Raw genomic sequence first — 57404 nt, forward strand, 5'->3', positions numbered from 1 at the left:
ATCGTTAATGAAGTCCCAGCCATAATAGCCTTTCAGACACAGGGTTCCCTGATTGGTTTTCCCCTGCGCCGCCTCAGCCCGGACGATTTTGCCGTTATCGACCACCAGGTTGATTTTGCAACCTGATGCGCAATACGGGCAAACCGTGACGACTTTTTTCATCGGTTTTGCTCCAGTTAATCAATTAGCGCTGACGCGCAATCGACCGTCACTATGCATCTTCTATGCCATGTTTTCATTGTGGGTATTGACGGATAGTACGCGGCTTTTTTGGGCGAAATGCTGACGAAAAACAGGTCATCGTCAGTTTTGACGTGACGAAAAGCCAGGAGATGTGACGCCGATTATAAAAACGGCAGCGAAAAATGGATTTGTCGTCGCCCGCTTGCACAATCGACCAGACTGACACTATTCCCGCCAGGCAGAGGTAAACCATGAAACCGGTCATTTTAGTGATTGATGATGACGTCGCGATCTGCGAGCTGCTGAGCGACGTGCTCGGCGCCCACGCGTTCGAGGTGGTGGCCTGCCAGAACGGCGGCGAAGCGCTGGCGACGGTCGCCCGGTGCGCAGATATCGCGCTGGTGCTGCTGGATATGATCTTGCCGGATACCAATGGATTGCTGGTGTTACAACAGCTGCAGCGCACGCGGCCTGAGCTACCGGTGATAATGCTTTCCGGGCTGGGAAGCGAATCGGATGTGGTGGTCGGGCTGGAAATGGGCGCCGACGATTACATCGCCAAACCGTTTAATGCCCGTGTAGTGGTGGCGCGCGTAAAGGCGGTGCTGCGGCGCAGCGGGGCGATCGGCGCGGAAAGCCTCGTGCCGGGCGGGGAGCATGGGCTGTTGTTTAACGGCTGGCGGCTGGATACCCGCCGCTGTGAGCTGTTTAATCCCCAACAGCAGAGCGTGGCGTTAACCCAGGGGGAGTATGGATTGTTGCTGGCGCTGGCGCAAAACGCCCGCCGGGTTCTGAACCGCGAACAGCTGCTGGCGCTGACCCATAATGAGAGCATGGATGTATTCGACCGCACGATCGATGTGCTGATCATGCGCCTGCGGCGTAAAGTTGAGGTCAATCCGCATCAGCCCACTTTGATTAAAACCCTGCGCGGGTTGGGCTACGTCTTCGCCGCTGACGTTATCCATAACGACAAAGCGGCGTAGGGCGAAAAGAGACCCGGCGCCGCTTTGCCGCGTTATTTCACCGTCCAGCCCTTGTAGCTGCTGACGTTATTTTTATCGATCATTTTCACCGGGATCAGCACCGGCGCGGCTGGCGCGGGCTTGCCCTGCAGAATGTCATAACCAATTTCTACCGCCTTCGCCGCCATGACCTGCGGGTCCTGCGCTGGCGTGGCGACGAACAGGGAATTCTTACGCTTCAGCGCCTCTTCGCCGTCCGGGCTGCCGTCGACGCCCACGATAAAGAACTCATTACGTTGCGCCTGTTTCGCCGCCAGATCGGCGCCAATCGCCGTCGGATCGTTAATCGCGAACACGCCGTCAATCTTCGGATTTGCCGCCAGCAGCGACGTCATCACCTCCAGTCCGCCTTCGCGGCTGCCTTTCGCGTTCTGGTTGGCAGAGAGGATTTTGATATCCGGATGTTTTTTGAATTCGGTTTCGCAGCCTTCAACGCGGTTCTGCACCGCGGAAACCGGCGGCCCGTTGATAATCACCACGTTGCCTTTGTTGTTCAGGCGATCGCTAATGTATTTACAGGCCATCGCGCCGGCCTGGGTATTATCGGAGGTGATGGTGGCATCGGCGCCTTCGGCGGCGACGTCAACCGCCACCACCACGATCCCGGCCTCTTTCGCCCGCTTCACCGCCGGGCCGATACCTTTTGAATCAGCGGCGTTGAGGATGATCATATCGACTTTGGCGGCGATAAAGTTATCGATCTGCGCCACCTGCTGCCCCAGGTCGTAGCCGCTCGACACCAGCGTGACCTTCACTTTATCCCCCGCCAGCTTGCGCGCTTCCAGCTCGGCCCCCTTGGTGATTTGCACGAAGAACGGGTTGGCGAGGTCGCCCACCGTCACGCCTATCGCTTGTAGATCTTTGGCCGACGCAAAAGGGGAGGCGGCCAGCAGCGCGCCGGCACACAGCGCGGTCACTATCGGTTTTAAACGCATTCGCTTTTCCTCGCAGATAAGATGTTGTTGTTATGCACTTTGATGGTGTCGGGTACGGTATTTGTCGATCAGCACCGCTATGATGATCACCGCCCCTTTGATCACCAATTGCCAGAAGTAGGAGACGCCCATTAGCGTCATGCCGTTGTTGAGGGTGGCGATAATCAGCGCCCCCACCAGCGTACCGGTGATGGTGCCTATACCGCCGACGAAACTGGTGCCGCCGAGGATCACCGCGGCAATGGCGTCCAGCTCATAACCGACGCCGAGGTTGCCGTTGGCGCTGTACAGCCGCGAGGCGCTCATCACCCCGCCGAGCCCGGAAAGCAGCCCGCTCATGCCGTAGACGAACAGCAGCACCAGCCAGACTTTAATCCCCGTCAGCCGCGCCGCCTGCATGTTGCCGCCAACGGCGTAGATATGAATACCGAGGGTGGTGCGGCGCAGGATAAACCAGCACACCGCCACGACCGCCAGCGCTATCACCACCAGCCACGGCACCGGGCCGAGATAGTTATTGCCGATCCATTCAAAACTAATATCGGAGTTAATCACCGTGGTGCCGTCGGCCAGCAGATAGGCGGCGCCGCGCAGCGCGGTGTAGGTGCCAAGGGTGACAATAAACGGCGGTAGTCCGGCGAAGGCCACCAGCGCGCCGTTGAACAGCCCGAGCAGCAGGCCGAGCATCAGCGCCGCCGGAATCGACAGCATCGCGAATGGCGGGATGAGCGATACCACCATCGCCGCAACCGCGGTGGTGCCGAGAATTGACCCCACCGACAGATCGATACCGCCGGTAAGAATAATAAAGGTCATCCCCGCCGCCAGCACGATGTTGATGGAGGACTGGCGGGTAATATTCAGCAGGTTGCTTTCGGTAAAGAAGTTCGGCGCGACGAAGCCGAACACCGCGATGATCAGGATTAAAATCGGCAGGATGCCGACGGTTTGCATCAGGTCGCCCATCAGCATTTTTTTTGCCGAGGCGGATTTCGCCGCCGGCGCGGAGGTCTCTTTCGGTATGCTCATGCTTGTCCTGCCTTTAGGTGAGAATCGTTCACGCCGGTCGCCAGCGTCATAATACTTTCCTGACTGATCTCGCCAACCTGCAACTCGCCGGCGATAGCGCCTTCGCGCATCACGTATACCCGGTCGCTCATGCCTACGATTTCCGGCAATTCGCTGGAGATCATTAAAATGGCGACGCCCTGGCGGGCCATCTGATTCATGATGCGGTAAATCTCGCTTTTGGCGCCGACGTCAACGCCGCGGGTCGGTTCATCCAGGATAAGAATGCGCGGGCCGATCGCCACCCAGCGTGAAATCAGCAGCTTTTGCTGATTGCCGCCGGAAAGCCCGCCGGCGCGCACCTGAGCATGCGGGACGCGGATGTTCAGCAGCTGGATGGCGTCATCGGAGATGGTTTGCGCCTTCTTACGGTCGAGCATTCCCCAGTTGGCGTCGCGCTCAAGCGTCGCCATGGTGATGTTCTCCTGCGCCGCCAGTTCGAGAAACAGCCCCTGTTCTTTACGGTTTTCGGTCAGAAAGCCGATCCCGAGGTCGATAGCTTCGCGCGGCGAGTGAATAACCACCGGTTCGCCGTCGATTTCAATCACCCCGCCCGTCGCTTTGCGGACGCCGAAAATCAGCTGCGCCAGTTCGGAACGCCCGGCGCCGACCAGTCCGGCCAGGCCAACGATTTCCCCGGCGTGCACCACCAGGCTGCTGGGATGCACTTTGCCGCCGTCGCTAAGATCCTGCACCCGCAGGCGCGGCTGGCCGCGCGGAATATCGCGCTCTTTATTGAACAGATCGCTGAGCGGACGGCCAACCATCATGCGCACTAATTCGGGGGCGCTAAGGTGGTCGCGGGTGAGGCTGCCGACATACTGGCCATCGCGCAGCACGCTGACCCGGTCGGAGAGTTCATACACTTCGGCCATGCGGTGGCTGATATAGATGATTGCCATCCCTTCATCGCGCAGTCGCAAAATTAGCTCAAACAGGCGCTGCGTTTCTCGCGAGGAGAGGGCGGCGGTAGGTTCATCCATCACCAGAATGCGGCTGTTGCGATGCAGCGCGCGGGCGATTTCCACCTGCTGCTGTTCGGCGATAGTCAGCTTCATCACCCGGTCGCTGGCTTTGAACTGCGCGCCGAGCCGGTCGATAACCGCCTGCGCCTGGGACTCCATCTCTTTGCGCTGTACCAGACCGCCGCGGGAAAGCTCGCTGCCGAGGAAAATGTTTTCCGCGACGGTGAGATTCGGCGCCAGCTGCATCTCCTGATAGATAAGCGTGATCCCTGCCGCCAGCGCATCTTTCGGGCCTCTGATCGTCTGCGGTTGTCCGTCGATCAGGATCTCGCCGCTGGAGGCGGTATAGGCGCCGGCGAGGATCTTCATCAACGTGCTTTTTCCCGCGCCGTTTTCGCCCATCAGCGCGTGGATCTCGCCGGGCCAGACCGTCAGATCCACCCCTTTCAGCGCATAAAATTTGCCGAAAACTTTGGCGATGTTGCGCATGGATAGCACCGGTGTTCCCTGCATGCCTGCTCTCCTGGCTGCGTTGTCGATGTCGGCACTTCATCACCGCAACGTAAATGAGTGATGTCATCGGCCATTCATAATTGTCATATTTTTGAATAGTTAATGCAGATCACAATTACGCCGAGAAATTTTCTTCACCTTCGGCGACAGTACGGGAATGATGGGAGAAAACGCCTGACCGGAGTCGCCATGCCTTCTCGCCATCCGTACTTTTTCGTTAGCGCCCGCGGTCGCCTGCTGTCATTTAACTTGTTGATGGTGGCGGTGACGTTAATGGTCGCCGGGGTGGCGATTTTCGGTTTTCGCCATGCCAGTCAGTTGCAGGAGCAGGTGCAGCTGCAAACGCTTAGCGACATGAGCGGCAGTATGAATCTGGCGCGTGATACCGCGAACGTCGCCACCGCGGCGGTGCGGCTGTCGCAGGTGGTTGGCGCGCTGGAGTATAAAAGCGAAGCGCAACGGCTGCTGGAAACCCAACAGGCGCTGAAGCATTCGTTGGGCCAGTTGGCCTCGGCGCCGTTGGCCCGGCAGGAACTGGCGCTGGTAGCGAGCATTATTCGCCGTAGCAACGAGCTGCAGCAGAGCGTCGCCGGCATGCTGGAACGCGGGCAACGCCGCCATCTGCAGCGCAATGAACTGCTGAGCGCGCTGTATCAAAACCAGAGCTATTTGCGCCATTTGCAGGATCTTAACGATCGCGAGGGTAAACCGGCGATCGATCCTCAGCGTTTAAACGAGATGGACCGGTTGATCGTCGCCGCGATACACACTGCGACGCCGCGCTCGATCGTCCTGCAGCTCGATGACATCAGACGCTTTTTACCGCGCAACGATAGCGATTCTGCGCTGGCGTTTATCCTGCCGGATTTCAACGCCGAACTGGCGCGGCTGGCGCCGCTATCGGCGCAGCTTGAAGAGAGCGATCTGGCGATCGGTTGGTATATGTTTCATATCAAAGCGCTGGTTGCGCTGCTTAATGGTGATATTAATCAATATGTTGCCAGAGTCGCTCAAGCTTCGGAGGCGCGAGCGGCGCAAAGCCACCAGCAGTTGCGCTCCATCAGCACGTTTATCCTGCTGGCCGCGCTGCTGGCGCTGGCGATCACCGGGTGCGCTGGCTGGTATATCTATCGTAATCTTGGCCTCAATCTGAATGCGATATCCAGCGCGATGTCGCGGCTGGCGCACGGCGAGCAGAACGTGACGGTGCCGGCCCTGCAACGGCGTGATGAGCTTGGCGAACTGGCGCGCGCCTTTAACGTTTTCGCCCGTAATACCGCTTCCCTTGAACACACCACCCGCCTGCTGCGGGAGAAAACCACCCAGATGGAGATTGACCGCCTTGAGCGACAGGGGCTGGAGGAGGCGCTGCTGCATAGCCAAAAAATGAAAGCCGTCGGCCAGCTTACCGGCGGCCTGGCCCACGATTTTAACAACCTGCTGGCGGTGATTATCGGCAGCCTCGAACTGGTACAGCCGGATGAGCGCGATGCGCCGCGGATATCGCGGGCGCTGAAGGCTGCCGAACGCGGCGCCTTACTTACTCAGCGGTTGCTGGCCTTTTCGCGTAAACAGGCGCTGAACCCGCAGGCGGTGGCGCTGCAGCCGTTGCTGGAGAATGTCTGCGAACTGATGCGTCATTCGCTCCCCGCATCGTTGCGTCTCGAAATAGAAGCGCAGTCGCCTGCCTGGCCGGCGTGGATCGATGTCGGACAACTGGAAAACGCGATTATCAACCTGGTGATGAACGCCCGCGACGCCATGGAGGGGAGGTCAGGCGTTATCGCGCTACGTACCTGGAACCAGCGGGTCACCCGTAGCGATGGACGGCGTCAGGATATGGTGGCGCTGGAGGTGATTGACCACGGCTGCGGCATGTCGCAGGAGATAAAAGCGCAGGTTTTCGAGCCCTTCTTTACCACCAAACAGACCGGTAGCGGCAGCGGTCTTGGGCTGTCGATGGTGTACGGTTTTGTGCGCCAGTCGGGCGGGCGCGTGGCGATTGAAAGCGCGCCGGGGCAGGGCACCACCGTACGTTTGCAGCTACCGCGAGCCACGGCAGCGGTGGAGGATGAACTAACGCCGTTGGATAGCGAACCGATGGTGAGCGGCGAGCAGCTGGCGCTGGTGCTTGAGGATGAAGCCGATGTGCGCCAGACGCTATGCGAGCAGTTGCATCAGCTGGGTTGGCTGACGCTGGAGGCGCAAAGCGGCGAGCAGGCGCTGCAGATGCTGGCGGCCTCCGGGGATATCGCGTTGTTGATTAGCGATTTAATGCTCCCTGGGGGGCTGAGCGGCGCCGAGGTCATTCACGAAGCGCAACGCCGCTTCCCGGCGGTGGCGCTGCTATTGATTAGCGGCCAGGATTTGCGCCCGGCGCATAATCCGGCGTTGCCTGAGGTTGAACGACTGCGCAAGCCTTTCACCCGCACGCAGTTGGCGCAGGCGTTGCGTGCGGCGATGGCGCGGATTTGAGATTCCTCCGCTACACGCGGCAAATAGGGTTGATTAAGGTACCACCAGTACCCTGATGAGACTGGCCACGATGAAACGTTACGCAACCGCTCTGTTTTTTTGCACGCTGGCGCTGAGCAGCCAACTGGCCCATGCCGATATTATTGACGACGCTATTGGCAATATTCAGCAAGCCATCAACGATGCCTACAATCCGGGCAGCAGCCGTTCCGACGACGACGACGGGCGCTATGACGACGGACGCTACGATGACGGCAGCTATCAGGGCAGCCGCCAGCAGCGTAGGGATAACCAGCAGCAATATAACGATCGCCAGCGCCAGCTTGACGACCGCCGTCGCCAGCTGGATGAACGCCAGCGCCAGCTTGATAGCGATCGTCGCCAGCTGGAGAGCGACCAGCGCCGTCTCGACGACGATTACTGATTTTCCATTGCCATGACGCCGGTTACTCCAGCACGATCTCCATGCCGTCGTATCCCGCCTCGAAACCTTTTGGCAGCGGGTTATCCATCATCCAGCGGTCGAACTGATGGCTGATATGGGTGAGGATCACCCGCGGGCAGCCAAGTACCTGGTTCAGCGCGCGCACGGTATTCAAGTCGCTGTGGTTGCGCGGTGTCTCTGTTCTGGGCTCGTGGCTGCAATCGATGACAATCACCTGCGGCTGATTATTAAGTAAAAACTTCAGCGTCTTCTCCGGCAGCCCGGCGGTATCCGCAAGCCATGCCACCCGGCTGTGCGCCGACTCCAGCAGATAGCCGTAGGTCAGCTTCGAGTGGATTAACGGCAGCGGCGTGACCTGTAGCCCCTGTAATTCAAATACCGTGAAGGGGATAACGGTGTGGCTAAAATCGAGGATGCCGGGATGTTTAAACAGATCGTCGCAGCCGATGTCATCCGGCGGGCCGTACACCGCAATCGGATCGCCCACCCCCCAGCGCAGCGGGAACAGCCCCTGCACGTGATCCATATGGTAATGCGTCAATAAAATCTGCTGGAAGCTGCCAGCGGGCTGGCGTTCCGCCAGATCCGCCAGCCCGGCGTCGAGCAGCGTGACCGCATGGTTAAAGCGCACCACCGCGCTGCAGGGGCGGCGGCGATAGCGTGCATCGACGCGGGCGCGCTGGCAGGCGGCGCAGTCGCAGCCGAAGACCGGCACCTGCTGGGCGCCGCCGGTGCCGGTCAGGCGGATCGTCAGGCTCATCGTATTACCTTACCTTCAGGCATGCTGATTCTCTTCACGTCCGGCGTGCTGGCGCAACAGATGGAAGAAACGCTCTACCGATTGCCCGAGGCTGCCGTCGTTATTCAACGTCAGGCAATCGGCCGGTTTATAGCGCGCGGCGCGTTGCAGGCGTTGGGCGATTTCCACGGCATTTTCCCGACCGCGCTGTTCAAGCCGCTGGCGCAACACCGTTGGCGAAACTTCGAGACAAATCGGTACCAGTACGTCATCGTAACGTTCCCGCGCCTGCGCCAGATGCGCGCGCGAGCCGTTGGCGACCACATCAAAACCGGCATGCAGCCAGAGGTCGATCTCTATGCCGACGCCATAGTAATTATTGTTGGCATGCCAGCTTAGCGCGAAAAGATTACGCTCGGCGCGGGTGAAAAACTCATGCTCGCTGAGCGCAATATGGTTCTCGCAGCCCACCAGGTGCGGGCGGGTGATGTAGCGATGCGCGACCAGCAGTTGCGGATGCTCACGCTGGCGCAGCGCGGCCAGCAGACTATCCTTTCCCGACCCCGAGGGGCCGACCAGCCAAATCAGTTTTCCAGGCATTAAAAGACCCTCTTTCCCTGACGCCAGACGTGATCGATATGGACGTGCTGGCCGCGGCGGTGCGCGAGCACCAGATCGGCGCGTTTGCCTTCGGCGATGACGCCGCGGTCATGCAGGCCCAGCGCCTGCGCAGGATGTTTGCTGACCAGACGGACAGCCTGCGCCAGCGTGAAAGCGTTGTCGTCGCTATCGGCGATGCGGAAAGCGGCATCAAGCAGGCTGGCGGGGTAGTAGTCGGAAGAGAGAATATCCAACAGGCCGCTGGCGGCCAGTTGATGCGCGGCGACATTGCCGGAATGCGAGCCGCCGCGCACGATATTCGGCGCCCCCATCAACACATTCATTCCGTGCTGGCGCGAAGCCTGCGCGGCGGCCAACGTGGTGGGAAATTCGGCAATCACGCTGCCAAGCTGGTGGGATTCGGCGACATGTTCATGAGTGGCGTCGTCGTGGCTGGCGAGAGCGATTTGGCGCTCCCGACACATTGCGGCGATAGCCTGGCGATTAGGCTGCGACCAGGCCGCCGCCAGCGCCATTTGCTCTTCTTCGAAGCGTTGCATCTGCTCGCTGCTGAGCTGATATTTGCCCTGATAATATTCGCGATATTTTTCGCGGTTGGCGAACTGGCGTTGACCCGGCGAGTGGTCCATCAGCGACACCAGGGTGACCGGCTCGCGGTCGACCAGCTTTTCAAACAGCGGCAAGGTGGTGTGGTGCGGCAGTTCACAGCGCAGATGCAGGCGATGCTCGGCGCGGTTAAGCCCGCGCTTTTGCGTCTCTTCCACCGCGTTGATCATCTTTTCCAGATTCTCAAGGCGGTCGCCGCCGTCGCGCACGTCGCCAATCGCCACGGCGTCGAGTACGGTGGTGATGCCGCTGGCGACCATTAAAGCATCGTGGCTGCTCATCGCCGAGTGTGCGGGCCAGTCAACCTTTGGCCGCGGGGTGAAGAATTTATCCAGGTTATCGGTATGGAGTTCGATAAGCCCCGGCAGCAGCCAGCCGCCTTCGCCATCGAGGGCACCGGGCAGCCGGCTCTGGCTTTCGGCAAAGGCGTAAATTCGTCCCTCCTGCACTTCCAGCGAACCGTCGATGGTTTCGTCTTCCAGTACCAGCTTTACGTTATTGATTATCATACTGTGATACCCATTGGGTGCAGGCGGTCGGCGACCTGGCCGCGTACCGTTTCATCATGGAAAATACCGACGATAGCTGCGCCGCGCGCTTTAGCCTGCTGGATCAGCGCCACCACCGCAGCGCTGTTGTTGGCATCCAGCGAGGCGGTGGGTTCATCGAGGAGTAAAATCGGATAGTCGACCGCAAAACCGCGGGCGATGTTGACCCGCTGCTGTTCGCCGCCGGAAAAGGTGGACGGCGCCAGATGCCACAGACGCTCCGGCACGTTGAGCTGGGTCAGCAGGCGGGCGGCTTTAGCGGCGCTCTCTTCGCGCGGCGTACCGAGGTCGAGCAGTGGCTGCATGACGACTTCCAGTGCGGATATCCGCGGGATCACCCGCAGAAACTGGCTAACCCAACCGATAGTGGTTTTACGCACTTCCAGCACCTTGCGCGGCGTGGCGGTCACCAGATCTACCCATTCGTCGCCGTGGCGGATATGAATATGACCGCTGTCCGGCAGATAGTTAGCGTACAGCGAGCGCAGCAGCGTCGATTTGCCGCTGCCGGAATGGCCGTGCAGCACCACGCACTCCCCGGCGTTAACGGAAAGCGAAGCGTCGGCGAGCACCGGCAGACGTACGCCGTGCTGTTGGTGCAGAACAAAGGTTTTATGGATGTTTTCAACGCGGATCATTTTAGCCCTCTCGGGGTTGGAGTGCCGGGTGGCGCTTCGCTTACCCGGCCTACGAATAACGCACCTGTAGGCCGGATAAGGCGCAGCCGCCATCCGGCAAAACAGCATCAATTCTGCAACACCGACGACACCAGTAGCTGGGTGTAAGGATGATGCGGATCGTCGAGCACCCGGTCGGTTAAGCCACTTTCCACCACCTGTCCTTGTTTCATCACCAGCAGGCGGTTCGCCAGCAGGCGGGCGACGCCGAGATCGTGGGTGACTATCACCGCCGCCAGCCCTAACTCCACTACCAGCCCGCGCAGGAGATCGAGCAGGCGCGCCTGTACCGAGACGTCCAGCCCGCCGGTGGGTTCATCCATAAACACCAGTTTCGGCTGCGTCACGAGATTGCGAGCGATTTGCAAGCGCTGCTGCATGCCACCGGAAAAGGTGGTCGGCAGGTCGTCGATGCGGGAAGGCGGGATCTCCACCTCCTGCAGCCAGCGTTCGGCGGTGGCGCGAATGTCGCCGTAGTGGCGAGCGCCGGTCGCCATCAGCCGTTCACCGATGTTGCCGCCCGCCGAGACCTGGCGACGCAGGCCGTCCATCGGGTGCTGATGTACAACGCCCCATTCGGTGCGTAGCAGGCGGCGGCGTTCGGCTTCGCTCATGGCATACAGCGAGCGCTGTTGATACCGCACTTCACCCTGTTGCGGCGCCAGACGAGCGGAAATCGCTTTCAGCAGCGTGGTTTTACCGGAGCCGGATTCGCCGACGATGCCGAGCACTTCGCCCGGCCACAGCTCGAAAGAGACATCGCTAAAACCTTTGCCCGGCGCATAGAGATGGGTCAGGTGATTAACTGTAAGTAACGGCTGGCTCATTTTTTCTGCGCCTCGCTCTGTTGGCGGCAATAGTCGGTATCGGAGCAGACAAACATCCGCTGGCCGCTGTCATCCAGCACCACTTCGTCAAGATAGCTGTGGCGAGAACCGCAAATGGCGCAGGGTTCATCCCACTCCTGCACACTAAACGGGTGATCGTCGAAATCGAGGCTTTCGACTGCGGTATAGGGCGGCACCGCGTAGATACGCTTTTCGCGCCCGGCGCCGAACAGCTGCAGCGCCGGCATCATGTGCATTTTGGGGTTATCGAATTTCGGGATCGGCGAAGGGTCCATCACGTAGCGGCCGTTCACCTTCACCGGATAGGCGTAGGTGGTGGCGATATGGCCGAAGCGGGCGATATCCTCATACAGCTTCACCTGGATTACGCCGTACTCTTCCAGCGCGTGCATGGTGCGGGTTTCGGTTTCGCGCGGTTCGATAAAGCGCAGCGGCTCCGGGATCGGCACCTGATAGATCAGGATCTGATCTTCCACTAGCGGCGTTTCCGGGATCCGGTGGCGGGTCTGGATCAGGGTGGCGTCTTCGGTGCGTTCGGTGGTGGCGACGCCGGTTACGCGTTTAAAGAACTGGCGGATCGACACCGCGTTGGTGGTGTCATCGGCGCCCTGATCGATGACCTTCAGTACGTCGTTCTCGCCGATAACGCTGGCGGTCAGTTGGATCCCGCCGGTACCCCAACCGTAGGGCATCGGCATTTCACGGCCGCCGAAGGGCACCTGATAGCCGGGAATGGCCACCGCTTTCAGTATCGCCCGGCGGATCATGCGCTTGGTTTGCTCATCAAGATAAGCAAAGTTATAGCCAGTCAGTGGGTTAGCCACGTTCGTTCTCCCGTTGCAGGCGTTTCAACAGCGCCAGTTCGGCCTGGAAATCGACATAGTGCGGCAGTTTCAGATGCGAGACGAAGCCGGCGGCTTCAACGTTATCGGCGTGCGCCAGCACGAACTCTTCGTCCTGGGCCGGTCCGCTTATCTCTTCGCCGTATTCCGGCGCCTGAAGGGCGCGGTCGACCAGCGCCATGGCCATCGCTTTACGCTCGCTCATGCCAAACGTCAGGCCGTAGCCGCGGGTGAAGTGCGGCGGCTCATCCTCTGGATCGACAAAGCCGTTGACCATTTCGCATTCGGTCAGCAGCAGCTCGCCAATATTGACGCTAAAACCCAGCTCTTCCGGCACGATTTCCACCTGCACGTAGCCGCTGCGGATCTCGCCGGCAAACGGGTGGTTGCGGCCATAGCCGCGCTGGGTTGAGTAGGCCAGCGCCAGCAGATAGCCTTCATCGCCGCGTACCAGCTGCTGCAGCCGCGAGGAGCGCGAGCAGGGATAGACCGGCGGGGTGCGGGTGATATCGTCAGGCGGCGCGCCGCAGTCCGCTTCAGCTTTGGCCAGCCCCTGCTGCGTCAGCAGGTTGAAGACGTGCGGCGTCGGCTGCGTTTCGCTACCGGCTTTCTGCACCGACGGCGGTTCGCCGTTGGCCAGCAGGGCAAAATCGAGCAGGCGGTGGGTATAGTCGTAAGTGGGGCCCAGCAGCTGGCCGCCGGGGATATCTTTGTAGACCGCGGAGATGCGGCGCTCGAGGCGCATCCCGGCGGTATCAACCGGTTCGCTGACCGCCAGCCGCGGCAGGGTGGTGCGGTAGGCGCGCAGCAGGAAAATGGCTTCGACGTTATCGCCGCTGGCCTGCTTCAGCGCCAGCGCCGCCAGTTCGCGGTCGGCGATGCCGCCTTCGGTCATCACCCGGTCCACCGCCAGGCTGAGCTGTTCGCTTATCTGCTCGACGCTCAGTTCGGGAAGCCGTCCATCGCCCCGTCGTTTCTGCTCTTGCAAAGCGTGAGCGGCGCTAATCGCCTTCTCGCCGCCTTTGACGGCAACATACATTTAGCACACCTCCACGTGGGTGGTACGCGGGATAGCCAGCAGGCGCTCGCCGCAGGTCAGGATCAGGTCAATGCCCAGTGGGAACGGGTGCGGGCGTTCGGTTAATTCGTCGATGATGCAGTCCGGGAGCTGGGGGGCGATCATTCGCTCCTCGGCAATGCCCGCGCCGGTCAGGCGCAGCATGCGTCCGCCGCTCAGGCTGGCTAGTTGAACAATCAGCGTGACGCCGGTTTCCGGCGCCGCCACGGTACCAGCGGAAAGGACATTAAGCTGTTCGGCGCTGATGGTGTCGCAGGCGACGGCAAATACCGCCTGCTGCGGCTGTTCCACCAGCGTCGCGCCGGTATGAAAGCGCAGATTTTGGCTGACCAGATCGTTATGCAGCGCGGCGGCCATCCACACCGGGGTGTCGTGATCGGCCAGGGTCAGCAGCAAGCTGGTGGAGGCGATATTCAATGGCTGCCAGCCGTGCTGAAGCTGCTGCAGGGAGACAATCACTCCCGGCTCGCTCATTGCTTTCAGCAGGCGGCGGAAACTGTGTTGGGCATCCTGCACCGGTAGGGTAAAGGCGGTTTGTAATGTCATGCGTTATCTCCGCGAACCAGAGTAAAGAAGTCGACCCGGCTGGCGTTGACTTCGGCGCGGCGGGCGTCGAGGCGCGCGCCGCGTTGTGCTTCCAGCGGGGTAATGAGGGTTTCCATTAAGGTGTGAAAATAGTGAGGCGATTGCAGCAGGCCATCGATCGCCGCGCAGCGTTCGGCGTGGGGGCGGTCGCGGCCCAGAATCCAGCTGTAGCCGAGGGTGCCATCGGCCAGGCGTACGGCGGCGCGGGTCAGAGTGGCGTCACCGGCAAAGAAACGATCGCCGATGCCGCCCATACGCGCCTGGAGCTGTACCAGCCCGGTTTCCGGGGCGCGAATTAATTCATACTCCGGCGCCAGCCGCAGCGATTGCATGCGCGCCAGAAGGTCCTGCGGTTCACTGTGGGCCAGCACGGACATCCAACGCTGGCGGGTGGCGGTATCGAAGTGCATTCAGTGCTCCATGGTGAATTCAATCATGTCGGCGCGGGTCAGGCTGACGGAGTACTCCGTCGTGACAGTCTCGCCCTCGCGGCTATTGAGCGTGCGTACGCACAGCAGCGGCGCCATATTGGGGATTTCCAGCAGCTTGCTCTCTTTCGCCTGCGCGCGGCGGGCGCTGATTTTGGTGCGTACGCGGGTCAGTTCGATGGCGAGTTGGTCGCGCAGCAGGTCGTGTAGCGAACCGTGGGTGAAGGTTTGCAGCACCGGCCAGAAGCGCAGATCGGCGAAGTAGTGGTCAATCAAACACAGCGCCACGCCGTTAACCCGGCGCAGGGTGCGCAGATGAATGACGGTTTCGCCTTCGGCAATGCCAAAGGCTTCGGCAACGTGGCTGCTGGCCGGGCGCAGCACCGACAGCAGTTTCTCGCTGGTCGGGTGGCTGCCTTGTTCCAGCAGATTCTGGCTAAAACGCGCCTGGGCGTTGAGCGGGTAGTCGATGGGGCGCATCAATACCAGTACGCCGACGCCCTGGCGGCGCTGGACCCATCCGCGTTCCACCAGCTGATCGATGGCGCGGCGTAGGGTGTGGCGGTTAACTTCAAAGCGCGCCGCCAGCTGTTGTTCCGCAGGCAAATAGTCGCCGCAGCGATAGTGATGGCGCAGCTCCTGTTCAAGCCTGGCGGCAATTTCCTGATACCGGGTGGGGTAACTGGTCGGATGTCTGGATAAGTACATGGTTATCGAGCCTCACTAAGTACCTTGGGGTTCCCCGTTGAGCGTGGGCCGATACTGACGCGTTTTTGTTACATTCCTGTTAAGTCACGATGACCGCAGGATGAAGAGTTAATGCCGGTGAGATGACAGGGCGGAGAAGCCGCCCTGGAGAGAAGATTAGGGTTGTTTGACGACGTTAACCATCCACGGCACGCCGAAGCGATCGACCACTTTGCCGAAACCGTGGGCCCAGAAGGTCTCCTGCCATGCCATTTCGATGCGCCCGCCATCGGCCAGCGCCTCAAACCAGTGTTTGCCTTCAGCAATATCTTTCGGCTCCAGCACGAGGACGAATCCCGCGTAATGTTCCATGTCGCTACTGGGGCTATCGCTCAACATCAAAATACTGTCGGCGACCTGCAGGCTGGCGTGGGCGATGCAGTCGGCGGCAAGATGTTGCCCGGAGGCGCAACCATCTTCGGCATCCTGGGCGCTCTGCGGCATTTCGCCGTAGGTGATTTGGTGGATAAGCTGCGCCCCCAGCGCCTGCTGATAGAAGGCGATGGCGGCAGCACAGTTGCCGCTAAAAGCGATGTAAGGACTCAGGGACATAACCATGACCTCAGATAACCAATGACCCATAAAGCGTAGTTGGTGACGGGCAAAAGAAGCCAGGCGGCAAAGCGGGGTGAATTTTTCTGAAAATGCGTCGCCGCGTGGCGGGAAGGCAGAGACGAAATGAGAATTGATCGCGCGGTTCGGCCTGGAGATTTCGGGAATAATTTTCGCGAAATTAGCAAAATAATTTCGCCACGATCCGCCGCTGATATTCGGACGTGCCGGCGAGGTTGCCGCCAGCGCCGGAAAAATAATGGCGCTGGCGTAAAAAAAATTAATTAGTTCTTTTTGACGAATTCAGATTTCAGCTTCATCGGGCCAAAACCGTCAATTTTGCAGTCGATGTTGTGATCGCCTTCGACCAGACGGATATTCTTCACTTTGGTGCCGATTTTCAGCATAGAAGAACTGCCTTTTACCTTCAGATCTTTCACCACGGTGACGCTGTCGCCATCGGCAAGTAAGTTGCCGTTAGCGTCTTTTACAATCAGCGCGTCGGCATCGTCGGCCGGCTCGGCATTGTTCCACTCGTGGGCGCATTCCGGGCAGATGTACATGCCGTTATCTTCATATGTGTATTCAGAATGGCATTTTGGGCAGTGTGGAAGTTGCATGGCGTTCCTCGTGATTACTGGGAAAAACAGGACGTTGGTACGTTAAACAGCGGCTGTGAGCCGAAAGTGCGGCTGATTATAGCGCAATCCCGCACTTTTGTCGGGTATTTTTTCCAGGAAATAACGCAGGGTAATTATTTTGGCTTTGCGGAGAATATGCTGAAAAACAGACGTTAATAAAGTCCAGAAATAAACATCGGCGGCGAAACAGAGATTGAACTTATTCATTTTATTTGGCTCTGTAATTAAGCTGGGCGAATTTTTCGTGAAGTTGATCCCAAATTTAAACGCTGGTAGGGTAAAAAGGGATGTAAGTAAATTCGTCACTGCTTATTTGGTAAGTGAATTATTAATTTAAGGCCAGAGCAGGCGTCAACAGGTTCGGTTGTACACTCTGTCAGAAAGACAGTGCAGGCAAACCTGCTACGCTTGAAATGTGGAGCACAGCACTTCGCCGCTCCCAACGTACGTCGCGAATGACCTCGTCATTTGGCGAGGAGTCGTGCGCTCAAGGCGATAGCACAGAGGAAAAGTATGCTTAAAAGGAAAAAAATAAAGCCGATTACGCTTAGGGATGTCACTATCATCGATGATAGCAAGCTGCGAAAAGCCATCACCGCGGCCTCGCTCGGTAATGCGATGGAGTGGTTCGATTTCGGTGTGTATGGTTTTGTGGCTTATGCCCTCGGTAAAGTCTTCTTCCCCGATGCCGATCCCAGCGTGCAGATGATTGCCGCGCTCGGTACTTTCTCGGTTCCTTTCTTGATTCGTCCGCTCGGCGGCCTGTTCTTCGGGATGCTCGGCGATAAATACGGTCGACAAAAAATCTTAGCGATCACCATCGTTATCATGTCGATAAGTACATTCTGTATCGGTCTTATTCCGTCGTATGCCACCATTGGTATCTGGGCGCCGATTCTGCTGCTGCTGTGTAAAATGGCGCAGGGCTTTTCGGTAGGCGGCGAATATACCGGGGCGTCGATCTTCGTGGCCGAATACTCGCCTGACCGTAAACGCGGGTTTATGGGCAGTTGGCTGGACTTCGGTTCGATTGCCGGCTTCGTAATGGGCGCAGGCGTGGTGGTACTGATTTCCAGCGTCGTGGGCGAAGAGAACTTCCTCGACTGGGGCTGGCGTATTCCGTTCTTCCTGGCGCTGCCGCTAGGGATTATCGGTCTGTACCTGCGTCACGCGCTGGAAGAGACGCCGGCGTTCCAGCAGCACGTGGATACCCTTGAACAGGGCGACCGCGAAGGCCTGCAGGAAGGTCCGAAAGTCTCCTTTAAAGAGATTGCCACCAAACACTGGCGTAGCTTGCTGACCTGTATTGGCCTGGTGATTTCCACCAACGTGACCTATTACATGCTGTTGACCTACATGCCGAGCTACCTGTCGCATAACCTGCACTACTCGGAAGATCACGGCGTACTGATTATTATCGCCATCATGGTCGGCATGTTGTTTGTCCAGCCGGTTATCGGCATGCTGAGTGACCGTTTTGGCCGCCGTCCGTTTATCCTGGTGGGTAGCGTCGCGCTGTTCGCGTTGTCTATCCCGGCCTTTATCATGATTAACAGTAACGTGATTGGCCTGATCTTCGCCGGTCTGCTGCTGCTGGCGGTGGTGCTGAACTGCTTTATCGGCGTGATGGCCTCATCGCTGCCGGCGATGTTCCCGACCCACATCCGCTTCAGCGCTCTGGCCAGCGCCTTTAACATCTCGGTGCTGATCGCCGGTCTGACGCCGACGCTGGCGGCATGGCTGGTGGAAACCACCCAGAACCTGATGATGCCGGCTTACTATCTGATGGTGATTGCGGTGATTGGCCTGATTACCGGCCTGTCGATGAAAGAGACCGCTAACCGTCCGCTGAAAGGGGCGACGCCGGCGGCGTCCGATATCCAGGAAGCGAAAGAAATTCTGGGCGAGCACTACGATAACATCGAACATAAAATCGAAGATATCGATCAGGAAATCGCCGACCTGCAGGAAAAACGCGCCCGTCTGGTACAGCAGCATCCACGTATCAACGACTAACCGTTTTAAGCTGTGAAAAATGCCGCCGTGGGAGACCCCGGCGGCATTTTTTATGGCTGCGGCGACGCGAGGCTGTGGCGGCGCTGCTGGCTCAATTTACGGTACTGCTGCGGCGGCATGCCGACATAGCGGGTGAAGGTACTGTAGAAGCGGCTGCTGGAGCGGAACCCGGCGGTGAGGGCGATATCAAGAATGGTCTTATCGGTATCGCTCAGCAGCGCGCGCACGTGATTGATGCGCATGGCGGTAATGTACTGCTTCATGGTCTGCTGCATCACCCGCTGAAAAACGCCCATCGCGTAGTTCGGGTTGAGTTTAACGTGCTCGGCGACGGCATCGACGGTCAGCGCCTGGTCATAATGGGCGGCGATAAATTCCAGCATCTGGCTAACGTAAAACTGCGCGTGGCGCGAGACGCTGTTCTTGTGCGTGCGCGAGGTCTTATTGACCAGAATCGGCTGCCAGCCGGCGAGACTCAGCCGCTTGAGCATCAGGGCGATTTCATCGATCGCCAACTGGCGAATCTGTTCATTCTCGTGATTCAACTCCTGCTGCCAACGGCGCACTTCAAAAGCGCTTAACTGCTGGGCGGCGAGAGATTTAATCACCATCCCGTGGGTGACGTGGTTTATCAGTTCGCGATCCAGCGGCCACGACAGAAACAGATGCATCGGCAGGTTGAATATCGCCATCTGCTGGCAGTCGCCGGGGCGGGTCAACTGATGCGGCGTACAGGCCCAAAACAGGGTGATATAGCCTTTCTCAATGCGCACCACTTCATTGTTAATCAAATATTCCACGTCGCCGTCGAACGGCACGTTGACCTCTACCTGGCCGTGCCAGTGGCTGGTGGCCATGGCGTGCGGAGGGCGCAGTTCGATATCCATGCGCTGATACTCGGAATAGAGCGCCAGCGGGCTGCGGCTCTGCTTTTCATCGCTGCTGCACATGTGCGGGTCGGGGGGCAGGGAAGTGAAGCGGTGTTCCATCATGGGCGGATTCCTGGATCGTCAGAGTGGCTGCGTTTTTAGCCTGAACTGATTACAGCTTAGCGGAATCATCGGCCCGTTTTCTCTCCTTTTAAGCCGATCTATTCCCAAAAACTCAGATTTTGTGGCGTTCAATGGCCGATCTGAGTTTCCGGGAATGCTCCGGTGGGAACGGGGCAGCGCAGCGGCGAGCGGCATGCCACTCTGAAAGTGTTCAATGACCTGATGGAGAGAGCGCGATGTCCGCCCCAAAAATTACCTTTATCGGCGCCGGTTCGACGGTGTTTGTTAAAAATATTCTCGGTGATGTTTTCCAGCGCCCGGCGTTGAAATCGGCGCATATCGCGCTGATGGATATCGACGAAACCCGGCTGGAAGAGTCGCATACCGTGGTGCGAAAGCTGATGGATTCCGTCGGTGCGAATGGCGAAATTAGCTGCCATCGCGATCGTAAAACCGCCTTGCGCGACGCCGATTTTGTCGTCGTCGCCTTCCAGATTGGCGGCTATGAACCCTGTACTGTCACCGATTTCGAAGTCTGTAAACGCCACGGCCTTGAGCAGACCATTGCCGATACGCTGGGACCGGGAGGCATTATGCGCGCGCTGCGCACTATCCCGCACCTGTGGGCTATCTGCGACGACATGACCGAGGTCTGCCCAAACGCCACCATGCTTAACTACGTTAATCCGATGGCGATGAACACCTGGGCGATGTACGCCCGCTACCCGCATATCAAGCAGGTGGGTCTGTGTCACTCGGTGCAAGGCACAGCAGAAGAGCTGGCGCGCGATCTTAACCTCGACCCGGCGGATTTACGCTACCGCTGCGCGGGGATTAACCATATGGCGTTCTATCTGTCGCTGGAGAAAAAGCTCGCGGACGGCAGCTACGTCAGTATCTATCCCGACCTGCTGCAGGCCTACGCCGAAGGGCGGGCGCCGAAACCGAACCTGCACGGCAATCCGCGCTGCGAAAACATCGTCCGCTATGAGATGTTCAAAAAGCTGGGCTACTTTGTCACCGAATCGTCGGAGCATTTCGCCGAATACACGCCATGGTTTATCAAGCCGGGACGCGACGATCTTATCGCTCGCTATAAAGTACCGCTGGATGAGTACCCTAAACGCTGCGTCGAGCAGCTGGCCAACTGGCATAAAGAGCTGGAGAGCTATAAAAGCGGCGAGCGGATCGAGGTTAAACCTTCGCGCGAGTATGCCAGCACCATCATGAACGCTATCTGGACCGGCGAGCCAAGCGTAGTGTACGGCAACGTGCGCAACGATAATCTTATCGACAACCTGCCTCAGGGCTGCTGCGTGGAAGTTGCCTGCCTGGTGGATGCCAACGGCATCCAGCCGACGAAAGTGGGCGCGCTGCCGGCGCATCTGGCGGCGCTGATGCAGACCAACATCAACGTGCAGACGCTGCTGACGCAGGCGATCCTCAACGAAGACCGGGATTACGTCTATTACGCCACGATGATGGATCCGCACACCGCTGCGGTGCTGGGGATCGAAGAGATCTACGCGCTGGTGGACGATCTTATCGCCAGCCACGGCGACTGGCTGCCGGCCTGGCTGCACCGCTAATCTTCTCATGCCGCCGAGGGATCTGGCCCGGCGGCGCCTGCCATGCTCTATCAAACGCTAAAGGAGGCGCTGGCGACAGCGACCTGTACCCTATGAGTATTTCAATGACAACAAAGCTCAGCTACGGATTTGGTGCTTTTGGTAAAGATTTCGCTATCGGTATCGTTTACATGTATCTGATGTATTACTACACCGATATTGTTGGCCTATCGGTTGGGGTGGTTGGCACCTTGTTTCTGGTGGCGAGGATCCTTGATGCGATAGCCGATCCGATCATGGGATGGATCGTCAACTGCACGCGATCGCGATGGGGGAAATTCAAGCCGTGGATCCTGATCGGAACTATCACCAACTCGGTGGTGTTGTATATGCTGTTCAGCGCCCATCACTTCAGCGGCGGAGCGCTACTGGCGTGGGTGTGGCTGACCTACCTGCTGTGGGGCTTCACCTATACCATCATGGATGTGCCGTTCTGGTCGCTGGTGCCGACCATTACCCTTGATAAACGCGAACGTGAACAGCTGGTGCCTTACCCGCGCTTTTTCGCCAGCCTTGCCGGGTTTGTGACGGCCGGGGTCACACTGCCGTTTGTCAGCGCCGTCGGCGGCGCCGATCGCGGCTTCGGTTTCCAGATGTTTACCTTGGTGCTGATTGCCTTTTTCGTAATTTCCACCCTCGTTACCTTGCGCAACGTCCATGAGGTTTACTCGTCGGATAGCGGCGTGAGCGAGGATTCCAGCCATCTTTCACTGCGTCAGATGGTGGCGCTCATCTATAAAAACGATCAGCTGGCCTGCCTGTTGGGCATGGCGCTGGCCTATAACACGGCGGCGAATATCATTGCCGGCTTCGCGATTTATTACTTTACCTACGTCATTGGCAGCGCGGAGATGTTCCCGTATTACATGTCCTACGCGGGCGCGGCGAATTTGCTGACGCTGATCTTGTTCCCTCGACTGGTAAAAGGGCTGTCGCGGCGCATTCTGTGGGCGGGGGCATCGATCATGCCGGTGCTGGGCTGTGGCGTGCTGTTGCTGATGGCGCTGAGCGGCGTTTACAACATCGCGCTGATTTCGCTGGCCGGGGTGCTGTTGAATATCGGCACCGCACTGTTCTGGGTGCTGCAGGTCATTATGGTGGCCGATACCGTCGACTACGGCGAATATACGATGAATATCCGCTGTGAAAGCATCGCCTACTCGGTGCAGACGCTGGTGGTCAAAGCCGGTTCGGCGTTTGCGGCCTGGTTTATCGCCATCGTGCTGGGTATCATTGGCTACGTGCCGAATACGGCACAATCGCCTCACACGCTGCTGGGGATGCAGGCGATTATGATTGCGCTGCCGACGCTCTTTTTTGCCCTGACGCTGTTTCTCTATTTCCGTTATTACAAGCTGAATGGCGATATGTTGCGACGTATTCAGATTCACCTGCTGGATAAATATCGTCGGGTACCGGAAAATGTCGTCGAGCCGGAACGGCCGATTGTGGTACCCAATCAGGTGTAAAAAGCGTGCGCAACCCGCTGGCGAAAGAGGGGAGGGATGCTCTCTTTTTGCACAAAAATAGCGTTTAAAATAGACAAAAATGAAAATTTTTAGTTCTCTGTTTTGTCTCTATAAGTTCTCCATTTGAACTCAATGGGTTAATCGAAATCTCCATTGTTTCTCAAATAAAACTCGGAATTGTCTCTTTTTCGTGCTCTTGCGCTGCTTTTTAACTCTTGCTACTCTTTTTGGGTCTTAAATTTTCTCTTCTTTGTCTCAGTGATGGAGCAATGCGATGCGCATTTTTATCGATGATGGTTCAACCAATATCAAAATGCTGTGGGAGCAAGATGGCGAAACTTTCACCCATATCAGCCCCAATAGTTTTAAACGAGGCTGGTCTGCCACCTTCGGCGCCGGGAAGCCATTTAACTACACCGTGGATGATGAAAAGTACTCTTTCGACCTGATCACCCCCGATGCATTACCCACCAACAATATTGATTGGCAATACAGCCCGTTGAACTCCATCGCTGTCCACCATGCGCTGTTGACCAGCGGTCTGGAACCGCAGGATGTCGAGATTGTGGTCACCCTGCCGCTGACCGAATTTTATGATGAAGATGCGCAATATCGTCTTGATAACATTGAGCGTAAGAAAAAGAGCCTGCTTCGCGAAGTTAAACTGAATAAAGGCGTGGTGTTCAATATCACCAAAGTCACCGTGCGTCCGGAATCCATTCCGGCGGGTATCAGCCTGTGTGATGAGCTGAAACCGTCGCATTCGGTGCTGATTGTCGACCTCGGCGGCACCACGCTGGATATTTCGATGGTGGCCGGGCAAATGACCTCGGTTTCGCGCATTTACGGCGACCCGAAGCTGGGCGTGTCGCTGGTGACCGACGCCGTTAAGCTGGCGCTGGCGCGGGCGAATACCGATACCTCCAGTTATAACGTTGATCAGATAATCATCAACCGCCACGACGAAGAGTATTTGACCGATAACATCAACGATCCGGATGCGGTATCGGAGGTGAAAAAGGTTATCTCCAATAGCATCGAACGCCTGACGACTCGCGTTCTGACGGCGATTGATAGTTTTAAAGGCTATTCGCACGCCATCGTGATTGGCGGCGGCGCGCCGCTGGTTGCCGATGCGATTCGCGAACGTATGGGTCTGCGCGAAGATCGCTTTGTGGTGGCCGACGAGCCGCAGTTCGCCCTCGTGCGTGGTCTGAAAATTATTGGTTAAGGAGCGTCTATGACTCTGGATCGCAGAAAGGTTCTGATATACCTGCGCCCGGATATCAGCGCCAGCGAGCGCTTTGCGGACGCGAAAATTGAGGCCCATCATCGCGGCGATCGCGGGGATATGTCGCGTACGGCGCTGTTGGCCGGGTTAGCGTTGGGTGAAGTTGATAGCCGGCTGCCGTCAATGCTGGCGGCGCTGCTGGCGGAAGATACGCCACCGGAGACGCTGCGCAGAATGCTGGCCTCGTTTCTTGAGATTCAGCCAGCCTCTTCCGCGCCAGCGGCCGCGCCGGTTAAGGCACCCGAGCCGCCTGCACCGGTGAGCGAGAGCGTCTCCGCGCGTAATCTCGCCGGCTCGCTGCCGGATTAAGCGCTTTTCCCGGCTTTCGCTGCGCTTAGCCGGGCTACGGTTTGCACCGTGAGCGAGCTGTAGCCCGGGTAAGGCGGAACGCCGCGACCCGGGAAATTTCCCGGCTTTCGCTACGCTCAGCCGGGCTACGGTTTGCACCGTGAGCGAGCTGTAGCCCGGGTAAGGCGGAACGCCGCGACCCGGGAATTCCGCTTAGCTATGGGTCAAAAAGCGGGCCAGACGCTGCTGCAGTAGTCGATTTTCGCGGGTGAGTCGCGCATTTTCATCCAGCAGCGTCAACGCCACCGCAATCCCCGGCCAGTCCAGCTCCAGCTCGTTACGCAGGCGCACTGCGCGATGCACAATCGTCACCGCGCTGTCGTCAAACAGCCAGGTTTCAGCCTGCGGCTGGTGCGGCTCAATCATCCCTAAGCCGACGATTTCCGTCAGCTCCTCTTCCGACACCCCGGTGCGCAGGCACAACTCGGTGATGGTAAACGTCACTGTTACTTTAGCCATCAGGCTTTCCCCCATGTCTTACGCGGATCGAAGCTGGCTTCGCTTTCGGCGAGCTGCTGCCAGAGCTCACGCGCTTTTTCATCTGGTTTTGGCGGCATAACGATTTTGATGACGGCGAATAAATCGCCGGTGTGGGTTTTGCTCACCAACCCTTTGCCCTTGATACGCAGCCGTTGTCCCGCCTGACTACCCGCTGGAATTGTCAGCAGAATGCTCTCTTTTAACGTCGGTACGGTGACTTTCGCCCCCAGCGCGGCTTCCCACGGCGCCAGCGGCAGTACGATCTCCAGGTTATGACCGTTGATGTCGAACAGCGGATGCGGCGCGATATGAATCACCAGCCACAGATCGCCATTCGGGCCGCCGTTTTCGCCCGGTGTCCCCTGGCCTTTCAGGCGAATACGCTGGCCATCGCTGACCCCCGCCGGAATTTTCACATTCAGGGTTTTCGGTGTTTCACTCTCAACCATGCCGAAGACGTTATAGACCGGCAGCTTGTAGCTGATGGTACGAGTCTGTTCGGTGAGGGTTTCTTCGAGGAACACCGCCACTTCGATTTCGACATCGTGGCCGCGCTCGGCGCGCTGGCGGCGGGCGTGATGCGCCTGCTGGCCGAACATCGAGGAGAAGATATCGTCGAAGTCCTGCTGGCTGTAGCTTTGTTCGTGGGCGTGCTGCTGGCGGTTGAACTGCGGATCGTTGCGGTGCTGCCAAAGTTGGTCATATTCGGCGCGACGCTGATCGTCTTTGAGAACTTCCCATGCTTCGGCGAGATCTTTGAATTTTGCTTCGGCATCGGGTTCTTTGCTGACGTCGGGGTGATATTTACGAGCCAAACGGCGATAGGCGGTCTTGATGGTTTTCAGATCGTCCGTTGGCTTAACCCCCAGAATGGTATAATAATCCTTTAATTCCATGGTGTTATCTCATTTATGCTCAAAAATCTGGTCACAGAATCCCTGGATCAGGCGGCTCTATTAAGCGTAGGGCAAATGAGAAAGGGTGGTGGAGAAAAGTGGCGAAAACTTGACGCCGTCGGGGGTGACGGCGTTCAGTGATTATTCTGGGGTACCGGAGCGGTAGTTGCGCCGCCATCCTTCCAGCAGCACCAACGCCGCGCCAATGGCCCCGGCAACAAAATGTAGATAATTCGGGGAATGGGGGAACAGCTGAACAAAGGTCGGGTCGGTTATCATCATCGAACCGGCAATCCAGCCAATCAGCGCGCCGCCCAGTAATACGACCGAGGGAAAGCGAGTCAGGATTGCCAACACCAGCTTACTACCGGCGACAATAATCGGAATGCTGATTAATACCCCTAGCGCCACCAGTAACAGATGGCCTTTACCGGCGGCGGCCACGGCCAGTACGTTATCCAGCGACATGATGACATCGGCGACGGTGATGGTGACGGCGGTGCGCCATAGGCTGCTTGAGCTGCTGATATCGTTCTCTTCTTCCTCGTTGGCGACCAGCTTAATGCCAATCCACAGTAGCAGTAGCGCGCCGACGATTTTAAGCCACGGCAACGACAGTAAATAGAGTGCCACCGCCAGCAGCGCGACCCTGGCGATAATCGCGCCGAGAGTACCGATAACAATGGCTTTGGTGCGCAGATGCGCCGGCAGCTTGCGGCAGGCCATGGCGATGACCACCGCGTTATCGCCGCCTAATAACAAATCGATGGCGATGATTTGTAGCAAAATGACGGCGAAGTCCCACTGACTCAATATTTCGTTCATGCCTGGCTCGTATTGCAAATAATGTCGATCAAAAAAGATGGGCGCAGGGTACTCCCGTTCTTCGCCCCTGACCACCCTTCAAGCCGTAGGGGGAATCGGGGCGTCTGACAAATAAAGTTACGAATCAATGCATAGACTGACAATGATTCGCCGCCAAAGGATGATATTTTGTCCGATTAGGCTCACCTGCCGTCTACTTTTCGTAAGGACTTTTCAATATGTCTGGCATCAAGAATCTACTTATTCTCGCCCTGGCGGGCGCTTCCCTGCTGCCGGCGCTGGCCAGCGCCGCTGACGCGCCGGCCGCGACTTTCACCGCGGAGCAGGAAGCGCGTATTGGCAAAATCGCCGCTGACTACCTGGTCGCTCATCCGGAAGTGCTATTGCAGGCCAGCCAAAAGCTGCAGCAAATTCAGGCGGAACAGCAGGCCAGCGCCGCTACCCAGGCGGTAATCAAGAATGCCGACAAGCTGACGCAGGATAAGGCCACGCCAACCTACGGCCCGGCTAACGGTAAAGTTACCGTTATCGAGTTCTTCGATTATCAATGCATCTACTGTAGCCGCCTCGCGCCGGTTATGGAGCAGGTAATTAAAGACCATCCGCAAACCCGCTTTGCTTTCAAAGAGTGGCCGATTTTCGGCAGCCGCTGGGCAACCTCGCTGGACGCGGCGAAAACCGGCCTGCAGATTTATCAGCAGAAAGGGGCCGAGGCCTACCTGACTTACCACAACGGCGTTTACGCCACCGGGCATAACGAAGGTAAACTGACGGCGGCGGATATTCAGCAGCAGGCGAAGAAGGTGAACTTTGACGCCAAAAAAGCGGCGGACGTCGAACCGGCGCTGGAAAACATTAACCAGCTGGCGCAGGAGATTGGCTTAAGCGGTACGCCTGGCGTGATTGTCATGCCGACAACCGGCGCAACCGAAGCGACCATTACCGTCTTCCCGGGACTGGCTGACAAAGCCTCGCTGGATGCGGCGATTAAGAAAGCCGGCGGTCAGTAATCTCACCGGGCTGAAAGAGGAAAGGCCGCACGTGATGCGGCCTTTTTGGTGGTTCCGTTAGCGTTCGTCTTCCTCGTTCTGATTGATTTTTAAATCAATGATTCTGCCAATCTGGTCGTGGTATACCGTCAGCAGGTTATATTGGCTCATCTCGGAAATGATTTGCGGCGCGATATTAAAGCTCTCTGCCAGCTCTTCATGGCGCAGCGAGGCCATGCTGCCGTGCCGCCGGGCGTTATAACGGCGTAGATTGTACTGATACCACAAAATCAGCAGCCAGCCGTTAATTGCCGCCACCAGTAAATAGACCAGCACGGTATTAAACGACGCCATAATCGCGTCCCAGCTGTCGTTACCGCGCTCGGTAAACTGCATCAGCAGGTTGGCATACAGAAAAAAGGCGAAGCCGGCCCACGCGATAGCGGTTAACACGCCGTCAAAGATCCGCGGCAGCATACGATGCTCGGTTAATATCAGGGTTTGTTCGTTCATGACATTCTTCCTTTACCTCTATCGGGGCTGACCCAGCGAGCCCTGGCGCGTTTACGTTTCAACATGACTTTGGGGAAGGCGACGATGGTGGTTAACAGGCCGATCATCCAGTACACCATCGGAAACCAGATCACCCAGAACAGCGAGCCGGCGACGCCGCGTTCATAGCGCCGTTCGATGTACAGGCTGGCGATAAACTGCAGCAGACACATCACCCCCAGCAGCAGCCCGGTAAATTCCGGCGGAAAAAGGCTGCGGACGGTCAGGTTTTCCGGCAGCGGGGCAAAATGGCTGGCGATGAACAGAAAAATGGTGACCGCATAGGCGAAGGCCCACAGCGTGGAGAGGGCATATTCGAGGAACAGCGGCCACATCCGGTGATGCTCCCAGCGAAACAGGCGGCGCAGATTGACCAGGAAAACCTCGGCGCCGCCCTGCGCCCAGCGTAACCGCTGTTTCCACAGCCCCTTCAGCGTCTCCGGCATCAGGATCCAGCACAGCGCCCGCGGCTCGAAGAAAATCGCCCAATGGCGTAGCTGCAGCTTCCAACTGATATCGATATCTTCGGTGATCATATCCGGGCTCCAGTAGCCGACGTCCGCCAGCGCCTGGCGACGAAAAGCGGCAATCACCCCGGAGACGGTAAACACCCGGCCGTAAATACGCTGGGTACGCTTAATCAGCCCGATTATCGAAGAGAACTCGCCGACCTGAATGCGGCCAATCAGCGTCGAGCGGGTACGAATACGCGGGTTGCCGGTCACCGCGCCGACGTGGGGATACTGAATCAGCGGTGCCACCAGGTAGGCGGCGGTATCGCGATCGAGCAGGGCATCGCCGTCGATGCACACCAGCAAGTCCCCGCGCGCGGCGGCGGCGCCGGCTTTCAGCGCTACCGCTTTCCCCTGATTTTCGGCCAGATGAATCACCCGCAGCAGAGCGTACTCTTCCGCCAGTTGATTCAGCACCCTGGCGGTATCGTCGGAGGAGCCGTCGTTGATGGCGATCACCTCAATGTTGCGATAGCGCTGCGCCAGCGCGGCTTCGATGGTCTCGCGGGCATTTTTCTCCTCGTTAAAGCAGGGAATCAAAATGGAGATCAACGGATTGCCCGCCAGCTCCGGCGGCGGGGTCTCTTTACCCCACGGCCAGTGGCGCTCCAGTTGGAACCAAAAGTAGAGCCCGCCGGTTATCCACAGCACCGACATAAACAGTGGCCAAAAAAAGACGAAATCCAGTATCAACTCGCCGGTGAAAACGGCGGCCACGCCCAGAGGCAGCCCGAAAACCAGGCATAAAATCGAAAATGCGATAATGCGATCAGTCATTGTTGGGATACCAGTACGATGAAAACAGGGGCCTGATTTTCGAGATATCAGGCTGATTATTAAGGAAATCGTCGGGGTAGTAGCCGTAATTGTTGACGCCGTTGAGCTGTAATGTCCGCATCCAGTCAACCAGCTGTTGGTCAGGGATGGCGTTCTGCTGAGGGAGAGTCCAGTCTTTAGCCTGCAGCTCAAAAATGGTTTTCTTCAGCGCGCCCGGCCTGGCGCTGACGGCGCGCACCAGACGAGCCAGCCACGCATCGCTTTCCGCGACCGGAACGGATTCCATCAGCGGCATCGCCATCGGCACCGTCCAGTCGTAGGCCGCCAGAAAATCATCCAGATTCTGCGCGAACCAGGCCTCGCTTTCCGGCTGCAGGATCGGCAGGGCGAAGATATTGCGCGCGGTTCTCACCTGTGGGCCGCGAATCGCTTTCACGCTCTGGCTGAGCGTGCGGGTGAAGTCGATAAGCGCCTGACTTTTAAACCGCGTCCAGGCGTGCAGCGCGGCGGGGTTTTGGCGGATCTGCGCGATATCCTCCCGATGGCCCGCCGCCCGCCAGGCGGCCATCGCCCCGGCGCCGGCATCTTCGTAATCCGTCAGCACCGCGTCGTCGTGGAACAGCACGCCGTCAAAGGTCGCGTAGCGGGCAAGGTCCTGATAAATATCGCGGATCTCATCGCGCACCTGGCTGTTCCATGGCGACAGACGTACATAGGGGCGAGTGGCCTGGCGCAGCGTGTTGCTCTGCGCATCCCAGCGCTGTACGCGCGGCAGCGCACTGTCCAGATCGAACGCCAGCACCGGCATCCACGCATACACTTTGGCGCCGCCGCGCGTCTGCAATTGCCAGGCGACGAAATTAAACAGATCGGCGCGCATCGGCAGGCGGCGGTTGGGGAAGTAGAGCGCTTTCACCGTGCCGTCGCCGAGCGGATCGGAAAAGGCCTGCAGGAAAACGTGAGTGATTTTCATGTCGTAGACGCGCTGGATCAGCTTATCGATATTTTTGCGCTGCTGAGCCGGGTCTTTATCGTAGACATAATCAAGATCGACGTGCATTACCCGAACCGGTTCACGCTCCTGGATTTGCGTCACCTGGCTGGCGAAAGCCTTGATCGACGGATTACCGGAGATAAGCAGACGGGGAATATTATCCAGATCGCGCACATCGCCCAGACCATCGCCGAGGGTAAATGCCAGTTGATAGCCGCGATTTTTGGCGATAGCCAGCGATGTGCCGTTGGCGGCGCCGTAGGGCCATACCCAGGCGCGCGGCGCTTTGCCGGTGACATCGGCGATTTTGTCGCTCACTTTGCGCACGTCGGTATCGATGCGTTGGTGAAACTGCTGGTCGCTTTCGTAGCGTCCGCTGGCTTTATCATAAAAGCGGTTGGCAACCGCCGGTTCGCGGCTGCCCTGTGGATTGGCCTGAATACCGTAGTGTGAAGCCCAGGTATGCGCACCGATTTCAACCAGCGGCGATTGCGCGAGCTCGCGCACCATCTCCCAGGTGGCGAAACGCTCGCGCGGAGTCATCAGACCGCCGAAATCGACTTTTTTCTGTCCCGGCGTATCGACCCAGCTGCCTACCGGCGCCCATAGAGCCGGTACATTCCAGGCTTTTAACAGCGGCCAGACCCGGGTGTAAAAACTGCTGTAGCCATCATCGAAACTCAGCAGAAATGCCTTCGGCGGCAGGGTGATTAACCCCGCGTTGGCGTCGAGAATATTTTGCACGCTGACGGCCTTATAGCCGTTGTGCAGCAGCCAGCCGATTTGATCGTTGAGCGCGCTGGTACGCACCGCCAGATAGCGCTGATCGGCGGCATCGTCTTCCACATCGTGATAGGCCAGTACCAGAAACTTATTCTGCGGCCAGGGTTTATTCGCCTCCGGCTGCGGCCGCGCCTCCGGCGGCAGAAAAGGAATCGTCTCTGCGCGAAGCGCGCAGGTCATCAGGAGCCAGCCGATAACCATCAGGCTGATGCGGATACTTTTGTTGACCATGTTTATCCTTAAAACCGTAAATTCGCATCAAGGGCAATGGAGAGATTGCTTTCGCGTTTGCCGTCGTAAGGGCGCTTGTCCCAGTTCAGCATCACGCCGGTGTCGATCACGTTGTTCCAGCGAATACGCTGGCCGTAGCCAAGCATGGCGATAGCCCCGGCCGAATACGCTTTTTGCCAGTAGGCGCCGCCGCCTGCCGCAAGCTGCTGGCTCCAGACGGTATCGTAGTGCTGATACATGACGTGATCGGCGACCAGCGCCGAGGTGGCGGCGAAGTCGCGTTTCGGGTTGTAGTAGAGGGTATCCGCCCGGCTGTTGGCGCTGGCGGAGAGCCCAGGTTCCAGATCGAGCGTGATGGTTGGCGATTGCCAGAGCCGCTCTTTGCCGGAGAAGGTATATTCCTGACGACGGTTGTGGTCGGAGAAGCGGCTGGCGGCGGCGCTAAAGCGATATTCGCGTCGCTCGTTTTGATACCAGCGAACCCACCCCTCGCCGCGGTTGGCGCTGATACCATTGCGCAGCGCGCGCAGCGGCGTCTGGCGCGACAGGCGTTCGACCTCGCCGCCAATCTGCCATCGGTCGTTGAAACTTTGCCAGGCGGAAAGCCGGGCGCCGGGTTTATTGTCGCCAGCGAAATTGTTGTTGGAGATTTCCAGTTCAGCCCAGGCATCACGCGGGCGCCATTCGATACCGCCAAAGAGCTGGCGGCTGGAGCCTTTTCCTTCATCAAAATTCCCTTTGGCGAAGCGATTACCGGCGAAAAGCCGCCAGTTATCCGCGATTGGCGGGCCGTAAATCGCCGCATCCCAGCTAAAATCGTGGCTACCGCTGACCGGGTTATCCGAGTGGATCCCCTGAGTACTGTTGAGACGCAATTCCGACATATGGTGCACCTCGCGAGCGCGGACTAATTTTTGCGTGCTCAGGTCTTCAGGGCTGCGCGCCAGCAAGTCATCGGTTAATAGCTCCATCTGCCGCCACTCCTGAAGATCCATCGCTACGTAGGCCTGCTGGCGTTCGAGGGGGATATTCGAAGGCTCCAACGCTTCCGCCGCTTTCAGTTCCCGTTCGGCGGCGCGGGGTAGACCGCGCGCCTGCAGTATCGCCGCGTAGTCAATGCGCAGCCCCTGATTACCGGGCGCGGTGGCGGCCAGCCAGCGGGAGAGACGCTCGGCTTCCGGCAGCGCATTAGTACTCAGTAGATACTGTACCTTCAGCGATTGGGCGTTCAGCCACGGATCGTTTGGCTGCGGCGTCGGCGAGCCGTAGAGGCGGCGGGTGTAGGGGATACCGTTAGTCACTATGGCGAGATAGTCGCGGGCGGCCTGATACTGGCCGCTGTCCAGCAGCGCGTAAAATAACTCATGCCGATCATCTTGCGGATCGGGGCGATAAAGGGGATGTTGGTGGGCGATCGCCAGCGCGGCCTCGACGTTCTGTTGCGCAAGGTAAGAGGAGATGATCCAGCCGATGGCCCAGTCAGGAACGGGCTGCTGAGCGGCGGTCAGCGACTGATATTCTTTGATGACCCGGGGGTAATCGCCGCGGGTGTATAGCGCACCGAGGCGGTCAATACGCGCGCGGGCAAGATCCTCTGTAGCCTGCGGATCCTGACGCCAACGGGCGAACAGCGCGTCGTAGCGGTTGAGCGCCGCTTGCGCCAGGCGAAAGCGCTCCTGTTCACCGCGGGTAGGGGTGTCCGCCAGCCGTACCCACTCCGCCGCCGCGTCCATTTCCAGCTTTCGCTGCTGCGCGGGCGTTAAGGTGGTTTTGGCTGACCATTGCAGCGCGGGAGTACTGATGCGATTGCTGCTCAGGCTCTCAAGCAAGCTATTGAGCGTTTCTCTGTTTTGCGGCGCAAGCTCCTGCGCGCGCATATCGGTGAGCAGCTGGTCCCAGCTTTTTCCCTGACGTAAATAGACGTAGGAGAGCGTCTGCAGGTGAGCGGTGCTGGGTGTGGTGGCGGCTAAGCGCCGGGCTTCACTTAGCGCCTGCCCGTCATGACGCGCATCGGCAAGCGTTTTAATCCGGCCAATAAGATAATCGTCGTTCATCGGCTGTTGGCTGAGCGCTTGATCCCAAAGCGCCAGCGCCGAAGACCACCGTTTTTGATTACGGTAAGCCTGCGCCGCTGCTGCCGTACCACGTGCCGGTAGCGCCATATAAACCTGATAGCGCTGCCAAACCTGGATAACTTCCTCATCATGTCCAGCCCAGGAGGCAACTTGTAGCCAGTCGGCGACTTGCTCGGGCGTCAAGGCATGTTGTTGTTGATACTGCTGAAGATAATCGAGAAAAGGGGAGTAATTACCTTCACGCGCCTGTAGCACATGCTGATCATATATCGACTCAGCCCCCTGAGCCAGAATAGGCGTTAACAACAATAAACTAATTGAAAACGAGAATGTCGTGCGGCGATAAAAGAATAACTTATTGAAACGCGTTGATCTTCCCATAACTATTTACCATATGTCCATCAAGAATCCATTGCACAACACGTCGGCCTTTTAGCTGAATGCAAAAGGATGGGTAATGAGTTTTTACCTGACGGTACGCGACTGCGATTACTTATTTAAGGTAATAAAATATCTCCTCGCGATAACGGGGTGGCGATTAATGTACACCTGATATGTTTGCCTGGAAATATGTCAAATAATAGGCCTGTGGTTTTAAGATAAATCTGGAAATTGTCTTTTTATAGAATAATTAATTGTCTGATGTTACGCATAACTAACTGAATTGGAAAAAGTTAAGGTCTGTCCGAAATTCTGTTTTAATGTTTTTGGTTTGCTTTTTCACGCATAATGTTAGGCTGTTCTTGTAGATATTTAAGACGATTTTTGACAAAAAATCTCAATAGTAGAAAAGCTTCTTTTTTGTGCGAGTTTTTTATTTATAATTAGCCGAAGGGCAGATAATTAGGAAATGACGTAAGAGTCGTGGAGTGGAGCGTTCACTATAGATGGAGAGGTTGGAGGTTTACTAAAACGACAAACACATGCTTTATTTTGCTCGCCATAGTCAGCATGCCACCAGGCGCTGTGCATATTCTCCCTGGAGGGGTTTTGTTGCTTTATTGTTAAAGGGATGATTTGTGGCAACGACAATGTTTTTAGTTACTCAGGATCACTATCTCTTTGAAGGGGTAAGGATTTTCTTTCCAGATATCATCCAGTTACATTCGATTGAGCATAAGCTTTTTGAGAGTGATGCCGAGGAGTTTTCGGTGCTGGTGGATAGTCGGGCGCCGCTTTGTTTTTATGATTATCTTATTCCTGGCGCAGCGGAAGCGGGTAAACGTATCTGCTGTATTATGCTTGATATGCGCCATCGGGAAGAGCATTTGCTGAGCCTGAAGTGGTTTCTCAACATGTCTTTGACGCCGACGGATATGGCTAATTTATTTAGCCTGTTTCTTGATGTGAAGAGTAAGCGGCTGACCCGAGAATGGCTCAAGAATTTCAGTCTGAAACCACAGGAACATATGACGTTGACTTTGCTCAGGGCCGGAATGACCATGGATCAAATTGCTGGGGTGCTTAATACTTCAGTGAAAAGCCTGTATCGTAAACGCATTGAGCTTTATGAACGTCTGGGGCTGGCCAACTTTAATGAGGCCTGTTTGTTTATCTTTAAAAATAGACTGCTGGAGTGTCCCGCACAGAAGCGATAAAAAGGGAAATGAATACAGAGTAAGGTATCTACGACAAGCTACTCAACAACGGTATTATGTTAATTTAATCAATCATTGATAGGTATAACCGTAGTTCAGGAATAACTCAGATGATAATCCGCGGTATATGATAAAAATGCTCTTTGGAAGTACTTACTGCTTCGGCAGTTTTAATGCACACAGCAATTAATATTATAAATGCCCTCAATATTGAGCTGGCATAGATTTATCGTGGATCAAATTATCGGGGTTTTCTTTCATTATTTCTTCGGATGGCGTGGTTATATTTATATACGCAAATTAGCTAGCATATGTGAGAGAAATTATCGAATGATCAAGGACAGTATCGCCGAGTCTCTGGAAGCCCGTGGATTGTACCGTCGGGCCGCTTCGCGCTGGGTGGATGTGATGCAGACGTGCGTCGATGATAACGACCGTGAATGGATTAGGATGCACCGCAATAAATGCCTGAAAAAAGCGAAGCTGCCGCCGGCGCGTAAAGAAGAGTTTGCTGACATCCACAAGGCTGCCAGAGAGACGCAGTACCGTATGGGAATTGCTAAGCCGAATGGCGAAGTGTTCCGCCTTCCCGCTAAAAAGAAAACGACGCGGCGCTAGCGTTTTCAGCGACATCTTGCTGAATCAGATCAAACCGATAGTGTGGTAAGGAAGCCGCGGGTTACTGACGGCCTGTCGGCTCCGCCTCATTCAGGGAATGACTAATTCTATCTCTTACCCGTTTCAGGAAGCTAAGGGCATCTGTTTCCCACAGGTGAGGATCAAAGTCTGAACCATAGCGCATCCTGAATTCCTCTTCCGGGTTATCTGCTTCCTTCAGCAGAAGGTCAATGTCTGCGATAAGACCATGCTTCATGGCGAGATGACTATCGGCGATAAATGCGTCAATTTTGGGGTCGATCTCATCACTATCATCGATAAGGTCATAATCCTGCCCGAAGTAAACCGTGATAAAGCTGTTAAGTTCATTCAGGTTCATTTTTGTCATGTACAAACCGTGTTCAGGGTAGAGGAAAGGCTGTCAATATCGTCGGATGAAGTGAGATAATTGGAGAATACCATAAGCGATGGACATTGAATGCCTGATGGCGCTGCGCTTATCAGGCCTACGGTATGCAGTCGACGTTGAACAGCGCGCTTGTCGCGCTGGCCCCGAAGGGGTGAGCCGCATTGCGGCGAATAATCGAACGCAGTTCGATGAAGAGTCCGGTCGCAGAAAAGCAAAAACCCGCCTTTTGGGCGGGTTCTTTAAATAGTGGTGCCCGGACTCGGAATCGAACCAAGGACACGGGGATTTTCAATCCCCTGCTCTACCGACTGAGCTATCCGGGCAACGGGGCGCATTAAACCGTAATCCGCCCACTGCGTCAATGAAATTTCTCTATTTATTGTTTGATTGCTTATCTTTGCGGCAATTTCGCGCCAAAAGGGGCGTTTTGCTTAAAATCACATCACTCCGTTATCGCCTTCGCGAACTTTCCAGCCGCTGGTGATGGCGATGGCATGGCGTTTTCCGGAGATATCGTAATCGCCAACGAGCTCTTCGTCATCCCGTGGCGAACTGATGGTTAAGATCGCATCCACTCCATGGCGGTAAGCACCATGATGGCTGAAAATCGTGCCGATAAAGCATTTATTGTTGAGCCACACCGGGATCCACGCCACCGTTTCGACAGTATAGTGTCCTGCAGCGCCGCCATAGTAGCTGTCCGCATCGTCTTTCGCAGTGCCAGGCGGGATCGGGCAAATCGGCTCATCGCTATCGTCAGCAGATTTATCCTTTAGCAGGCTACCTTGCATGACGTCCAATGACTTCAATAAGCCAGCTCTATCTTTATCGTTTAAGGCGGGGGTGGGGGTCTGCTCGTTTTCCGCAGCGCTAATGATATTGAGGTTATAACGGTAGCGGATGGTGATGGCCGGCGTCAGGTCGCTCTGGTTGAACGGACGCAGCAGATAGAGATTATCTTCCCCAAACACGCCGTTAAACCACAGGGCGTAAACCTGGCCGTTGATTCTGATCCAGCGGCCCCACTGGTTCGCTCCGCGATCGTTAATAGAGTAAAGGGCGCCGGGCACGCCGGCATCGAAGTTATCGTCGTCATTGCTGTCGGCATTGTTCACCGATTCAAAGGTGTTATCGCCGCGTTTCAGCACGCCGGTATAGCTGAACAGGCCGGTGCCGCCGACGTAGCTATCGATGATGAGGTCGCGTTTGCCGTCGCCGTCGAGGTCGATAAGCGTGAAGCTGACTTTGCCGTTTTCCGAATCGGCGCTGATATCGGAATGTAAAAACGCCAGCCACTCATCGTCGCCGATATCCGCCGCTGGCTTGGTCGTCGAGACCGGCGCGTCGTCGGCATAGGTGAGGGTAAAGTGGCTGATGTGTCCGCTGAGGGGAAACTGTTCCGCAATGTTCTCTAATGCGAGTTCCGGGTTGCGTTTTTGCTCTTTTAGTACCGCATCGTGCAACGTCTTCAGCGCGAGTATGTCGGCCTCTCGTTGCTGGCGGGGGATAACTTTGCTAACAAAGGTGGGAAGCTGCCAGGTTCCGCCAGGGGTGATTTCCCGGCACATGCCGGTACTGTACTTGAGGCTTTGCACAAAGGTTTTGCCATCCCACACACGTTCTTCCCCGTTAACGCAGTCGGCGACGCCGCGTCCTTTGTTGAAGAAGGTCATTACGCCATCGTTATAGCTGGAGGCATCAGTGGTTATCAGCTGTGGCCTGGCGGCCTGTGTGTTATCGACAACCCATATCGCGTAGCCGTCGTTATAGGCGGCGCGCCAGCATAGAGTCTGCAGCAGCGAGTGATTTTTATCCAGCGGGGCGACGGTGATCTGCCGTTCGTTGGCCGGAATTTCGGCGTTTTGCCAGTCATCACACTGGCGGTTGAGCGTGCTTTCCAATTGCGACAGCCATTTCTGCTGTTGTTTCGCATTGAGCGCAACGGGCTGGGCGTTGTGAATAAACGACGCGCTCAGGATCTCCGGTGCGGGAATGGCGCGCAGGACGGTGCTGCCGTCACCGCCGCCTTTACGTAACAGCGCATCGGCGGTACCGATCCGCTGCTGGAATTCATCGATCTTGAGGAACACCGCGCTGCTGCCCGCGTTAGACAGCCGTTTGCGCTGGCCATTGAGCGCCAGCTCGATTTTAGCGTTTTGCTCCAGGGCGGTAATAAGCGCGCTGGTTTGCGTACTGTCAAAATGAAAATGGCTGTCGTCGATAGCCTCAAGCGCTCCGCGATCGTTATCGTTGATAAATAGATTTACGCTGGCATCTGGCGGAATATCGTGCTCGGTCTGCGCAAACGTGACCTGCGCGGTTGCCTGCCGCCCGGGGCCGGCGCTACGGGTCAGCAGAACGCTGACTTCGCCCATTGTCGCGCCATAGCCCGCCGCCCGGCAGGTGCCGGTATTATCGCAGGCGACTTCCCAATCTTTGTAGGCGAAAGAGAAACCGCGAGGAGGGGCGGCCATCAGCGAGGTCGAACAGAGCCCCAGTACGGCGGCCCAGAGAAGTGGACGCATAGAAATCCCTACCACAGAAAGTGTCAGGGAATTATATGCGCCTTGCAGGGGTTCGGAAATCCGAATTACGTAAGCGCGCCGCCCATCCGGCAGCGGGCAAAGCGCAGGATATCTTCCGCCAGACGATGGGCGGTATCGACGTCGGCCTGGCTACGTTTGATCAGCATGCGGCTCAGGCAGCCTTCGACGATTAATTCCATCTGCTTGGCGACCATTTCCGGATCATCCACCTCAAGCTGAGTGAGCAGCTCGTGCGTGTAGGCCAGCGAAGCCTGCTTCTGCTGTTCCGCTAACTGGTGAATTGGGTGTTGGGCATCCGGGTAAAAGGTACAGGCGGCGATAAACAGGCAGCCGGGATAACGGTGGTTGCTGACGCATTTGGTCAGTGCGCTATAGCGCGCCAGCAGCTTTTGTTCTGCGCTCAGCGTCTCATCCAGCAATAGCTGGCGACGCCAGGCGTCTACCTGCTGGCTTAAATAACGCAGGGCGTCATAGAGCAACGCTTCGCGGTCAGGCCAAAAACGCTTGAGGTCATCAAGCGGATATGCGACGCGGTCGGCGACCATTTCCAGCGTGGTGTTGGCGATACCCTCGATTTCGAGAATTTGTATGGCTTCACCCAGGACATCTTCACGTTGCACGGTAGTCTCCTCCATTTATCCTCCTCAAGTGTCGTTCACGGTTGCCAATCGCGCAAATGGGCGCTGAATGCCGCGGCATCCATAAACCCGGTGACGCGCTGCGCGGGCTGTTCTTCTCCCTGCGCGTTGAAGAACAGAATCGTCGGCAAGCCGAGCACCTGTAAATGTTTCAGCAGGGCCGCGTCTTGCGCGCTGTTCTTGGTGACATCCACTTGTAGCAGAACGGTCTCTTTTAGGGCCTGTCGCACTTCAGGAGCGCTAAAGGTATATTTTTCGAACTCTTTACAGGCCACGCACCAGTCGGCATACAGATCGAGCATGACCGGTTTCCCTTTGGCCTGCGCCAGCGCCTGGTTGAGTTCATCAACGGTGCTGACGCGGGTAAATTCCAGATGCGCCTGCTGCTGGACAGCCGGCGCGCCAAAGGCCCAATCCTGCAGCGGACGCGCGCTAACCAGCGCAGCGCCCAGCATGACGATTTGCACCAGCCGTAGCCACGGTTTGCTCGCGCCAAGCGAGGTAATAAACGCCCAGCTAAAGAAGGCGACGCCAAGCAGCGACCACAGGCGTAAACCCCAGGCTTCGCCAATAACGCGCTCCAGTAAAAAAACCGGCAGCGCGAGGATCACGAAGCCAAACGCGGTCTTGACATCAGCCATCCACGGCCCGCTCTTTGGTAGCAGACGGTTACCGAACACGGTCACCAGGATCAGCGGCAGCCCCATTCCCAGCGCGTACAGATACAGCGTGCCGCCGCCGAGCCACAGGTTACCGCTTTGGGCGATATACAACAGAATGGCGCTAAGCGGGGCCGTAGTGCAAGGGGAACAGATAAGCCCGGCGATAGCGCCCATTGCAAACACGCCGCCCGGCGAGCCCCCCTGGCGCTTGTTGCTCATTAGCGTCAGTCGGGTTTGCAGTGATGAAGGCAACTGCAGCGTAAACAGGCCGAACATCGACAGCGCCAGCGCGATAAATACCACTGACAGCCCAATTAATACGTAAGGGTGCTGCAGCGCGGCCTGGAATTGCAGACCGGCGGCGGCCACGACCAGACCCAGCGCGGTATAGGTTACCGCCATCCCCTGGACATAAATAAATGCCAGCAGCAGGGCGCGCGCCGTCGATAAGCGCTGTTTACCGCCGAGGACAATCCCGGAAATCAGCGGATACATCGGTAAAACACAAGGCGTAAAGGCGATGCCGATACCAATCAGCAGCGCCCATAGCGCCGAAAATGGCAGCGACGCGGGTTCCGCGCCGGTCTGGCTGCCGCTGGCGGGGAGCGTGGCGGGCGCTGAAGGTTTGGCCGCTTGCGCCTTGTCGGAATCGGCGAGCACCGCGCTGAGCGGCACGACTTTGGTCTCCGGCGGATAGCAGAACCCGGCGTCGGCGCAGCCCTGATAGGTGACGGTCAGCGTGGCTGCTTTGCCGGCTTGCGTGAGAGTAATCGGCAACGTCAGGCGCTGACGATAAATTTCGCTTTTGCCATAAAACTCGTCTTCATGCCATTCGCCAGGCGGTAGAGAAGGGTCGACGATCGCCGCGTCCTTTGTCGTCAGCGTAACCTGCTTACGGTAGAGGTAGTAGCCATCCTTGATGTGCCAGCTCAGGTTGAGGTCGTGTTGATTCTGCTGAAAGTCAAAGGCGAAAGCCCGATCGGCGGGCACGAAGTTTGAGCGCCCGGGGGCGTCAAACAACCCGGCGCTGGCGGATGCGCTGCACAGTAGCAGGATCAGCGTAATGATGCGTTGAGCCATGAGAGGTAATCGTTGTCTCCGTGAGTAACCGGCAGGACCAGTAGTTCGGGGGTTTGATACGGGTGATGGGACTTCAGGCAGTCCAGTAACGCCTGCTGATGGGCCTGATTGGTTTTGAGCAGCATCTGGACTTCATACTCCTGCTCAAGCTTTCCTTCCCAGTAGTAGAGCGACGTCGCTCCCGGCAGGATGGTGGCGCAGGCGGCGAGTTTTTCCCCGAGCGCTTTGGCCGCCAGATCCTGGGCGGTCGCTTCATCCGGCGCGGTACAGAGTACAACAACAGCATCAGGCGTAGTCATCGTGAACCTCGTATCAGCGAAAAGAGGCACTATAGCATGCATGATGCGGGGAGATTAACCAAAGGGGCCAGTTACTTTACTGGCCCCTTTTTAACGATCTTACAGCATGAGGCCGCCGAAGATGAATCCAAGGATCACGCAAAGCGTAATGGCGATGACGCCCGGGATCAGGAAGGCGTGGTTAAAGACATATTTGCCGATACGCGTGGAGCCAGTGTCGTCCATTTCGACCGCGGCCAGCAGGGTCGGATAGGTTGGCAGCACGAACAGCGCTGAGACCGCGGCGAATGAGGCAATTGCCGTCAGCGGGGTGACACCGAGCAGCAGCGCGGCTGGCATCAACGCCTTGGTAGTGGCGGCCTGTGAATAGAGCAGCGTAGCGGCGAAGAACAGCACTACCGCCAGCAGCCACGGATAGTTGTGCAGCAGATCGCCCGCTACCGTCTGGATATCGGCAATGTGCGCTTTGACGAAGGTATCTCCAAGCCAGGCGACGCCGAGCACGCAGACGCAGGCGCTCATCCCGGACTTAAAGGTGCTGGCGTTCAGCACTTCGCCAGTGTCGATCTTACAGGTGATGCTAATCAGCGTGGCGATGGTCAGCATGAAGACTACGATCGCTTCGTTACGCGGCAGTACCGGGTTCTGGATCAGGCCGACGGTGTCGCTGATGGCAGTAGCGTAGAACATGACCGCGACGATGCCGACGAGGAACAGCAGGACGGAGCGTTTAGCGTGCGGCTTCAGTTCGAAGACCTGACTGCCGCGCAGGCTCACTTCCCCTTTTGCCAGCCGTTCCTGGTAGACCGGGTCGTCTTTCAGCTCGCAGCCGAGGAAGTTACAGACCACGGCGGTCAGCATGACGGCAATCAGGGTAACCGGCAGGCAGATCGCCAGCAGCGTCAGGTAGCTGACGCCAAGCGGTTCGAGAATACCGGCAAAGAAGACCACTGCCGCTGAGATCGGCGAGGCGGTAATCGCAATCTGCGAAGCGACAACGGCGATGGAGAGCGGGCGGGAAGGGCGAATACCCTGTTCTTTCGCCACTTCGGTAATCACTGGTAGGGTAGAGAACGCGGTATGACCGGTGCCTGCCAGCACCGTCATAAACCAGGTGACCAGCGGCGCCAGGAAGGTAATGTACTTGGGATGGCGGCGTAGCATACGTTCGGCGAGGCTGACCAGATAATCCATCCCTCCGGCGACCTGCATCGCGGCGATTGCGGCGATAACCGCCATGATGATTTCAATGACGTCAAAGGGGATTGCGCCGGGTGGAATTTGAAAAATTAAGGTTAAGACGAGGACGCCGAGACCACCGGCAAAGCCGATACCAATGCCCCCGAGTCGGGCCCCCAAATAGATTGCCAGCAGGACAACCACGAGCTCTGCACCAAACATATATGCCTTCCTTGTTTTTTAACAAGTTGATATTGAATTGTTGTCGTTTCGTAAACCCAAAAAAGCAAAAAGGCATGTCATCACTGACATGCCTTTGGTTAGTTTACCCTGAAAGCTTACTGTTCGCTTTCATCGGTATACCGTTTTGCTTTATAAGCCGGATGCATCAGGTTTTGCGGGGAGAAAATGTCATCCAGTTCGGCTTCAGTCAGCAGCCCGCGTTCCAGTACCACTTCACGTACGCTCTTACCGGTTTCGGCGCAAATCTTGCCGACGATATCGCCATTGTGGTGGCCGATGAACGGGTTGAGGTAGGTCACGATACCGATGGAGTTGTAGACGTAGCTTTCGCATACCGCTTTGTTGGCGGTAATGCCGTTCACGCATTTTTCCAGCAGGTTGTAGCAGGCGTTAGTCAGGATATGGATAGATTCAAACATCGCCTGGCCAATCACCGGCTCCATAACGTTCAACTGCAGCTGACCGGCTTCAGAGGCCATGGTTACGGTGGTATCGTTGCCGATAACTTTGAAGCACACCTGGTTAACCACTTCCGGCACCACCGGGTTAACTTTTGCCGGCATGATAGAGGAACCGGCCTGCAGCTCTGGCAGGTTGATTTCGTTGAGGCCAGCGCGCGGCCCGGAAGAGAGCAGGCGCAGGTCGTTACAAATCTTGGACAGTTTGACCGCCAGGCGTTTCAGCGAACTGTGAACCATCACATATGCGCCGCAGTCAGAAGTCGCTTCAATCAGGTCTTCCGCCGGAACGACCGGCAGGTTGCTGACTTCCGCCAGTTTCTGTACCGCCAGCTGCTGGTAGCCGTCAGGGGTGTTCAGGCGAGTCCCGATTGCGGTCGCGCCGAGGTTCACTTCCAGCAGCAGTTCTGCAGTACGCAGAATGCTTTTGGTTTCTTCGTTCAGCAGGACGTTAAAAGCGTGGAATTCCTGGCCGAGGGTCATCGGCACCGCATCCTGTAACTGCGTGCGGCCCATTTTCAGGATGTCCTGGAACTCGACGGCTTTCGCCTGGAAGCCTTCGCCCAACTGTTTGATGGCATCGATTAATTTGAGAATCGAAGCATAGACCGCGATGCGGAAACCGGTTGGGTAGGCGTCGTTAGTGGACTGGCATTTGTTGACGTGGTCATTAGGGTTGAGGAACTGGTATTCACCTTTCTGGTGGCCCATCAGTTCCAGACCGATATTCGCCAGCACTTCGTTGGTGTTCATGTTGACGGAAGTGCCCGCGCCGCCCTGGAACACATCAACCGGGAACTGGTCCATGCATTTACCGTTGTTCAGCACCTCATCGCATGCGGCGACAATGGTGTTCGCTACGCTTTTAGGAATGGTTTGCAGTTCCTTGTTAGCCAGCGCGGCGGCCTTCTTCACCATCACCATGCCCCGAACAAACTCAGGGATGTCGCTAATCTTGTTGTTGCTGATGTAGAAGTTTTCAATCGCTCTCAGAGTATGAACGCCATAGTATGCGTCAGCTGGAACTTCCCTGGTGCCCAACAGATCTTCTTCGATACGAATGTTGTTTAACATGTGAACCTTCTTTTTCAAGCTGCCAATGAATTCACCAAATACACAGAATTTATAGGATTTAGCGTATTTTCAGACCGAAGATTATTTCCTTAACCGGCCCGGTGCCCACGATCATATGCTGATGATAGCGAAGTTCAGTAACCTTGATCACTTATTATATAGCGCGGCGGATAAGAATTATTAATCTGTGAAATGAGTCACCGCTTTACTATTTTTGAAAAAAATGCCGTTACCGTTGATTGAAAAATGGCGCGCCAACCCCACATTCCTATGACGCGAATAGCAAATTTATCACTACGGGCGTCTGCGACGACGGCCGAATGAAGGAGACGCCGGTGCGTTGGATCCCATTTATTGCCTTTTTCTTATACGTTTACGTCGAGATCTCGATCTTTATTCAGGTCGCGCACGTGCTTGGCGTGCTGCTGACGCTGATTCTGGTTATCTTTAGCTCGGTGGTGGGGATGTCGCTGGTGCGCAACCAGGGCTTCAAAAACCTGATGCTGATGCAGCAGAAAATGGCGGCTGGCGAAAGCCCTGCCGCAGAAATGATCAAAAGCGTGTCGCTGATTATCGCCGGGCTGCTGCTGTTGATCCCGGGCTTCTTTACCGACTTCCTCGGCCTGCTGCTGCTGTTGCCGCCGGTGCAAAAGCTGATGACTTTAAAACTGATGCCGTATCTGCGCTTTAGCCGGATGCCGGGCGGCGGTTTTAGCGCTGGCGCCGGCAACGGAGACACCTTCGAAGGGGAGTTCCAGCGCAAAGACGACGAACGCGACCGTCTGGATCACAAAGACGACCGCTAAAACGACAAAACCGGCCTGCGCCGGTTTTTTGTTATCGGCTTGCTGAGGATGACCGTGCAGGTAAGGCGAACCACAGCACCGCCAGCATAATAATGGCGTACAAGCTCTTCCAGCCGACCATTGCCAATAGCAAAACGCAGAGCACGCTGCCCACAATGGCCAGCACGCGGTATTTACCGTGCAGGAGTCGGCATCCCGCCAGCATGCACAGCAGATAAATCATGATGAAAATGCCGTTGGCATAGACGATCAGCGCATCGAGATTAATGTTCAACCAGTAAATGCACAGCGTACTGAGTACGCAGCAGCCTAAGACCGCATTCAGCGCATTGCGTGGTACCTGACGCGGCGACAGGCGGGCCAGATAACCTTCCGGCTTGAACTGCGCCTGCGACCAGACCAGGCGGGCAAAACTTTGGATATAGATATTGAGGCTGGCGAAGCAGGCGAGATAGCCGATCACGCAGGCGACCCACAGCGCCTGCACGCCGAACAGCCGTACCACGATGTTTGGCAGCGAGGCCGCCGCCGCCATTTCCGCACCGAAGGCGCGAAAATGCAGTACCACCACGGTACAGCCCCAATAAACGGTTCCTGCCAGCAATAAGCCAATCATCAGCGCTCGGGGGAAGTCGCGCTCCGGACGTTTAAACTCTGATGCCAGATGAGCAAAGGCTTCAAGGCCGACGAAGCACCAGAACATTACCGATAGGGCAGCAAACAGCTGCGACGTGTCGACATCTTTAGGTTCCGGGAAAGGGATCTGCGCCGGGTTTATGCCGCCGCGCCACCAGATAGCGACGATCAGCGCGACAATCATTACCGCGACCAGCGTCTGTAGATTGGCGCTGGAACTGGCGCCGCGCGAGCCCACCCACCAGACGATCGCCAGCGTGCCGAGCTCGGCAAGCAGCAGTTGAGTATCGTGCCAGCCAAACAACGCCTGGCCAAACCCGGTAGCAATATGGAGGGCGGCGGGTAAACCCACCGGGATGACTGATAAAAACAGCCAACCGGTTACCCGCGCCAGACGCGGGCCAAACGCCATATCCACAAAATGAGCCACGCCGCCAGCGCTGGGAAAGTGGCGCCCAAGCACGGCAAACACGATAGCGATGGGAAAGACTAGGAGAATCAGCGCTGGCCACGCCCACAGGCTGTTATCGCCAGCGACCAGCGCCGCCAGCGCCGGTACGGCGAACACGCCGGTTCCCAGTAGTGATGTTGAAAGCAACCCGACTCCCTGACCTAACCCCAGCTCCTGTTTTAACCCACTCATGACTCAACCCTGCGCGCGGCAAAAAAACGATGTTATCACAACCCTTTGCGCCAGATAGCGCAGCCGCCGCGGGAATATTTTTGCGCGTCAGCGCACAGGCGGAAATTTTTTTTTAATTTTCCCCTTGAAGCCGTAAATGGCCATCCCCATCTCTCTCTGCACTAGTCGGAAACCGTTTACGGCCCGGCGCCATCCATAACTGATAATGACTTTCTCGAAGGAGAGCTATCAATGAGTATTCGTCCGTTACATGATCGTGTGATCGTCAAACGTAAAGAAGTTGAAACCAAATCTGCAGGCGGCATCGTTCTGACCGGTTCTGCGGCAGCTAAATCAACTCGTGGCGAAATCATCGCTGTCGGTAAAGGCCGCATCCTGGAAAACGGAACTGTGCAGCCGCTGGACGTTAAAGTTGGTGACATCGTGATTTTCAACGATGGTTACGGCGTGAAGTCTGAGAAGATCGACAACGAAGAAGTGCTGATCATGTCCGAAAGCGACATCCTGGCAATTGTTGAAGCGTAATTCGCACGACCCTGAACGAATTTGAGGAATAAAAGAAATGGCAGCAAAAGACGTAAAATTCGGTAACGACGCTCGTGTAAAAATGCTGCGCGGCGTAAACGTACTGGCAGATGCAGTTAAAGTCACCCTGGGCCCGAAAGGCCGTAACGTTGTTCTGGACAAATCCTTCGGCGCGCCGACCATCACTAAAGATGGCGTTTCCGTTGCTCGTGAAATCGAACTGGAAGACAAATTCGAAAACATGGGCGCGCAGATGGTGAAAGAAGTTGCCTCTAAAGCGAACGACGCTGCAGGCGACGGTACCACCACCGCAACCGTACTGGCTCAGGCTATCGTTAACGAAGGTCTGAAAGCCGTTGCTGCGGGCATGAACCCGATGGATCTGAAACGTGGTATCGACAAAGCTGTCGTTGCCGCTGTGGAAGAACTGAAAGCGCTGTCCGTACCGTGCTCTGACTCTAAAGCCATTGCTCAGGTTGGTACTATCTCCGCTAACTCCGACGAAACCGTAGGTAAACTGATCGCTGAAGCGATGGATAAAGTCGGTAAAGAAGGCGTTATCACCGTTGAAGACGGTACCGGTCTGGAAGACGAACTGGACGTCGTTGAAGGTATGCAGTTCGACCGCGGCTACCTGTCCCCTTACTTCATCAACAAGCCGGATACCGGCGCTGTTGAACTGGAAAGCCCGTTCATCCTGCTGGCTGACAAAAAAATCTCCAACATCCGCGAAATGCTGCCGGTTCTGGAAGCCGTAGCGAAAGCTGGCAAACCGCTGGTTATCATCGCTGAAGACGTTGAAGGCGAAGCGCTGGCGACCCTGGTTGTTAACACCATGCGCGGCATCGTGAAAGTTGCAGCGGTTAAAGCGCCGGGCTTCGGCGACCGTCGTAAAGCTATGCTGCAGGACATCGCGACCCTGACTGGCGGTACCGTTATCTCTGAAGAGATCGGTATGGAGCTGGAAAAAGCGACTCTGGAAGACCTGGGTCAGGCTAAACGCGTTGTTATCAACAAAGACACCACCACCATCATCGATGGCGTTGGCGAAGAAGCCGCAATTCAGGGCCGCGTTGCTCAGATCCGTAAGCAGATCGAAGAAGCGACCTCTGATTACGACCGTGAAAAACTGCAGGAGCGCGTGGCTAAACTGGCCGGCGGCGTTGCGGTAATCAAAGTCGGTGCTGCTACCGAAGTTGAAATGAAAGAGAAAAAAGCGCGCGTTGACGATGCCCTGCACGCGACCCGTGCTGCGGTTGAAGAAGGCGTGGTAGCTGGCGGCGGCGTAGCGCTGGTCCGCGTGGCGGCGAAAATCGCTGGCCTGACCGGTCAGAACGAAGATCAGAACGTCGGTATCAAAGTTGCGCTGCGCGCAATGGAAGCGCCGCTGCGTCAGATCGTTTCCAACGCAGGTGAAGAGCCGTCTGTTGTTGCCAACAACGTGAAAGCAGGCGACGGTAACTACGGTTACAACGCGGCTACCGAAGAGTACGGCAACATGATCGACTTCGGTATCCTGGATCCGACTAAAGTCACCCGTTCTGCGCTGCAGTACGCGGCATCCGTTGCTGGTCTGATGATCACCACCGAGTGCATGGTGACCGACCTGCCGAAAGGTGACGCGCCTGACTTAGGTGCTGCTGGCGGCATGGGCGGCATGGGCGGTATGGGCGGCATGATGTAATCGTGCGCTATACGGCATAAAAATGCAGAAACCCCCGGTCAGAAATGGCTGGGGGTTTTTCTTTTTGCTGGCTTTTTAGTATAAGGTTTACATCCGGGCCAGTGCGTCCAGCTCATTGGGGAATAACATGCAGGTAAAATATTTAGCAGGGATTGTCGGCGCAGCATTATTGTTAGCGGGTTGCAGTTCCAGCAACGAATTAACCGCAGGCGGCCAGAGCGTGCGTTTTGTTGAAGATAAACCGGGAACGGAATGCCAGCTGTTAGGGACGGCAACCGGCACGCAAAGCAACTGGCTGTCCGGGCAGAATGGCGATGAAGGCGGCTCGATGCGCGGCGCGGCGAATGCGCTGCGTAACCAGGCGGCGGCCATGGGCGGTAACGTCATTTATGGCGTGAGCAGCCCGACGCAAAATCTGCTGTCGAGCTTTGTCCCGACCGATAGCCAGATGAACGGCCAGGTTTATAAGTGCCCGAACTGATGCGTTAAGCACTCTCTGCCTGCGCAGAGAGTGCTTAACAATTTATGCCTCAAGCGCTGCTTTGGTAGCCACGTAGAATTCGTGCAATGACTTTAAGCATTCATCCTTAGTCAGCATTTGTCCAGGTGCGGATGGAATCACCTTGCTGAAGATTTGATGCGGCGTATGCTGGTTGTGAACTTGTTTTAGCTTCTGGCTCTTTTCAATCAGACGTAGCGCGATACTTTTTTCAAAATCTGACTGATGCGCGGCGCTGGTTTTAATCACCGCGCCAGAGAGTACTTTTTTACCCTCTTCCTGCTCGTAGCTATACAGCACGCCAAGATGATGGTTGAACAGATTCAACTTCCACTCTTCCTGAGCGTATTGCTGGTACTCGATATTAGGTTGGGTCGTTAAATCGACGGTATACAGCAGTACGAAGTCCAGAGCCAAAGCTAAATATTCATTCAGTTTCGTGTCCGCGGCCATGGTGAGAGATTGTTGGATCCCCAATATCAGCGCTTCGACCTGGCGGTCATCAATCCGTAGAGTTGCTATTTGCTCGTTCTGCAGCATTAATATCAGCGTCGATTCTGTTTCCCCTGGTTTCAGGGTGAGCGACATGATTCGCAGCTCCGGGTTGGGGTTTTGTACCTCCAACATATCTATCTCTGGCGTGTTGGCTATTAGCGTTTCATTGTAGGCAAGAAGCTCCACTTTCTGAGCCTCATTCTCGCCATCCTGCTGTAATCTCTGCAAGAAAATAGACATCCGGTTTGCTAGGACCATGAGCAGGTCAGCCAGCACCGGTGCCTGCAGATAGTATGTCTGACACAGGCCATTCTGCTTTTGTACTTTCAGCAGCAGCGCCATGAAATGGTCTTCGTAGGTAATTCCGGCGGTGTTAAAACCAATAAACGTTCCTTGCATACTCTTCTCCTTACGCTGGCATTGGTATTCTTGACTGCGATAAATCAATAACCCGATCGGCAGAGGCGATGGTTGACGGGCGGTGGGCGACGATGACGCGGGTAATACTGAGGCCTGAAATAGACTGGTTGATAACCGACTCGTTTCGTAAATCGAGATGGCTGGTGGCCTCATCCATAAACAGAATGCTCGGTTTACGGTAAAGCGCGCGGGCAATCAAAATACGTTGCTTTTGGCCCCCGGAAATCCCCAGGCCCAACTCACCAACGATGGTTTCATAGCCCATCGGCATTTTCATAATTTCGTCGTGAATGTTGCAGCGTTTGGCGCATTCGACGACAAAATCCACATCGGCGTTATCTTCAAAACCGCTGATATTATCGATAAGCGACCCGGAAAAGAGGCGGTCCTCCTGCAGCACGCAGGCGGTTCCCTGGCGATAGTTATTTAGACCTATCTTCTGGATATCGAGATTATCGGCGAAGACGTCGCCGCTGGTGGGCGAGAGCAGCCCGCACATCACTTTCAATAGCGTGGTCTTACCGACGCCGGACGGGCCGACCAGCGCGACGGATTCCCCCGGCTCAACGGTGATGTTCAGATTTGAGAAAATCGGCTGCGAAAAGGGATCGTATTGATAGCTGAGATTTCTGACTTCAAGCCTGGCGCCGGCATCCTTCGAAAAGACTTCACGTGACGGTAGCTCTTGCTCTGGTTCGCTGAAGACGATCTCTGAAAGACGCTCGTTATGCAGCGAGAGCATGCGTAGCTGCATGGTAAGATCAACCAGGCTGGATGCGCGCTGGGAGAACTGACCGCGGTAGGCGTTAAAAGCCATAAACATACCGAGGGTCATTTCATTATCAATAACCATAATGGCGCCCAGCCACAGTACCGCAACCTGATCGATGGCGGTAATAAAGGTATTGATACCGCTAAACATCATGTCGAAACGGGTCTGTTTGATCCCCGCATTACAGGCGTCGATGTTGATATTCAGCCAGTGCTGAGAGCGGCGTTCTTTCAGGTTCAGCGCTTTGATGGTCGAAATACCGTATAGCGACTCCATAAAGTGTGAACTGGAGCGCGCGCCTTTGATTACCTGTTCTTCAGCAACGCGGCGATAGAAGCGATAAGTTCCCAGACGCATAAGGGCGTAACATAAGGTAAAGCCAACGACGACCCATGTTAGCCAACCGCCGTACAGGGTGAGCATAATCAGCAGGCCGATCGTCATGATCGAGTCGATAATGCCGCTGACAATGCTATTAGTGAACGTGGAGCGAATGGTGTCCAGCGATGAAAAGCGGGACTGTATATCTCCCAGATGACGCTTTTCAAAAAATGCCAGCGGCAGGCTGGCCAAATGATCGAATAGAGTGGTTTTCCACTGAATATTGGTCAGCGTGTTGAGCGTCAGTGAAGTCCATGCGCGCAGCATGCTGATAAAGGTGCGGAAGAGGGTAAAGAAGACCAGACCAATACAGATAACCGAGAGCAGGCTTTGATCGTGGGCCATGATCACGTGGTCAGTGACCAACTGCGTGCCTATTGGCAACAGTAGTCCAATCGCTTCAACGACGACGGAAAAGGCGAAAATTTTCAGCAGCGCTGATTTTAAGCCAACAATATTACGCATCAGATCTAACAAACGTAGGCGAGATTTGGCTTTTTCCTGCTGGAAGTTCTGATCGGGCCATAACTCTAACGCGATGCCGGTAAAGTTGTTCGACATTTCCTGAATGCCGATAATGCGTTTACCCAGCGCCGGGTCGTGAACCATAAAGCTAGATTTGCGTACTTTGGTGAGCACGACGTAGTGGTTCATTCCCCAGTGGATAACGCAGGGCAGCTTTAATTGTCTGATTTCATCAAGATCGAGCGACAGCGCGCGGCTTTTTAAGCCAGCATGTTCTGCCGTTTTGCTCAATGACATCAACGTTACCCCCTGGGAGGGGCTGCCAAAGCGTTGACGGAAATTGAACAGATCAATATCGAGACCATAATGGCCGCAAACCATTGCCAGACAGGCAATGCCACACTCGGCGGCTTCCGATTGCAGTATTACCGGCGTCTTTCTCAATATCGAAAAATTAACTTTCGCCGTAATTTTTTCAAACAGTTCATTAGTCATGAATCGGGCCGCTCACGCTTTGAGTAATCTTATAAACCGGAGTAAACATCCACATGTAGAGAGGGCGTTCTTCAAGGAAGACAACAGCCTGTGCTTTAAGCCCATTGGAGAGGCTTAGCTTTTTCCCGTCATATTCGAACTGTTTATCTTTAATTTTGACAATCGCTTTATACAGCGCCAGTTCTTGTTGCTGATTGGTACCGTTACTGACGTTGGTGTATTCAGACATTTCTTGCCGTGACGCCGGCATTGATGATATGGATATAATTTTTCCTGGGAATTGACCAAATTTATCCGATGGGAAGGCATCATAGCGAATATTGATGGTATCTCCCGTTTTTAAATACGGAATGGTATTGTTGGGTAGCCACAGAATGAGATAATACTCAACGTTTCCGGTCGGTTTTATCTGGGCCAGGCTACTTCCATTATCAACGGTTTGCCCTTGGGTAGCCGACAGTGACTCAATCCTGCCATCGCTGGTCGATTTGATAATAATATTACCGTTAGCATTAGATTCCACTAACTGATTTTTATAATCATTGGCCTGGTTGTATTGACTGGAAATTTGGTTGTCAAAATCAGCAGCTTTAGTGATTATATCGCTATTAAGTTGTGTAATTTGCGATTCGAGTTGCATTTTTTGGCTAACTAAAGACTGGTAGGCACTCTGCTGCTGAAAGTATAAAGAGTGCTGATAGTTATACTGATCTTTTGTTATCAGGCCGTTGCTAAGGTATTTATCGTAGCTGGAAAGGTTATCATGCATTTTCTTCAGGCCTACCTGGGTGTTGACCAGCATACGGTTGGTCTCCTTCAGGGAGGCAGTGGTAGTTTTTAACTGCGCATTCAGCGCATTTAACGTCTGGTTTTTATTATCTTCCAGTTTTTTAATAATATCTTCAGAGTTGGCGATTTTTTCATTGATAACTTCTATCTGTGCCGCGCTAACATTGCCACTGGTGGTGCTGCGGGAAACATCAATCTCGTATAGCGGTTGGTTTTTTTTTACGACGTCACCAATTTTTACGAATTGCTTGACGATAAACCCCTGCTGTGGCGCAAAGACGTTAATTGAGTGAGGCAGGGTAATGACTTCGCCTTTAACATCGACACGCTGGGTAAACTTGCAAAATATCAATGCGCAGATAAGCGCAATGAGAAATAATGCCGACAATAAGGCGATTAACCAGGCGGGTAAGCCAGCGAGCAACAAGGCTTTCCCTTTCCAGTGATGCCTTTTGTATTCGATCGCTTCCTTGCGATATAGCTTATTATTCATGTTAATAGTATTTTACTGGTTCTGGCTGACATTGAATATAGAGCAACAAAGGCCTAAAAGGCCTTTGTTATTATTTCATTATTTTTACCACGGAGCGAAAGTGCCGTTAAGCGTGCTCTCAATCAGTGATTGCAGAGCCTCAACGGAACCTTCCCAACCTAATGCGACAGCGCCTACGGCTCCGCCGATAGCACCTAAGATAAAGCCTGCGACAGCGCCAACGGCATTGCCAATTAGACCCAGCCCGAGGACGCCACCGTTAGAACCACCCTGAAAGCCGCCAAGTCCCGCTCCGACACAGGCCGTAATGACAGAGCCGAGGATACCAGCACCGAGCGCTTCTACTGCATTACTAGCCAGAGAAGTGAACGCTGCTGAAGCGGAGGAAAAATCCCACGTATATCCACCGGAGATTGCTTCCATTTCAAAAACTGTTAATTCTTTCATTACTCTAATTCCCTTAAGTAAACGTTGACTAAACTACTGGTCGATGTAATCGCCCGGTGGCAAACAATAGAGGTGAAAATGAGTGTAATCAACGAAATGAAGTGTGAATAATTTATGAAGTTCTTTCATATTAGATAATTCATAATTATTCTGGCATTCATATTGTATTTGTGAATTTATTTATATGCAAAAGTACCGCAATCCTTTTGTATACAAAGAGAATGAAAGAGAGCCATTACTGGCTCTCTTGTTACATTCAGTATTTCTACTGTTCCTGGATCACTACTTCTAACATAGCCTTAACTTTACCGTTTGTGATGCTATCACTGCTATTACTCTGGCGATAGTAATCAGCGGTAAGGTTGATAACCTGTGACGTGGCGGCGCTATTAAAGCTGTAGCTATCCATATCATAAAAGACTAATGGGGTTCCGGTTTGCTTGAAAATGATGCCAACGTTTTTGGCACCAGAATCATCGGTTATCATATTATCAATGATACCATCACCAGATGTACTTGCTGTACCTACCGGGTTAAACCAATACATCAGTGTATTACCAATTGACCCCGCAGGGCAGGTAATCGTTAATAGAATATTTTTCTGCTCCGGGGTGACGCCGCCGCGAGAGACCGACATTAACGTACTTTTCTTAATCCGGTTTAGCGTTATCTGTGAACTGGATGGTGAGATATCACAGGAGGTTGCCTGATATTTAGTGCTTTTGAGCTTAATGCTAGTCGTGTATAAGAGTTTTTCGGTGGTGCCAGGGTTAGTGGTCGGATTACCGACAGAAAAGCTGATTGATGGGTTTGAGTCCGAACCTGAAGTATCAATGACCTGCTTGGTTTTGATAAACCACACGGTGATGAATTTATAGTAATTATCTGACGTATTCTCAAACGGTATCAGTACTGAACCCGCCACGGCTGGGACCAATGCGCCATTTTTACTTTCCAGAAGATCGGATACCTGGAATCCAATACCATCAATACCGGTTTCATATACCGGCATTCCCTGAATTCCGGTTACACCAGAAACCTCCGGCGTACTAATAGTAGTAATATACTGATCGTTTGTTTTCTGGCTACATGAGAAGTTTTTATATGTGCCGGTACCGTATTTAGTTGAATACAATATGCTTCCCACCGGAATAGAATCATCTGTTGGAATTTTAGCGCTGATAGTAAATGCTTGCCGCTGGATGCTGCCTGAGTAACTACATTTTGCAGCCGCCTCACCACAGGTAACTAAAAGCATTAATAGAATAAACATTCTCTTCATCAATATTCGTCCTTAAATAATGGCTAGCGACACACCGTTTCGACCTGGCTTAAGCCAGCGGTTTTGCCTTCCCGTGGCGGTAACGTGAAGGGGGCATTACACTGCTGGGAAGTACTTTTTCCCCACTGCACGTTGAGCGTCCCGGTTTGCTGCAACCCGGACATATAGACCATCCCGGCATCACTCACGATGCTGGCCTGGCTTTTCGCATCCCCCGCCAGTAGGACCATAGCGCCATAAGGAACATCATTGCCGCTGGCAGTTTTCAGGTGAATAAAGGCGCGCTGTCCTATCTTGCCTTCGTAGTTGGCTCGGACGATGGCGCCGCGGGTAGGTACTACGCTTTGCGTGGTTTCCGGCAATTCCATATCATCACCGAGCGTGGCGCTATCAAGGGTAATATCGGTGCGGCGATATGGGGTAACGTAAGGTACGATGGCATAGCCGCGATAGTCGGTCGAGATGGTGTTATCGGTCGTCAGTTTGACGTCATCCAGCCCCGGAGCTTTAATCAGCACGGCGGCATCGGTGATATCCTGACCTAAAGTGATGCCATCAGCATGGGCGATGATACTGCCGCTGGCGCCATAATCGACACGCTGGCTATCGCGGTCATAGCTGTAACCGGCGTTAAGGCTGCCCTGGGAGCTGTTATAGGTCGCACGCATGTCGCCGCTGTAATATTCACGGTTGCTATATCCCTGCTGAATACTCCAGTCGAGGCTATCGTTTTCCAGCCCAACCCCTCCGATGGCGACGGACTGATCCGTTGAGCCAGGGTTACTATTGGTGAGCTGATAGCTGGTGTAGGTACCAGGAAGCCAGTTGCTGATTGGCAGCGTGACGGTCAGCGTAATGCGCTGATCGTCCTGCGCGTCGCTGTCGGAGCTATTGTTACTCCAGGTATAGCGGCTATAGCTATAGCCCAGATAGAAGTTCACATTTCTAAAGCCACCGTTATAACCGACGCTGATAGATTTATTGGTGCGTTTATCATCCCAATAATCCTCAACCAGCCCGCTAATAGATATGCTACCGAGTCCTTTACCCAGGCTTTGGTTGAGTGTCAGGTTGGTTCGATTGCGTAATGAACGGGTGGTATAGCTACCGTCATTAGCATAGCTATCCAGCACCTCAGATAAGGTGTTAAATCCCTCAGTAGAGTACCGGTAGCCAGCGATGGTAATGTTGGTTCCGGTATCAAGGATGTTTTTACCGTAGCGGATGCGCCAGGACTGTCCCGAAGTCTTTTCCCGATCCTGCATTTTTGACCAAGCCTGGGTGACATCCGCTGACGCGGCGCCGAAATCACCAAGGTTATAGCCGAGACCGGATGACAATGCCTGATAATGTGAGGCCATTTGCATCCCGCCGTAGGCCGTCAGGCTACTGGATACCCCATAGCTGGCCGTTGCCTGGGTAAATGGCGTTTCATGGACGCCGTCATCATATGGGCGATATTTACCTGAAGTGATTTCATATTGCAGCTGGCCTTCACGTACCATGACCGGCAGCGTGGCGAACGGCACGATAAATTCTTGTTTTGAGCCATCCGACTCTTCTACTGTTACATACAGGTCGCCGCTACCGCCGCTTGGGTACATATCGGTGATTTCAAAGGCGCCGGGGGCTACGTAGGTCTGATATACCTGGTAGCCATTCTGCTTAACGATCACCCTGGCATTGGTTTTTGCAATTCCTCGGATAATTGGCGCATAGCCGCGAAGGCTCTCCGGCAGCATGGAGGTATCCGTCGCGAGTTGGAGCCCAGTAAATGGTACGCTGTCAAAGATCCCGGAAAGCGAGGAGCTTTCACCCATTACCAGGTTACTGTTAATAGGGCGTATGCTGCGCTGCATGTACAGGTATGCCGACTCCCAGTCGCCGCTATCACCTTTACTTTTGTTCCAAGTACTCAGGTTTCGTATGCGCCAGGGGCCAAGGTTTAAGCCGGACTGAAGGTTAAGACTGTAGTATTCATCTTCGGTTTCGAAATCATCCGAACCGCTGAACTGGTAATTTACCAGTAGCGCGTTGATACCGTCATCAAATTGATCCTCGGGAATAAATCCCTGCACGACAGTGGATAATGCCGCCTGAGGAATGGAGACATTTAAACGCTGGGCGTTAAAATCAAAATCCGCTTTGGTATCCGGAATAATCGTGAGGTTAGTGCAGCCATTAGCATCTTCTTTCAAGGCCGGAAATGCTTTGATTCTTACGCCATATTGCGATAAGTCTTTCAGACTGAAACAGGGTGCTAGTTTAATCTCATCACTCGCAAGACTTTCACGGCTATTATCAATCACAAATTTTATAGTTTGGGTATCGAGGTATTGACCATTAAAGACGATATCCACCCGGTAATCACCGGGGGCCTGCGCATTCC

53 protein-coding genes and 1 tRNA gene (1 of these 54 running past the window's edge) are annotated in these 57404 nt (G+C 55.5%); 15 read left to right on the forward strand and 39 right to left on the reverse strand.

What is annotated here, in order from left to right:
* Positions 1–162, reverse strand: a 162-nt coding sequence (locus tag ABLU78_RS12000; protein WP_045362671.1) for a spermidine/putrescine ABC transporter substrate-binding protein, incomplete at its 3' end; no start/stop codon positions are given.
* 272 nt (positions 163–434) lie between these two features.
* On the opposite strand from ABLU78_RS12000, the gene ABLU78_RS12005 reads away from it, so the two are divergent.
* The gene (locus ABLU78_RS12005; RefSeq protein WP_048229770.1) at positions 435–1169 is read left to right on the forward strand and encodes a response regulator transcription factor; all 735 of its coding nucleotides are present in this window, start codon (positions 435–437) and stop codon (positions 1167–1169) included.
* Positions 1170–1201: 32 nt separating this feature from the next.
* Here ABLU78_RS12005 and ABLU78_RS12010 read toward each other — a convergent pair whose 3' ends face one another.
* From ABLU78_RS12010 to ABLU78_RS12020, 3 genes are read right to left on the reverse strand one after another with little or no spacing between them, the layout of a single operon-like run.
* Positions 1202–2143, reverse strand: coding sequence for an ABC transporter substrate-binding protein (locus tag ABLU78_RS12010; protein WP_015368709.1), 942 nt, complete (start codon positions 2141–2143; stop codon positions 1202–1204).
* Between the two features lie 30 nt (positions 2144–2173).
* Positions 2174–3172, reverse strand: coding sequence for a ribose ABC transporter permease (locus ABLU78_RS12015; protein ID WP_348820598.1), 999 nt, complete (start codon positions 3170–3172; stop codon positions 2174–2176).
* The gene (locus ABLU78_RS12020; protein ID WP_032713455.1) at positions 3169–4689 is read right to left on the reverse strand and encodes a sugar ABC transporter ATP-binding protein; all 1521 of its coding nucleotides are present in this window, start codon (positions 4687–4689) and stop codon (positions 3169–3171) included. The genes ABLU78_RS12015 and ABLU78_RS12020 overlap by 4 nt, the downstream gene beginning before the upstream one ends.
* 189 nt (positions 4690–4878) lie before the next feature.
* Here ABLU78_RS12020 and ABLU78_RS12025 point away from each other — a divergent pair, with 189 nt between their 5' ends.
* Together ABLU78_RS12025 and yjdP are read left to right on the forward strand one after the other, a co-directional pair.
* On the forward strand, positions 4879–7164 hold the full coding sequence (locus ABLU78_RS12025) for a hybrid sensor histidine kinase/response regulator (protein WP_048229769.1): 2286 nt from the start codon (positions 4879–4881) through the stop codon (positions 7162–7164).
* A 70-nt stretch (positions 7165–7234) separates the two neighbouring features.
* Complete coding sequence (yjdP, locus tag ABLU78_RS12030; RefSeq protein WP_015368705.1) at positions 7235–7588, forward strand: DDRRRQL repeat protein YjdP; 354 nt, start codon at positions 7235–7237, stop codon at positions 7586–7588.
* Positions 7589–7610: 22 nt separating this feature from the next.
* On the opposite strand, the gene phnP is transcribed toward yjdP, so the two are convergent.
* The 12 genes from phnP to ABLU78_RS12090 all read right to left on the reverse strand — a co-directional run bounded on the left by phnP (position 7611) and on the right by ABLU78_RS12090 (position 16500).
* Positions 7611–8369, reverse strand: a complete 759-nt coding sequence (gene phnP / locus ABLU78_RS12035) for a phosphonate metabolism protein PhnP (RefSeq protein WP_015368704.1) — start codon at positions 8367–8369, stop codon at positions 7611–7613.
* A 15-nt stretch (positions 8370–8384) separates the two neighbouring features.
* Entirely contained in the window at positions 8385–8948 is a 564-nt protein-coding gene (gene phnN / locus ABLU78_RS12040) for a ribose 1,5-bisphosphokinase (protein ID WP_048229767.1), read from the reverse strand.
* On the reverse strand, positions 8948–10084 hold the full coding sequence (phnM, locus tag ABLU78_RS12045; RefSeq protein ID WP_045362689.1) for an alpha-D-ribose 1-methylphosphonate 5-triphosphate diphosphatase: 1137 nt from the start codon (positions 10082–10084) through the stop codon (positions 8948–8950). The genes phnN and phnM overlap by 1 nt, the downstream gene beginning before the upstream one ends.
* Positions 10081–10761, reverse strand: coding sequence for a phosphonate C-P lyase system protein PhnL (gene phnL, locus ABLU78_RS12050; protein ID WP_047054354.1), 681 nt, complete (start codon positions 10759–10761; stop codon positions 10081–10083). Before phnL ends, phnM begins: the two co-directional genes overlap by 4 nt.
* Positions 10762–10868: 107 nt before the next feature.
* Positions 10869–11627, reverse strand: coding sequence for a phosphonate C-P lyase system protein PhnK (phnK, locus tag ABLU78_RS12055; protein WP_015368700.1), 759 nt, complete (start codon positions 11625–11627; stop codon positions 10869–10871).
* Positions 11624–12472, reverse strand: a complete 849-nt coding sequence (locus ABLU78_RS12060; protein WP_047054351.1) for an alpha-D-ribose 1-methylphosphonate 5-phosphate C-P-lyase PhnJ — start codon at positions 12470–12472, stop codon at positions 11624–11626. Before ABLU78_RS12060 ends, phnK begins: the two co-directional genes overlap by 4 nt.
* Positions 12465–13529, reverse strand: coding sequence for a carbon-phosphorus lyase complex subunit PhnI (locus ABLU78_RS12065; RefSeq protein ID WP_015704079.1), 1065 nt, complete (start codon positions 13527–13529; stop codon positions 12465–12467). Before ABLU78_RS12065 ends, ABLU78_RS12060 begins: the two co-directional genes overlap by 8 nt.
* Positions 13530–14114 carry a phosphonate C-P lyase system protein PhnH gene (phnH, locus tag ABLU78_RS12070; RefSeq protein ID WP_015368697.1) on the reverse strand — a complete coding sequence of 195 codons (585 nt, stop codon included), beginning with the start codon at positions 14112–14114 and terminating at the stop codon, positions 13530–13532. It abuts the gene before it with no gap.
* Entirely contained in the window at positions 14111–14563 is a 453-nt protein-coding gene (gene phnG / locus ABLU78_RS12075) for a phosphonate C-P lyase system protein PhnG (RefSeq protein WP_048229764.1), read from the reverse strand. The genes phnH and phnG overlap by 4 nt, the downstream gene beginning before the upstream one ends.
* Complete coding sequence (gene phnF / locus ABLU78_RS12080) at positions 14564–15289, reverse strand: phosphonate metabolism transcriptional regulator PhnF (RefSeq protein WP_015368695.1); 726 nt, start codon at positions 15287–15289, stop codon at positions 14564–14566.
* A gap of 156 nt (positions 15290–15445) precedes the next feature.
* Positions 15446–15880: a VOC family metalloprotein YjdN gene (gene yjdN, locus ABLU78_RS12085; protein ID WP_015704080.1), complete on the reverse strand. Its 435-nt coding sequence runs from the start codon at positions 15878–15880 to the stop codon at positions 15446–15448.
* Between the two features lie 284 nt (positions 15881–16164).
* A complete protein-coding gene (locus ABLU78_RS12090; protein ID WP_015368693.1) occupies positions 16165–16500 on the reverse strand; it encodes a zinc ribbon domain-containing protein YjdM in 336 nt (111 codons plus the stop codon).
* 534 nt (positions 16501–17034) lie between these two features.
* Between ABLU78_RS12090 and proP the strand changes: the two genes are divergently transcribed.
* Positions 17035–18537 carry a glycine betaine/L-proline transporter ProP gene (gene proP, locus ABLU78_RS12095; RefSeq protein WP_015704083.1) on the forward strand — a complete coding sequence of 501 codons (1503 nt, stop codon included), beginning with the start codon at positions 17035–17037 and terminating at the stop codon, positions 18535–18537.
* A 50-nt stretch (positions 18538–18587) separates the two neighbouring features.
* Here proP and melR read toward each other — a convergent pair whose 3' ends face one another.
* Positions 18588–19526, reverse strand: a complete 939-nt coding sequence (melR, locus tag ABLU78_RS12100; protein WP_032715623.1) for a transcriptional regulator MelR — start codon at positions 19524–19526, stop codon at positions 18588–18590.
* Between the two features lie 239 nt (positions 19527–19765).
* Here melR and ABLU78_RS12105 point away from each other — a divergent pair, with 239 nt between their 5' ends.
* From ABLU78_RS12105 to ABLU78_RS12120, 4 genes are all read left to right on the forward strand, one after another.
* A complete protein-coding gene (locus ABLU78_RS12105; protein WP_032709635.1) occupies positions 19766–21118 on the forward strand; it encodes an alpha-glucosidase/alpha-galactosidase in 1353 nt (450 codons plus the stop codon).
* Positions 21119–21210: 92 nt separating this feature from the next.
* Positions 21211–22626, forward strand: a complete 1416-nt coding sequence (gene melB / locus ABLU78_RS12110; RefSeq protein WP_047054350.1) for a melibiose:sodium transporter MelB — start codon at positions 21211–21213, stop codon at positions 22624–22626.
* 274 nt (positions 22627–22900) lie between these two features.
* A complete protein-coding gene (locus tag ABLU78_RS12115) occupies positions 22901–23857 on the forward strand; it encodes a plasmid stability protein StbA (protein WP_015368687.1) in 957 nt (318 codons plus the stop codon).
* Between the two features lie 9 nt (positions 23858–23866).
* Positions 23867–24226 carry a plasmid partitioning/stability family protein gene (locus ABLU78_RS12120; RefSeq protein WP_047054349.1) on the forward strand — a complete coding sequence of 120 codons (360 nt, stop codon included), beginning with the start codon at positions 23867–23869 and terminating at the stop codon, positions 24224–24226.
* A gap of 192 nt (positions 24227–24418) precedes the next feature.
* Here the strand turns inward: ABLU78_RS12120 and cbpM are convergent, their stop codons facing one another.
* The 3 genes from cbpM to ABLU78_RS12135 all read right to left on the reverse strand — a co-directional run bounded on the left by cbpM (position 24419) and on the right by ABLU78_RS12135 (position 26466).
* Complete coding sequence (cbpM, locus tag ABLU78_RS12125; RefSeq protein WP_015368685.1) at positions 24419–24724, reverse strand: chaperone modulator CbpM; 306 nt, start codon at positions 24722–24724, stop codon at positions 24419–24421.
* Positions 24724–25641 (reverse strand): curved DNA-binding protein, encoded by a 918-nt coding sequence (cbpA, locus tag ABLU78_RS12130; RefSeq protein WP_015368684.1) that lies wholly within the window; start codon positions 25639–25641, stop codon positions 24724–24726. The genes cbpM and cbpA overlap by 1 nt, the downstream gene beginning before the upstream one ends.
* A 141-nt stretch (positions 25642–25782) precedes the next feature.
* A complete protein-coding gene (locus ABLU78_RS12135) occupies positions 25783–26466 on the reverse strand; it encodes a TerC family protein (RefSeq protein WP_048229762.1) in 684 nt (227 codons plus the stop codon).
* A 218-nt stretch (positions 26467–26684) separates the two neighbouring features.
* On the opposite strand from ABLU78_RS12135, the gene ABLU78_RS12140 reads away from it, so the two are divergent.
* Positions 26685–27476, forward strand: coding sequence for a DsbA family protein (locus ABLU78_RS12140; protein WP_015704089.1), 792 nt, complete (start codon positions 26685–26687; stop codon positions 27474–27476).
* Positions 27477–27533: 57 nt separating this feature from the next.
* Here ABLU78_RS12140 and pgaD read toward each other — a convergent pair whose 3' ends face one another.
* The 4 genes from pgaD to pgaA are packed head-to-tail and all read right to left on the reverse strand — an operon-like array spanning position 27534 to position 33760.
* Positions 27534–27968 (reverse strand): poly-beta-1,6-N-acetyl-D-glucosamine biosynthesis protein PgaD, encoded by a 435-nt coding sequence (gene pgaD / locus ABLU78_RS12145; RefSeq protein WP_015704090.1) that lies wholly within the window; start codon positions 27966–27968, stop codon positions 27534–27536.
* A complete protein-coding gene (pgaC, locus tag ABLU78_RS12150; RefSeq protein ID WP_015368679.1) occupies positions 27965–29296 on the reverse strand; it encodes a poly-beta-1,6-N-acetyl-D-glucosamine synthase in 1332 nt (443 codons plus the stop codon). The genes pgaD and pgaC overlap by 4 nt, the downstream gene beginning before the upstream one ends.
* Entirely contained in the window at positions 29289–31304 is a 2016-nt protein-coding gene (gene pgaB, locus ABLU78_RS12155) for a poly-beta-1,6-N-acetyl-D-glucosamine N-deacetylase PgaB (protein WP_048229761.1), read from the reverse strand. Before pgaB ends, pgaC begins: the two co-directional genes overlap by 8 nt.
* An 8-nt stretch (positions 31305–31312) precedes the next feature.
* On the reverse strand, positions 31313–33760 hold the full coding sequence (pgaA, locus tag ABLU78_RS12160) for a poly-beta-1,6 N-acetyl-D-glucosamine export porin PgaA (RefSeq protein ID WP_048229759.1): 2448 nt from the start codon (positions 33758–33760) through the stop codon (positions 31313–31315).
* A gap of 650 nt (positions 33761–34410) precedes the next feature.
* Between pgaA and ABLU78_RS12165 the strand changes: the two genes are divergently transcribed.
* Together ABLU78_RS12165 and ABLU78_RS12170 are read left to right on the forward strand one after the other, a co-directional pair.
* Positions 34411–34977: a LuxR family transcriptional regulator gene (locus ABLU78_RS12165; protein ID WP_020079840.1), complete on the forward strand. Its 567-nt coding sequence runs from the start codon at positions 34411–34413 to the stop codon at positions 34975–34977.
* Between the two features lie 330 nt (positions 34978–35307).
* Complete coding sequence (locus ABLU78_RS12170; RefSeq protein WP_015704092.1) at positions 35308–35595, forward strand: PerC family transcriptional regulator; 288 nt, start codon at positions 35308–35310, stop codon at positions 35593–35595.
* 61 nt (positions 35596–35656) lie between these two features.
* Here ABLU78_RS12170 and ABLU78_RS12175 read toward each other — a convergent pair whose 3' ends face one another.
* The 8 genes from ABLU78_RS12175 to aspA form a co-directional block, all read right to left on the reverse strand.
* Positions 35657–35983 (reverse strand): contact-dependent growth inhibition system immunity protein, encoded by a 327-nt coding sequence (locus ABLU78_RS12175; RefSeq protein ID WP_042894325.1) that lies wholly within the window; start codon positions 35981–35983, stop codon positions 35657–35659.
* Between the two features lie 268 nt (positions 35984–36251).
* Positions 36252–36327 (reverse strand) — tRNA-Phe (locus ABLU78_RS12180).
* Positions 36328–36441: 114 nt separating this feature from the next.
* Positions 36442–38529, reverse strand: a complete 2088-nt coding sequence (locus tag ABLU78_RS12185) for a DUF1176 domain-containing protein (RefSeq protein WP_048229757.1) — start codon at positions 38527–38529, stop codon at positions 36442–36444.
* Positions 38530–38594: 65 nt separating this feature from the next.
* Positions 38595–39170 (reverse strand): transcriptional regulator, encoded by a 576-nt coding sequence (locus tag ABLU78_RS12190; RefSeq protein WP_015704143.1) that lies wholly within the window; start codon positions 39168–39170, stop codon positions 38595–38597.
* 35 nt (positions 39171–39205) lie between these two features.
* Positions 39206–40930: a protein-disulfide reductase DsbD gene (locus ABLU78_RS12195; protein WP_048229756.1), complete on the reverse strand. Its 1725-nt coding sequence runs from the start codon at positions 40928–40930 to the stop codon at positions 39206–39208.
* Positions 40906–41229 carry a divalent cation tolerance protein CutA gene (cutA, locus tag ABLU78_RS12200; protein ID WP_015704145.1) on the reverse strand — a complete coding sequence of 108 codons (324 nt, stop codon included), beginning with the start codon at positions 41227–41229 and terminating at the stop codon, positions 40906–40908. Before cutA ends, ABLU78_RS12195 begins: the two co-directional genes overlap by 25 nt.
* A 99-nt stretch (positions 41230–41328) precedes the next feature.
* The gene (locus ABLU78_RS12205; RefSeq protein ID WP_015368669.1) at positions 41329–42630 is read right to left on the reverse strand and encodes an anaerobic C4-dicarboxylate transporter; all 1302 of its coding nucleotides are present in this window, start codon (positions 42628–42630) and stop codon (positions 41329–41331) included.
* A gap of 116 nt (positions 42631–42746) precedes the next feature.
* Positions 42747–44183, reverse strand: coding sequence for an aspartate ammonia-lyase (aspA, locus tag ABLU78_RS12210; protein ID WP_015368668.1), 1437 nt, complete (start codon positions 44181–44183; stop codon positions 42747–42749).
* Between the two features lie 335 nt (positions 44184–44518).
* Here aspA and ABLU78_RS12215 point away from each other — a divergent pair, with 335 nt between their 5' ends.
* Positions 44519–44989, forward strand: coding sequence for an FxsA family protein (locus ABLU78_RS12215; RefSeq protein WP_015368667.1), 471 nt, complete (start codon positions 44519–44521; stop codon positions 44987–44989).
* Between the two features lie 31 nt (positions 44990–45020).
* Here the strand turns inward: ABLU78_RS12215 and yjeH are convergent, their stop codons facing one another.
* Complete coding sequence (yjeH, locus tag ABLU78_RS12220) at positions 45021–46268, reverse strand: L-methionine/branched-chain amino acid transporter (protein ID WP_015368666.1); 1248 nt, start codon at positions 46266–46268, stop codon at positions 45021–45023.
* Positions 46269–46499: 231 nt separating this feature from the next.
* Between yjeH and ABLU78_RS12225 the strand changes: the two genes are divergently transcribed.
* The 3 genes from ABLU78_RS12225 to ABLU78_RS12235 all read left to right on the forward strand — a co-directional run bounded on the left by ABLU78_RS12225 (position 46500) and on the right by ABLU78_RS12235 (position 48958).
* Entirely contained in the window at positions 46500–46793 is a 294-nt protein-coding gene (locus tag ABLU78_RS12225) for a co-chaperone GroES (protein WP_003855929.1), read from the forward strand.
* A gap of 37 nt (positions 46794–46830) precedes the next feature.
* Complete coding sequence (gene groL, locus ABLU78_RS12230) at positions 46831–48477, forward strand: chaperonin GroEL (protein ID WP_015368665.1); 1647 nt, start codon at positions 46831–46833, stop codon at positions 48475–48477.
* Positions 48478–48604: 127 nt separating this feature from the next.
* Positions 48605–48958, forward strand: a complete 354-nt coding sequence (locus ABLU78_RS12235) for a DUF4156 domain-containing protein (RefSeq protein ID WP_015368664.1) — start codon at positions 48605–48607, stop codon at positions 48956–48958.
* Positions 48959–49000: 42 nt separating this feature from the next.
* Here the strand turns inward: ABLU78_RS12235 and yjeJ are convergent, their stop codons facing one another.
* From yjeJ to ABLU78_RS12265, 6 genes are all read right to left on the reverse strand, one after another.
* A complete protein-coding gene (yjeJ, locus tag ABLU78_RS12240) occupies positions 49001–49870 on the reverse strand; it encodes a YjeJ family protein (protein ID WP_048229751.1) in 870 nt (289 codons plus the stop codon).
* A gap of 10 nt (positions 49871–49880) precedes the next feature.
* On the reverse strand, positions 49881–52004 hold the full coding sequence (locus tag ABLU78_RS12245) for a peptidase domain-containing ABC transporter (protein WP_048229749.1): 2124 nt from the start codon (positions 52002–52004) through the stop codon (positions 49881–49883).
* Positions 51997–53286, reverse strand: coding sequence for an HlyD family secretion protein (locus tag ABLU78_RS12250; RefSeq protein WP_032713484.1), 1290 nt, complete (start codon positions 53284–53286; stop codon positions 51997–51999). Before ABLU78_RS12250 ends, ABLU78_RS12245 begins: the two co-directional genes overlap by 8 nt.
* An 84-nt stretch (positions 53287–53370) precedes the next feature.
* Positions 53371–53733: a hypothetical protein gene (locus tag ABLU78_RS12255; protein ID WP_032713485.1), complete on the reverse strand. Its 363-nt coding sequence runs from the start codon at positions 53731–53733 to the stop codon at positions 53371–53373.
* Positions 53734–53998: 265 nt separating this feature from the next.
* A complete protein-coding gene (locus ABLU78_RS12260; protein ID WP_032713488.1) occupies positions 53999–55015 on the reverse strand; it encodes a fimbrial protein in 1017 nt (338 codons plus the stop codon).
* A 23-nt stretch (positions 55016–55038) separates the two neighbouring features.
* A protein-coding gene (locus tag ABLU78_RS12265) for a fimbria/pilus outer membrane usher protein (protein WP_048229747.1) crosses the window boundary here: on the reverse strand, positions 55039–57404 show its 3' portion. The gene runs 181 nt beyond the window's last position; the window shows 2366 of its 2547 coding nt (coding positions 182–2547); its start codon lies beyond the right edge, outside the window; the stop codon is at positions 55039–55041.

This window comes from Klebsiella sp. JN_Kp122 (genome assembly GCF_040062085.1).
Classification (GTDB): domain Bacteria; phylum Pseudomonadota; class Gammaproteobacteria; order Enterobacterales; family Enterobacteriaceae; genus Klebsiella; species Klebsiella aerogenes.

Coding starts and splice junctions, on each gene's coding strand:
- ABLU78_RS12010 (WP_015368709.1), bottom strand. CDS start 2,143: ATGCGTTTAAAACCGATAGTGACCGCGCTGTGTGCCGGCGCGCTGCTG.
- phnM (WP_045362689.1), bottom strand. CDS start 10,084: ATGATAATCAATAACGTAAAGCTGGTACTGGAAGACGAAACCATCGAC.
- ABLU78_RS12170 (WP_015704092.1), top strand. CDS start 35,308: ATGATCAAGGACAGTATCGCCGAGTCTCTGGAAGCCCGTGGATTGTAC.
- ABLU78_RS12140 (WP_015704089.1), top strand. CDS start 26,685: ATGTCTGGCATCAAGAATCTACTTATTCTCGCCCTGGCGGGCGCTTCC.
- ABLU78_RS12195 (WP_048229756.1), bottom strand. CDS start 40,930: ATGGCTCAACGCATCATTACGCTGATCCTGCTACTGTGCAGCGCATCC.
- phnN (WP_048229767.1), bottom strand. CDS start 8,948: ATGCCTGGAAAACTGATTTGGCTGGTCGGCCCCTCGGGGTCGGGAAAG.
- pgaD (WP_015704090.1), bottom strand. CDS start 27,968: ATGAACGAACAAACCCTGATATTAACCGAGCATCGTATGCTGCCGCGG.
- phnH (WP_015368697.1), bottom strand. CDS start 14,114: ATGACATTACAAACCGCCTTTACCCTACCGGTGCAGGATGCCCAACAC.
- ABLU78_RS12135 (WP_048229762.1), bottom strand. CDS start 26,466: ATGAACGAAATATTGAGTCAGTGGGACTTCGCCGTCATTTTGCTACAA.
- phnG (WP_048229764.1), bottom strand. CDS start 14,563: ATGCACTTCGATACCGCCACCCGCCAGCGTTGGATGTCCGTGCTGGCC.
- ABLU78_RS12020 (WP_032713455.1), bottom strand. CDS start 4,689: ATGCAGGGAACACCGGTGCTATCCATGCGCAACATCGCCAAAGTTTTC.
- proP (WP_015704083.1), top strand. CDS start 17,035: ATGCTTAAAAGGAAAAAAATAAAGCCGATTACGCTTAGGGATGTCACT.
- ABLU78_RS12175 (WP_042894325.1), bottom strand. CDS start 35,983: ATGACAAAAATGAACCTGAATGAACTTAACAGCTTTATCACGGTTTAC.
- groL (WP_015368665.1), top strand. CDS start 46,831: ATGGCAGCAAAAGACGTAAAATTCGGTAACGACGCTCGTGTAAAAATG.
- phnL (WP_047054354.1), bottom strand. CDS start 10,761: ATGATCCGCGTTGAAAACATCCATAAAACCTTTGTTCTGCACCAACAG.
- ABLU78_RS12115 (WP_015368687.1), top strand. CDS start 22,901: ATGCGCATTTTTATCGATGATGGTTCAACCAATATCAAAATGCTGTGG.
- ABLU78_RS12225 (WP_003855929.1), top strand. CDS start 46,500: ATGAGTATTCGTCCGTTACATGATCGTGTGATCGTCAAACGTAAAGAA.
- cutA (WP_015704145.1), bottom strand. CDS start 41,229: ATGACTACGCCTGATGCTGTTGTTGTACTCTGTACCGCGCCGGATGAA.
- yjeJ (WP_048229751.1), bottom strand. CDS start 49,870: ATGCAAGGAACGTTTATTGGTTTTAACACCGCCGGAATTACCTACGAA.
- ABLU78_RS12005 (WP_048229770.1), top strand. CDS start 435: ATGAAACCGGTCATTTTAGTGATTGATGATGACGTCGCGATCTGCGAG.
- cbpA (WP_015368684.1), bottom strand. CDS start 25,641: ATGGAATTAAAGGATTATTATACCATTCTGGGGGTTAAGCCAACGGAC.
- ABLU78_RS12245 (WP_048229749.1), bottom strand. CDS start 52,004: ATGACTAATGAACTGTTTGAAAAAATTACGGCGAAAGTTAATTTTTCG.
- ABLU78_RS12250 (WP_032713484.1), bottom strand. CDS start 53,286: ATGAATAATAAGCTATATCGCAAGGAAGCGATCGAATACAAAAGGCAT.
- pgaC (WP_015368679.1), bottom strand. CDS start 29,296: ATGACTGATCGCATTATCGCATTTTCGATTTTATGCCTGGTTTTCGGG.
- yjdN (WP_015704080.1), bottom strand. CDS start 15,880: ATGTCCCTGAGTCCTTACATCGCTTTTAGCGGCAACTGTGCTGCCGCC.
- ABLU78_RS12205 (WP_015368669.1), bottom strand. CDS start 42,630: ATGTTTGGTGCAGAGCTCGTGGTTGTCCTGCTGGCAATCTATTTGGGG.
- ABLU78_RS12165 (WP_020079840.1), top strand. CDS start 34,411: ATGTTTTTAGTTACTCAGGATCACTATCTCTTTGAAGGGGTAAGGATT.
- ABLU78_RS12185 (WP_048229757.1), bottom strand. CDS start 38,529: ATGCGTCCACTTCTCTGGGCCGCCGTACTGGGGCTCTGTTCGACCTCG.
- phnF (WP_015368695.1), bottom strand. CDS start 15,289: ATGTACTTATCCAGACATCCGACCAGTTACCCCACCCGGTATCAGGAA.
- ABLU78_RS12090 (WP_015368693.1), bottom strand. CDS start 16,500: ATGCAACTTCCACACTGCCCAAAATGCCATTCTGAATACACATATGAA.
- pgaA (WP_048229759.1), bottom strand. CDS start 33,760: ATGGGAAGATCAACGCGTTTCAATAAGTTATTCTTTTATCGCCGCACG.
- phnK (WP_015368700.1), bottom strand. CDS start 11,627: ATGAGCCAGCCGTTACTTACAGTTAATCACCTGACCCATCTCTATGCG.
- melB (WP_047054350.1), top strand. CDS start 21,211: ATGAGTATTTCAATGACAACAAAGCTCAGCTACGGATTTGGTGCTTTT.
- cbpM (WP_015368685.1), bottom strand. CDS start 24,724: ATGGCTAAAGTAACAGTGACGTTTACCATCACCGAGTTGTGCCTGCGC.
- ABLU78_RS12065 (WP_015704079.1), bottom strand. CDS start 13,529: ATGTATGTTGCCGTCAAAGGCGGCGAGAAGGCGATTAGCGCCGCTCAC.
- aspA (WP_015368668.1), bottom strand. CDS start 44,183: ATGTTAAACAACATTCGTATCGAAGAAGATCTGTTGGGCACCAGGGAA.
- yjdP (WP_015368705.1), top strand. CDS start 7,235: ATGAAACGTTACGCAACCGCTCTGTTTTTTTGCACGCTGGCGCTGAGC.
- ABLU78_RS12025 (WP_048229769.1), top strand. CDS start 4,879: ATGCCTTCTCGCCATCCGTACTTTTTCGTTAGCGCCCGCGGTCGCCTG.
- ABLU78_RS12260 (WP_032713488.1), bottom strand. CDS start 55,015: ATGAAGAGAATGTTTATTCTATTAATGCTTTTAGTTACCTGTGGTGAG.
- ABLU78_RS12015 (WP_348820598.1), bottom strand. CDS start 3,172: ATGAGCATACCGAAAGAGACCTCCGCGCCGGCGGCGAAATCCGCCTCG.
- ABLU78_RS12105 (WP_032709635.1), top strand. CDS start 19,766: ATGTCCGCCCCAAAAATTACCTTTATCGGCGCCGGTTCGACGGTGTTT.
- ABLU78_RS12255 (WP_032713485.1), bottom strand. CDS start 53,733: ATGAAAGAATTAACAGTTTTTGAAATGGAAGCAATCTCCGGTGGATAT.
- phnP (WP_015368704.1), bottom strand. CDS start 8,369: ATGAGCCTGACGATCCGCCTGACCGGCACCGGCGGCGCCCAGCAGGTG.
- ABLU78_RS12235 (WP_015368664.1), top strand. CDS start 48,605: ATGCAGGTAAAATATTTAGCAGGGATTGTCGGCGCAGCATTATTGTTA.
- ABLU78_RS12120 (WP_047054349.1), top strand. CDS start 23,867: ATGACTCTGGATCGCAGAAAGGTTCTGATATACCTGCGCCCGGATATC.
- melR (WP_032715623.1), bottom strand. CDS start 19,526: ATGGAACACCGCTTCACTTCCCTGCCCCCCGACCCGCACATGTGCAGC.
- yjeH (WP_015368666.1), bottom strand. CDS start 46,268: ATGAGTGGGTTAAAACAGGAGCTGGGGTTAGGTCAGGGAGTCGGGTTG.
- pgaB (WP_048229761.1), bottom strand. CDS start 31,304: ATGGTCAACAAAAGTATCCGCATCAGCCTGATGGTTATCGGCTGGCTC.